The sequence below is a fragment of the Streptomyces vastus genome, from assembly GCF_039532825.1.
Taxonomy (GTDB): Bacteria; Actinomycetota; Actinomycetes; order Streptomycetales; family Streptomycetaceae; genus Streptomyces; species Streptomyces vastus.
This window is the reverse complement of sequence record NZ_BAAASJ010000125.1, coordinates 382216-438728: the sequence shown is the minus strand read 5'-3', so window position 1 is coordinate 438728 and position 56513 is coordinate 382216. Positions and strand designations below refer to the sequence as shown.

At 70.0% G+C, this 56513-nt stretch carries 53 protein-coding genes (2 of these 53 only partly in view); 29 read left to right on the top strand and 24 right to left on the bottom strand.

Annotated elements, in window-relative coordinates; all coding sequences use genetic code 11:
• The 3 genes from ABD357_RS44335 to ABD357_RS44325 all read left to right on the top strand — a co-directional run.
• On the top strand, nt 1-617 hold the 3' portion of the coding sequence (locus tag ABD357_RS44335) for a fumarylacetoacetate hydrolase family protein (RefSeq protein ID WP_344397577.1). It extends 229 nt beyond the left edge of the window; only the last 617 of its 846 coding nucleotides appear in the window; its start codon lies beyond the left edge, outside the window; the stop codon is at nt 615-617.
• 26 nt (nt 618-643) lie between these two features.
• A complete protein-coding gene (locus ABD357_RS44330; RefSeq protein ID WP_344397575.1) occupies nt 644-1279 on the top strand; it encodes a TetR/AcrR family transcriptional regulator in 636 nt (211 codons plus the stop codon).
• Between the two features lie 184 nt (nt 1280-1463).
• Nucleotides 1464-2921, top strand: coding sequence for an APC family permease (locus ABD357_RS44325; protein WP_344397573.1), 1458 nt, complete (start codon nt 1464-1466; stop codon nt 2919-2921).
• Between the two features lie 85 nt (nt 2922-3006).
• On the opposite strand, the gene ABD357_RS44320 is transcribed toward ABD357_RS44325, so the two are convergent.
• Complete coding sequence (locus ABD357_RS44320) at nt 3007-3183, bottom strand: hypothetical protein (protein WP_344397571.1); 177 nt, start codon at nt 3181-3183, stop codon at nt 3007-3009.
• A 59-nt stretch (nt 3184-3242) separates the two neighbouring features.
• On the opposite strand from ABD357_RS44320, the gene ABD357_RS44315 reads away from it, so the two are divergent.
• Nucleotides 3243-4733: an aldehyde dehydrogenase gene (locus ABD357_RS44315; RefSeq protein ID WP_344397569.1), complete on the top strand. Its 1491-nt coding sequence runs from the start codon at nt 3243-3245 to the stop codon at nt 4731-4733.
• Nucleotides 4730-5434, top strand: a complete 705-nt coding sequence (locus tag ABD357_RS44310; RefSeq protein WP_344397567.1) for a gamma-glutamyl-gamma-aminobutyrate hydrolase family protein — start codon at nt 4730-4732, stop codon at nt 5432-5434. Before ABD357_RS44315 ends, ABD357_RS44310 begins: the two co-directional genes overlap by 4 nt.
• A gap of 19 nt (nt 5435-5453) precedes the next feature.
• Here ABD357_RS44310 and ABD357_RS44305 read toward each other — a convergent pair whose 3' ends face one another.
• The 5 genes from ABD357_RS44305 to ABD357_RS44285 all read right to left on the bottom strand — a co-directional run bounded on the left by ABD357_RS44305 (nt 5454) and on the right by ABD357_RS44285 (nt 11519).
• On the bottom strand, nt 5454-6026 hold the full coding sequence (locus ABD357_RS44305) for a MarR family winged helix-turn-helix transcriptional regulator (RefSeq protein WP_344397565.1): 573 nt from the start codon (nt 6024-6026) through the stop codon (nt 5454-5456).
• A 111-nt stretch (nt 6027-6137) separates the two neighbouring features.
• Complete coding sequence (locus tag ABD357_RS44300) at nt 6138-7835, bottom strand: amidohydrolase (protein WP_344397563.1); 1698 nt, start codon at nt 7833-7835, stop codon at nt 6138-6140.
• A 62-nt stretch (nt 7836-7897) separates the two neighbouring features.
• On the bottom strand, nt 7898-8896 hold the full coding sequence (locus ABD357_RS44295) for an ABC transporter permease (protein WP_344397561.1): 999 nt from the start codon (nt 8894-8896) through the stop codon (nt 7898-7900).
• Nucleotides 8893-10428 (bottom strand): sugar ABC transporter ATP-binding protein, encoded by a 1536-nt coding sequence (locus ABD357_RS44290; protein ID WP_344397559.1) that lies wholly within the window; start codon nt 10426-10428, stop codon nt 8893-8895. Before ABD357_RS44290 ends, ABD357_RS44295 begins: the two co-directional genes overlap by 4 nt.
• 50 nt (nt 10429-10478) lie before the next feature.
• A complete protein-coding gene (locus ABD357_RS44285) occupies nt 10479-11519 on the bottom strand; it encodes a sugar ABC transporter substrate-binding protein (protein ID WP_344397557.1) in 1041 nt (346 codons plus the stop codon).
• Nucleotides 11520-11824: 305 nt separating this feature from the next.
• On the opposite strand from ABD357_RS44285, the gene ABD357_RS44280 reads away from it, so the two are divergent.
• The 3 genes from ABD357_RS44280 to panD all read left to right on the top strand — a co-directional run bounded on the left by ABD357_RS44280 (nt 11825) and on the right by panD (nt 14359).
• On the top strand, nt 11825-12847 hold the full coding sequence (locus ABD357_RS44280; protein WP_344397555.1) for a helix-turn-helix transcriptional regulator: 1023 nt from the start codon (nt 11825-11827) through the stop codon (nt 12845-12847).
• Nucleotides 12844-13785: a TIGR03619 family F420-dependent LLM class oxidoreductase gene (locus ABD357_RS44275; RefSeq protein WP_344397553.1), complete on the top strand. Its 942-nt coding sequence runs from the start codon at nt 12844-12846 to the stop codon at nt 13783-13785. Before ABD357_RS44280 ends, ABD357_RS44275 begins: the two co-directional genes overlap by 4 nt.
• 145 nt (nt 13786-13930) lie before the next feature.
• Nucleotides 13931-14359, top strand: a complete 429-nt coding sequence (gene panD / locus ABD357_RS44270; RefSeq protein WP_344397551.1) for an aspartate 1-decarboxylase — start codon at nt 13931-13933, stop codon at nt 14357-14359.
• Nucleotides 14360-14833: 474 nt separating this feature from the next.
• On the opposite strand, the gene gndA is transcribed toward panD, so the two are convergent.
• Entirely contained in the window at nt 14834-16273 is a 1440-nt protein-coding gene (gndA, locus tag ABD357_RS44265) for an NADP-dependent phosphogluconate dehydrogenase (protein WP_344397549.1), read from the bottom strand.
• Between the two features lie 235 nt (nt 16274-16508).
• Here gndA and ABD357_RS44260 point away from each other — a divergent pair, with 235 nt between their 5' ends.
• Nucleotides 16509-17660, top strand: coding sequence for a transglycosylase family protein (locus tag ABD357_RS44260; RefSeq protein WP_344397547.1), 1152 nt, complete (start codon nt 16509-16511; stop codon nt 17658-17660).
• A gap of 25 nt (nt 17661-17685) precedes the next feature.
• Here the strand turns inward: ABD357_RS44260 and ABD357_RS44255 are convergent, their stop codons facing one another.
• Nucleotides 17686-18891, bottom strand: a complete 1206-nt coding sequence (locus ABD357_RS44255) for a DMT family transporter (protein WP_344397545.1) — start codon at nt 18889-18891, stop codon at nt 17686-17688.
• Between the two features lie 416 nt (nt 18892-19307).
• On the opposite strand from ABD357_RS44255, the gene glgA reads away from it, so the two are divergent.
• The 4 genes from glgA (at nt 19308) to ABD357_RS44235 (ending at nt 25062) form a co-directional block, all read left to right on the top strand.
• The gene (glgA, locus tag ABD357_RS44250) at nt 19308-20468 is read left to right on the top strand and encodes a glycogen synthase (RefSeq protein ID WP_344397543.1); all 1161 of its coding nucleotides are present in this window, start codon (nt 19308-19310) and stop codon (nt 20466-20468) included.
• A 59-nt stretch (nt 20469-20527) separates the two neighbouring features.
• A complete protein-coding gene (glgC, locus tag ABD357_RS44245) occupies nt 20528-21748 on the top strand; it encodes a glucose-1-phosphate adenylyltransferase (protein WP_344397541.1) in 1221 nt (406 codons plus the stop codon).
• A gap of 366 nt (nt 21749-22114) precedes the next feature.
• Nucleotides 22115-23452, top strand: coding sequence for a wax ester/triacylglycerol synthase family O-acyltransferase (locus ABD357_RS44240; protein ID WP_344397539.1), 1338 nt, complete (start codon nt 22115-22117; stop codon nt 23450-23452).
• A 113-nt stretch (nt 23453-23565) separates the two neighbouring features.
• Entirely contained in the window at nt 23566-25062 is a 1497-nt protein-coding gene (locus ABD357_RS44235; protein ID WP_344397537.1) for an SDR family NAD(P)-dependent oxidoreductase, read from the top strand.
• Between the two features lie 196 nt (nt 25063-25258).
• Here the strand turns inward: ABD357_RS44235 and ABD357_RS44230 are convergent, their stop codons facing one another.
• From ABD357_RS44230 to ABD357_RS44215, 4 genes are all read right to left on the bottom strand, one after another.
• Nucleotides 25259-26080, bottom strand: a complete 822-nt coding sequence (locus ABD357_RS44230) for an SDR family oxidoreductase (protein ID WP_344397535.1) — start codon at nt 26078-26080, stop codon at nt 25259-25261.
• 45 nt (nt 26081-26125) lie between these two features.
• The gene (locus ABD357_RS44225) at nt 26126-26662 is read right to left on the bottom strand and encodes a hypothetical protein (RefSeq protein ID WP_344397533.1); all 537 of its coding nucleotides are present in this window, start codon (nt 26660-26662) and stop codon (nt 26126-26128) included.
• A 270-nt stretch (nt 26663-26932) separates the two neighbouring features.
• Nucleotides 26933-27562: an MBL fold metallo-hydrolase gene (locus ABD357_RS44220; protein WP_344397531.1), complete on the bottom strand. Its 630-nt coding sequence runs from the start codon at nt 27560-27562 to the stop codon at nt 26933-26935.
• Complete coding sequence (locus tag ABD357_RS44215) at nt 27562-28650, bottom strand: S-(hydroxymethyl)mycothiol dehydrogenase (protein ID WP_344397529.1); 1089 nt, start codon at nt 28648-28650, stop codon at nt 27562-27564. The genes ABD357_RS44220 and ABD357_RS44215 overlap by 1 nt, the downstream gene beginning before the upstream one ends.
• Before the next feature lie 404 nt (nt 28651-29054).
• Here ABD357_RS44215 and ABD357_RS44210 point away from each other — a divergent pair, with 404 nt between their 5' ends.
• Together ABD357_RS44210 and ABD357_RS44205 are read left to right on the top strand one after the other, a co-directional pair.
• Nucleotides 29055-29231 (top strand): hypothetical protein, encoded by a 177-nt coding sequence (locus ABD357_RS44210; protein ID WP_344397526.1) that lies wholly within the window; start codon nt 29055-29057, stop codon nt 29229-29231.
• 59 nt (nt 29232-29290) lie between these two features.
• Nucleotides 29291-29794: a GNAT family N-acetyltransferase gene (locus tag ABD357_RS44205; RefSeq protein ID WP_344397524.1), complete on the top strand. Its 504-nt coding sequence runs from the start codon at nt 29291-29293 to the stop codon at nt 29792-29794.
• 163 nt (nt 29795-29957) lie between these two features.
• On the opposite strand, the gene ABD357_RS44200 is transcribed toward ABD357_RS44205, so the two are convergent.
• Nucleotides 29958-30809, bottom strand: coding sequence for an alpha/beta fold hydrolase (locus tag ABD357_RS44200; RefSeq protein WP_344397522.1), 852 nt, complete (start codon nt 30807-30809; stop codon nt 29958-29960).
• Between the two features lie 64 nt (nt 30810-30873).
• Complete coding sequence (locus ABD357_RS44195) at nt 30874-32217, bottom strand: amidase (protein WP_344397519.1); 1344 nt, start codon at nt 32215-32217, stop codon at nt 30874-30876.
• A 395-nt stretch (nt 32218-32612) separates the two neighbouring features.
• On the opposite strand from ABD357_RS44195, the gene ABD357_RS44190 reads away from it, so the two are divergent.
• A complete protein-coding gene (locus ABD357_RS44190; RefSeq protein ID WP_344397517.1) occupies nt 32613-33383 on the top strand; it encodes a DUF4142 domain-containing protein in 771 nt (256 codons plus the stop codon).
• Between the two features lie 80 nt (nt 33384-33463).
• Here ABD357_RS44190 and ABD357_RS44185 read toward each other — a convergent pair whose 3' ends face one another.
• A complete protein-coding gene (locus ABD357_RS44185; protein ID WP_344397515.1) occupies nt 33464-33994 on the bottom strand; it encodes a MarR family winged helix-turn-helix transcriptional regulator in 531 nt (176 codons plus the stop codon).
• Nucleotides 33995-34123: 129 nt separating this feature from the next.
• The gene (locus ABD357_RS44180; RefSeq protein WP_344397513.1) at nt 34124-34846 is read right to left on the bottom strand and encodes a FadR/GntR family transcriptional regulator; all 723 of its coding nucleotides are present in this window, start codon (nt 34844-34846) and stop codon (nt 34124-34126) included.
• Nucleotides 34847-35009: 163 nt separating this feature from the next.
• Between ABD357_RS44180 and ABD357_RS44175 the strand changes: the two genes are divergently transcribed.
• The 8 genes from ABD357_RS44175 to ABD357_RS44140 all read left to right on the top strand — a co-directional run bounded on the left by ABD357_RS44175 (nt 35010) and on the right by ABD357_RS44140 (nt 43147).
• Nucleotides 35010-36086 carry a sugar ABC transporter substrate-binding protein gene (locus tag ABD357_RS44175; protein ID WP_344397511.1) on the top strand — a complete coding sequence of 359 codons (1077 nt, stop codon included), beginning with the start codon at nt 35010-35012 and terminating at the stop codon, nt 36084-36086.
• Entirely contained in the window at nt 36083-37618 is a 1536-nt protein-coding gene (locus ABD357_RS44170; RefSeq protein WP_344397509.1) for a sugar ABC transporter ATP-binding protein, read from the top strand. Before ABD357_RS44175 ends, ABD357_RS44170 begins: the two co-directional genes overlap by 4 nt.
• Nucleotides 37611-38648 (top strand): ABC transporter permease, encoded by a 1038-nt coding sequence (locus ABD357_RS44165; protein WP_344397507.1) that lies wholly within the window; start codon nt 37611-37613, stop codon nt 38646-38648. Before ABD357_RS44170 ends, ABD357_RS44165 begins: the two co-directional genes overlap by 8 nt.
• A gap of 198 nt (nt 38649-38846) precedes the next feature.
• A complete protein-coding gene (locus ABD357_RS44160) occupies nt 38847-40220 on the top strand; it encodes an L-fuconate dehydratase (protein WP_344397505.1) in 1374 nt (457 codons plus the stop codon).
• Complete coding sequence (locus ABD357_RS44155; protein WP_344397503.1) at nt 40217-40981, top strand: SDR family NAD(P)-dependent oxidoreductase; 765 nt, start codon at nt 40217-40219, stop codon at nt 40979-40981. Before ABD357_RS44160 ends, ABD357_RS44155 begins: the two co-directional genes overlap by 4 nt.
• Nucleotides 40981-41988 carry an aldo/keto reductase gene (locus ABD357_RS44150; RefSeq protein WP_344397501.1) on the top strand — a complete coding sequence of 336 codons (1008 nt, stop codon included), beginning with the start codon at nt 40981-40983 and terminating at the stop codon, nt 41986-41988. The genes ABD357_RS44155 and ABD357_RS44150 overlap by 1 nt, the downstream gene beginning before the upstream one ends.
• Complete coding sequence (locus tag ABD357_RS44145; protein WP_344397499.1) at nt 41985-42299, top strand: L-rhamnose mutarotase; 315 nt, start codon at nt 41985-41987, stop codon at nt 42297-42299. Before ABD357_RS44150 ends, ABD357_RS44145 begins: the two co-directional genes overlap by 4 nt.
• Complete coding sequence (locus tag ABD357_RS44140) at nt 42296-43147, top strand: amidohydrolase family protein (protein WP_344397497.1); 852 nt, start codon at nt 42296-42298, stop codon at nt 43145-43147. The genes ABD357_RS44145 and ABD357_RS44140 overlap by 4 nt, the downstream gene beginning before the upstream one ends.
• Here ABD357_RS44140 and ABD357_RS44135 read toward each other — a convergent pair.
• Nucleotides 43135-44553: a lipase maturation factor family protein gene (locus ABD357_RS44135; RefSeq protein ID WP_344397645.1), complete on the bottom strand. Its 1419-nt coding sequence runs from the start codon at nt 44551-44553 to the stop codon at nt 43135-43137. The two genes, ABD357_RS44140 and ABD357_RS44135, sit on opposite strands and share 13 nt — an antisense overlap.
• 147 nt (nt 44554-44700) lie before the next feature.
• Between ABD357_RS44135 and ABD357_RS44130 the strand changes: the two genes are divergently transcribed.
• On the top strand, nt 44701-46776 hold the full coding sequence (locus tag ABD357_RS44130) for a SpoIIE family protein phosphatase (RefSeq protein ID WP_344397495.1): 2076 nt from the start codon (nt 44701-44703) through the stop codon (nt 46774-46776).
• Between the two features lie 47 nt (nt 46777-46823).
• Nucleotides 46824-47687 (top strand): Fpg/Nei family DNA glycosylase, encoded by an 864-nt coding sequence (locus ABD357_RS44125; protein WP_344397493.1) that lies wholly within the window; start codon nt 46824-46826, stop codon nt 47685-47687.
• A 58-nt stretch (nt 47688-47745) separates the two neighbouring features.
• On the opposite strand, the gene ABD357_RS44120 is transcribed toward ABD357_RS44125, so the two are convergent.
• The 3 genes from ABD357_RS44120 to ABD357_RS44110 all read right to left on the bottom strand — a co-directional run bounded on the left by ABD357_RS44120 (nt 47746) and on the right by ABD357_RS44110 (nt 49775).
• The gene (locus tag ABD357_RS44120; RefSeq protein ID WP_344397491.1) at nt 47746-48390 is read right to left on the bottom strand and encodes an anti-sigma factor family protein; all 645 of its coding nucleotides are present in this window, start codon (nt 48388-48390) and stop codon (nt 47746-47748) included.
• 188 nt (nt 48391-48578) lie between these two features.
• Nucleotides 48579-49094 (bottom strand): hypothetical protein, encoded by a 516-nt coding sequence (locus ABD357_RS44115; RefSeq protein WP_344397489.1) that lies wholly within the window; start codon nt 49092-49094, stop codon nt 48579-48581.
• A gap of 135 nt (nt 49095-49229) precedes the next feature.
• Complete coding sequence (locus ABD357_RS44110; RefSeq protein ID WP_344397487.1) at nt 49230-49775, bottom strand: sigma-70 family RNA polymerase sigma factor; 546 nt, start codon at nt 49773-49775, stop codon at nt 49230-49232.
• 310 nt (nt 49776-50085) lie between these two features.
• On the opposite strand from ABD357_RS44110, the gene ABD357_RS44105 reads away from it, so the two are divergent.
• A complete protein-coding gene (locus ABD357_RS44105; RefSeq protein WP_344397485.1) occupies nt 50086-51240 on the top strand; it encodes a CapA family protein in 1155 nt (384 codons plus the stop codon).
• An 8-nt stretch (nt 51241-51248) separates the two neighbouring features.
• Here ABD357_RS44105 and ABD357_RS44100 read toward each other — a convergent pair whose 3' ends face one another.
• Together ABD357_RS44100 and ABD357_RS44095 are read right to left on the bottom strand one after the other, a co-directional pair.
• Complete coding sequence (locus ABD357_RS44100) at nt 51249-52703, bottom strand: amino acid permease (protein ID WP_344397483.1); 1455 nt, start codon at nt 52701-52703, stop codon at nt 51249-51251.
• Between the two features lie 88 nt (nt 52704-52791).
• Entirely contained in the window at nt 52792-53265 is a 474-nt protein-coding gene (locus tag ABD357_RS44095) for a universal stress protein (RefSeq protein ID WP_344397481.1), read from the bottom strand.
• Nucleotides 53266-53459: 194 nt separating this feature from the next.
• Between ABD357_RS44095 and ABD357_RS44090 the strand changes: the two genes are divergently transcribed.
• Nucleotides 53460-54323, top strand: a complete 864-nt coding sequence (locus ABD357_RS44090; RefSeq protein WP_344397479.1) for a polysaccharide deacetylase family protein — start codon at nt 53460-53462, stop codon at nt 54321-54323.
• A gap of 138 nt (nt 54324-54461) precedes the next feature.
• Here ABD357_RS44090 and ABD357_RS44085 read toward each other — a convergent pair whose 3' ends face one another.
• Nucleotides 54462-55124 (bottom strand): class F sortase, encoded by a 663-nt coding sequence (locus ABD357_RS44085; RefSeq protein WP_344397477.1) that lies wholly within the window; start codon nt 55122-55124, stop codon nt 54462-54464.
• A gap of 332 nt (nt 55125-55456) precedes the next feature.
• Between ABD357_RS44085 and ABD357_RS44080 the strand changes: the two genes are divergently transcribed.
• Nucleotides 55457-55984, top strand: coding sequence for a hypothetical protein (locus tag ABD357_RS44080; protein WP_344397475.1), 528 nt, complete (start codon nt 55457-55459; stop codon nt 55982-55984).
• A 99-nt stretch (nt 55985-56083) separates the two neighbouring features.
• On the opposite strand, the gene ABD357_RS44075 is transcribed toward ABD357_RS44080, so the two are convergent.
• Nucleotides 56084-56513, bottom strand: partial view of a hypothetical protein gene (locus ABD357_RS44075; RefSeq protein WP_344397473.1) — the 3' portion only. It continues 95 nt past the right edge of the window; the window shows 430 of its 525 coding nt (coding positions 96-525); its start codon lies beyond the right edge, outside the window — the gene reads right to left on this strand; the stop codon is at nt 56084-56086.

Here is a 56513-nt window from a genome sequence, read left to right as displayed (position 1 = left end):
CCGCCCTCAACTCCCACCAGGGCGCCGTCGTCCGCCCCGAGGGCTGCAAGTGGCTCAACTACGAGGGCGAGGTCGCCATCGTCATCGGGAAGACCGCGCGGAACATCTCCCCGGCCGAGGCGGGTGAGCACATCGCGGGCTACACCGTCGCCAACGACTACGGCCTGCACGACTTCCGCGACACCGACGCCGGCTCCATGCTCCGGGTGAAGGGCTCCGACACTCTCTGCCCACTCGGCCCGGGGCTCGTCACCGACTGGGACTTCCACGGCAAGCGGCTGCGCACGTACGTCAACGGCGAGGTCGTCCAGGACGGTTCGACCGACGAGATGAAGTGGGACATGCACTACCTCGTCGCCGACATCGCCCGCACCATCACCCTCCACCCCGGTGACGTGCTGCTGTCCGGCACCCCCGCCAACTCCCGCCCCGTACAGCCGGGTGACGTGGTCGAGGTGGAGGTCGAGGGGCTGGGCCGCCTCACCAACCACGTCGTCACCGGTCCGACGCCCGTCCGTACCGATGTCGGCGCGCAGCCCACCGAGTCCGAGGAGGTGCTGTCCACGGCGCTCGGCGGTGACTGGGAGTTCCGTGGCATCCGTCCGCCCAAGCGGTGAACGGACGGCCGGGTATGGTCAACGGCATGACCGAGTCCGCCGAGCAGCCCGAAGGTCGTGAGCCGCGCAGGCGCATGAACTACGGGGAGGGCCGGGAGGCCCTGCTCAACGCCGCCGTGCGGGTCGTGGCGCGGGGCGGGCTGCGCAAGCTCACCTACCGGGCCGTCGCGCAGGAGGCGGGGACCACGCACGGGCTGGTCGTCCACCACTTCGGCTCGCGCGACGCGCTGATCGAGGAGGCGCTCGCCCACGCGATCCGCACCTCGCTGAGCACCAGCGCGCTCGAACCCGGTACCGGCAAGGTCGCCGACTTCTCGGTCGGGCTCGCCGAGATGGTCACGGCGGATCCGGACATACAGGCGTTCCAGTACGAGCTGCTGCTGGAGTCACGGCGGCGGCCGGAGCTGCTGCCGCAGATCCGCGCGCTGTACGACGCCTACTTCGACGCCACCAAGCGCGAGCTGTCCCGGATCCTCCCCCACGACGCAGGCCACCCCTTGACCCGGTTGGTCTTCGCGGCCCTTGACGGGATCGTGCTGCACCAGCTCGTCTTCGGCGAGCCCGAGACCACCGACGCGGCCGTCGAGGAGCTGCGCCACCTGCTCCGGCTCCTCGAAGCCGAAGCCGAAGCCGAAGGCGACACCGGCTCGGTGGACCGCTAGGCAAGGTCCAGCGGTCCGTCCCGACTGGGCATTTGGGCCTCGTTTGCGCTGCTCAGAAACGCGCTGAGGACAACTCCGGCGGAAATCCCGGAGCTCCCCCTTGTCAAACGGATAGTTCCAGCCCACCATGGGGCAACTCGTTTGGCCTGAAACGACCCTCCTCATTATCTGGCAGGTGATCCGAGTGGACAGTCAGACAGCGGTCAGCAACCAGGCCGCGCCCGACGTCTCCACCACAGGCAGGCTCAAGCCCAACTCCCTCGGCGTCCTGGGCATCCTCTTCTTCGTTCTGTCCGCCCAGGCGCCCCTCACCGGCGTCGCGGGCGCCGTCCCCCTCTCCGTCGCTCTCGGCAACGGCCCCGGCACCCCTGCCACCTACGTGGCGGCCGGGGTGGTCACCCTGCTGTTCTCGGTCGGCTTCGTGGCCATGGGCCGGCACGTGGTGAACGCCGGCGCCTTCTACACGTACATCGGCAAGGGCCTCGGCCGGTACGTCGGCACCGGCAGCGCCGGCGTCGCTCTTCTTGCCTACTGTGTGATCCAGGCCGCCATATACGGCCTGTACGGAGCGACCGTGAGCGGCCTGCTGGCACACCACACGGGTGCAGACGTGCCCTGGTGGGTGTGCGCCCTGGTCACCATGGTGATCGTCCAGATCCTGGGAGCCGCGGGCATCGAGATGGGCGCCAAAGTGCTGGCGGTCTTCGTCCTGGCGGAGTTCAGCATCCTCAGCGCCTTCGCACTCGTCACCTTCGTCCAGGGCGGTGGGTCCGAGGGGCTCGCCTTCAGTGAGTCCTTCTCACCGGTTGCGGCGCTCGACGGTGCCCCGGGAGTGGCGCTGATGTTCTCCGTCGCCTCATTGATCGGTTTCGAGGCCACCGCGATCTACGGCGAGGAGGCGCGCGAGCCCCGCAGGACGGTACCCCGGGCCACCTATCTGGCCGTCGCCCTCGTCACCGGCTTCTTCGCCTTCGCCTCCTGGATGCTGATCTCCGCCCACGGCCCCTCGAACGCGACCGCGGCTGCCGGCAAAGCGCTGGAGAGCGGCGACTCGACGGCCTTCGTCTTCGCACCCATCGCCGACCAGTTCGGCCCCTGGGTCAACGACGTCCTGCCCATCCTGCTGGCCACCTCGCTCTTCGCGGGCATCCTCGCCTTCCATAACTCCGCCAGCCGCTACCTTTTCTCCCTCAGCCGCGACGGGCTGCTGCCCCGCAAGTTGACGTCGATCAACCGCCGCCACTCCCCGGGCGTGGCAGGCGCCGTCCAGACGGCCATCGCCGTCCTGCTCGTGATCCCCTTCGCGCTGGCCGACAAGGACCCGGTCCTGACCCTGTTCTCCTGGGGCAGCGGAGTGGCAGTCCTGGGGTTCATGGTCCTCTACCTCCTGACCTCCGTCTCCGTGATCGCCTTCTTCCGCCGGGAACGCCTGGACACCCGGCCCTGGAACACACTGATCGCCCCGGCTCTGGGCGCACTCGGCATCGTCGGCGCGATCTGGCTGATCGTCGAGAACTTCCCCACGCTCATCGGCGGCGAACGGAGCACCGCCATCTGGCTGCAGCTCGCCGTCCCGGCCGTCCTGGTCGCGGGAGTGGTTGCGGCCCGGTTGACGCGCGGCAGGGCGGCGGTCGTCGGCTGACGCACGGCGAGGAGGCTGCCACGGTGACGTACGCCGTCTGTGCGGCCCGGCCCAGGACGGGACCGGGCCGCACGGGCGCCGCCCTTCAGCCCGTCGCGCAGGCGACCCGGTCGTGGAAACCGTCGGCCACGTGGCAGGCGCTCGCCCGAGCAGCCGACTGCATGGCGAGGATCCGGGCGAGCAGTTCGCCGGGGTCCATGCAGTCCCGCAGGCGTTGCCGTGCACTGCCGTTCGCCGACCGGCGGGATCTTGTGACGGTCACTTCCGAAACCATATCGTTTGGGTTCAAATAATAATCATGCCGTGAGCTGGAGGCCACGTATGCCGGACATCACCCACGACGAGTGGCTGCGCCGCGCCAAGACCTTCGAGGTGTCCGGCGCCCACCACATCGACGGCGCCGACGAGGACGGCGGGGGAGGGGTCTTCGCGGCCGTTTCCCCCCGGGACGGTCAAGTGGTGACCGAGATCGCCGACGGGGGTGCCGCCGAGGTGGATGCGGCCGTGGCCGCCGCCCGCCGGGCTTTCGACACCGGTCCCTGGCCGCGCCTGGCGCCGGCCGAGCGGGGCCGGGTGCTTGTGCGGATCGCCGATCTGTTGGAGGAGCGGCGCGAGGCTCTCGCGCTCGCCGTCAGCCTGGAGATGGGCAAGCCGATCACGGACGCGTACGACATCGAACTGCGCGCCGCCATCAACACCTTCCGCTGGTACGGGCAGCTGGCGGACAAGCTCACCGACGAGTCCCCCCACAGCGCGCCGGACGCCCTCGCACTGATCACCCGGGAACCGTCCGGTGTCGTGGGCGCGGTCGTGCCCTGGAACTTCCCGCTCACCCTGGCGAGTTGGAAGATCGCCCCGGCGCTGGCCGCGGGGTGCACGGTCGTACTCAAGCCATCCGAGAACTCGCCGCTGTCCGCCCTCCTCCTGGGCCGGCTCGCCACCGAGGCCGGGCTGCCGCCGGGTGTGCTCAACGTCGTCAACGGCAACGGCCCGGTCGCCGGCCGGGCCCTCGGTCTGCACCCGGACGTGGACGTCCTCGCCTTCACCGGCTCCACCGCCGTCGGCCGCCACTTCCTGCGCTACGCGGCCGACTCCAACCTCAAGCGCGTCTGGCTGGAACTGGGCGGCAAGTCGCCCAACATCATCCTTCCCGACGCCCCCGACCTGGAGAAGGCCGCCGCGACCGCCGCCTGGGGCATCTTCTTCAACCAGGGCGAGATGTGCACCGCCCCCTCCCGGTTGCTGGTGCACTCCTCGATCGCCGAACGCGTCGTCGAGGCCGTCGTGGCGCGCGCCCGGCAACTGCGCGTCGGCGACCCCCTCGACCCGGCCACCGAGATGGGCGCCCTGGTCGGCGAGGCCCACCTGAGCCGCGTACGAGACCACATCGGCACCGGTCTGGACGAAGGCGCCCGGCTGCGCGCCGGCGGCCGGCGCATCCTCACCGGCACGGGAGGCACGTACCTCGAACCGACCGTCTTCGACCGGGTGGAGTCCGGCATGCGGCTGGCCCGCGAGGAGATCTTCGGGCCCGTCCTGTCCGTGCTCGCCTTCGACGACCTGGACGAGGCGGTACGGCTCGCCAACGCCACCGAGTACGGCCTCGCCGCCGGCCTGTGGACCTCCGATCTGTCCACCGCCCACCGGGTCTCGCGGGCGCTGAAGGCCGGCACGGTCTGGGTCAACTGCTACGAGGAGGGCGACCTGACCGTCCCCTTCGGCGGTATGAAGCAGTCGGGCAACGGCCGGGACAAGTCCGTCCACGCCATCGAGAAGTACACCGAACTCAAGACCACCTGGATCCAGCTGTGACCTCCAGTCCGGCCCGCCCCCTCATCGCGATCCCCGCCCGATTCGCCGCCACCACCTCCGCCCTGCGCCACGCCGCCGAGGTCAATGCCCGCGCCCTGATCGAGTCCGTATGGCGGGCAGGCGGTGAACCGGTGAGCCTGCACCCCGCCGACACCGATGTGACGGCCCGCCTCGCCCGCTTCGACGGGGTCCTGCTCCCCGGCGGCGGCGACCTCGCCCCGCACCGGTACGGCGCCACCGACACACACGACAGCGTCTACGACGTCGACGACCTCCAGGACACCTTCGACCTCCAAGTCGCCCGGCGGGCGCTGGAGTCGGGCCTGCCACTGCTGGCGGTCTGCCGAGGCATGCAGGTCGTCAACGTCGCCCTGGGCGGCACCCTGGAACAGGACATGGGCGGCCCGCAGCGCGAACACCGGCACCTCGTTCATCCGGTGGCGATCCGGCGCGGCACGCTGCTGGAACAGGCCACCGGAGCGGAGAAGGCCGAAGCCTCCTGCTACCACCACCAGCGAGTGGACCGACTCGGAGAGGGCCTGGAGGTCACCGCACGGGCAGCCGACGGCACCCCGGAAGGCCTCGAACTCCCCGGAGCACGCGGTTGGTTCACCGCCGTCCAGTGGCACCCCGAGGACACCGCGCACGAGGACGCCGCCCAGCACGGTCTCTTCGCGGGGCTTGTGCGAGCGGCCCGCTGACGCTCACAGCGAAGGGCTCTCAGCCCTTCGGGCGCCGCCCGCTGCGGCGAGGCGCGGGCTCTGCCCCGTTCAGCAGCGACTGGCGGCGCTCCTCGCCGTTCTCCTCGACCTGCAGCACAACGCGCCGCAGGTCCTCGGCCAGACTCCGGCACTCCTCATCCGTCAACTGCCCAGTGACGAACGCCTCCTCCTCGTTGAACTGCGGGAACAGCCGCCGCATCAGCCGCTCACCCTCATCGGTGAGGCTCAGCAGGACCAGCCTCCCGTCCGAGGGGTGCCCCGCCCTGCTGAGCAGCCCGCGCGATTCCAGCGTGCGCGACACCCCGGTGAGCGTCCCCTTGGAGATGCCGGCCTCCTCGGCCACATGCCGGGTCTCCGACTCGCCCCACACCCACACGACCCACAGCACCACGAAAGCCGTCCAGGTCAGATCGGAGCCGCGCAGCACGGAGTTCTCCAGGTGCTGGCGCACCGCCGAGGCGGCCCGGTAGATGTTGGCCACGGCCGCCATCTGGTCCCGGCGGATCGGGATGCCGCCGAGTTTCGCCGCGGCGAGCTTCTCGGCTTCGGTGATGGATCGCTGGCCGGGCACGGGCGCTCCCTCGTTGTGTATTGACCGTTCGGCCTCAAATTGTACGAAGAGAGTGTCCGAGGGCGATGTGCGCCCTCGGACACTCTTCTGGGTGTCACAACCGCGTGGCGCTCAGCGCTCGTGGACGACGCGTCCGTCGAACACCGTCAAGTCCACCTCCGCGTCCGTGATTTCGTGGGGGTCCAGTTCCAGCAGTGGACGATCCAGTACGCACAGATCCGCGACCTTGCCGACTTCGATGGACCCCTTCCACTCCTCAGCGAAGTCCTGACGGGCCGCAGTGACCGTGTACGCACGCAGGGCCTCGGCGAGGTCCACACACTGTTCCGGGCCGCTGCGCCGGCCGCTCGCCTTCGACTCCCGCAGCATCATCGCGGCCACTCCCTGCCGCCAGTCGGGCTCCGTGATCGGCGCGTCGGAGCTGGCGCAGACCGCGACGCCGGCCTCGACGGCGGACCTCACGGGCCACTGGTAGGCGGAGCGTTCGGCACCCACCACCTCGTCCATCAGGTCGGAGATGGTCCACTTGATGGCCGGGTTCATGTTGATGCCGTAACCGTGTGCGGCGAGCTTCGCGAGGCTGCCGGCGCCGATGAAGTCACCGTGGATGACGTAGTGCCGGGCGTCGGGCCGGGGTGCCGCCTCGTCGGCCGCGACGAACGCGTCCACGACCGTGTCGATGGCCCGGTCTCCGGTGACGTGCACGCCCAGCTGGAAGCCCGCCTCGTGGGCGATCCGGATCATCTCGCGCAGCTCGTCGACCTGGAGCGCGGGAGTGTCGCCGTGCACGCACAGCGCGCCGTGGCCGCCGTCGGCGTACGGCTCGTTCATCCAGGCCGTACGGTTCGGCGGTACTCCGTCGGCGAAGATCTTGACGCCGATGGCGCGCAGGAGCCGCGGGTCGGCCGACTCCGGGCGCCGCAGTTCGGCCAGGCCCTTGCGTACGTCGTCCGCAGAGCCGCCCATCGGCGCGGGCAGCAGCAGGACGCTGACCCGGGCCTCGAGGCCGCCGGTGGCCGCGAGGTCGGCGTATGCGGTCCAGTTGTCGGTGCTCAGCCCGCCGAAGAGGGTCGTGGCGCCGCCGGGGCCGAGGCCGGGCTCGGTGTAGCTGGTGATGCCGCGCGAGTGGAGTTCGGCGATCACGTTCCGGATGGCCTGGCGGCGCTGGGCGACGGTGGGGGAGGGGAGCGCGGCCTGGACGAGCCCCTGGGCGGCCTCGCGCAGGATGCCGGCGGGCTCGCCGTCCGGGTCGAGGTCGATGACGCCGCCCGACGGGGGCACACTCGACGCGTCGATGCCGCACTGGCGCAGGGCCGCGCTGTTGACCCACACCATGTGCGCGGAGAAGTCGGTCAGGCAGACCGGGTTGTCCGGCGCCACGATGTCGAGATCCCGGCGGTGCGGGAAGCGACGGGGGTCGGCGAGACACTCCGCCAGGTAGCCGGGGTCCCAGCCGAGGCCGATGATCCACTCGCCGGGCCGGGAGGCCTGCACCTCACTCCGCACGGCGGCGGCGATGTCGGCGATCGACGCCACCGCCGGATGGCCGACGGCGATGGCGAAGGGCGGCTTGGTCATGCCGTACGCGGCCCCGTGCAGGTGGGAGTCGTTGATTCCGGGCAGTACGGTCCGGCCGCCCAGTTCGACGACGCGCGTGCCGGGCCCGGCCAGGGCGCGGATCTCGGCGTCGGTGGCGACGGCAACGATGGTCCGGCCGCGCACGGCCACGCCTTCGGCCACGGTGAAGCCGTCGTCGACGGTCAGGACCTGGCCGCCGGTCAGGATGAGGGTGGGGGCGCTGTCGCTCACGCGGAACCTCTCTGGGACGTGAAGGTCGTAACGTCTCTGGGACGGGAGGGTCGTAGGACGGGTCACCGCGTCAGCCGCGGACCGAAGTAGGCGAGCGCCGCGCCCGCCACCAGGGCGACGCCCTGGGCCATCTGCTGCCAGAACGTCGGCACGTTCAGCAGCGTCAGCCCGTTCTGCAGACAGCCCAGGAACAGTACGCCGAGCAGCACTCCGAAGACGGACCCCGAGCCGCCGGTGAGTGCGACTCCGCCGAGCAGGACCGCGGTGAGCACGGTCAGCTCGAAGCCGGCCCCCGAGGTTCCGGCGACCGCACTGTCCAGTACGGACGCCTTGATCGCGCCGGCCAGCGCCGCCGCGACCGCGGTCACGACGAACAGTGCGAAGGGCGTACGGCGGACGCTGATGCCGGAGAGATAGGCGGCCTCCCGGTTGACGCCGATGGCGAAGACGTGCCGCCCGGCCGGCGTGAGCGCCAAGAACAGCGCACCCGCCACAAGCACCAGGAGCGCGATGAAGACCGGCGCGTCGATCCCGGCGACACGCGCCCCGCCGAGCCAGGCGAACCCCGAGCCGAAGCTGCTCAGCGGCAGCGGGAAGAGCTGCTGCGCGAGGCCGCGCACCGCGGCCAGCATGCCCAGCGTCACGATGAACGAGGAGAGCCCCAGATAGCAGCACAGGACGCCGTTCACTGCGCCCACCGCCGCACCCACGGCGAGTGCGCCGAGCACGGCGACGACCGGTGACTGGTGTTGCGGCCCGGCGAGCCAGCCGGCGACCAGCCCGCCCAGAGCGACAGTGGAGCCGACCGACAGATCGAGGTAACCGCTGATGACCAGCAGCGCCAGAGGCACGGCCACGAGGGTGAGGGTGGCCGCGTCGGTGGCGATCCCGCGCAGGTTGCCCCCGTCGAGGAAGCTTCCGGTCGTCAGCTGGAACAGCAGCACCATCAGGACGAGGACGACGATCAGCGGATGTCGCCGCACGGCGTCGAGTCCGCTGCCGGCCAGGGCGCGCGGGCCCGTGACGAGGCGGTCGGCGGGGGAGGTGGTCGCGGTGGTCATGCCGCTCCTCTCGAGGTCGCGGGGTCGGGGTCGTGGACGGCCGACAGGAGCGCGGCCTCGGTGAGTTCGGCGCCGCTGAGCTCGCCGACGATCCGGCCGCCGGAGACGATCAGGCAGCGGTGGGCGAGCGCGACGACCTCCTCCGGATCACTGGAGGCGAACAGCACGGCGGTGCCGCGCTGCCCGGCGAGCGAGGAGACGACCTGGTAGATCTCCTGCCGGGCGCCCACGTCGACGCCTTGGGTGGGCTCGTCGAGGAGCAGGACGTCGACGTCGTGCGCCTCGTTGATCCAGCGGCCGAGGACGAGCTTCTGCTGGTTCCCGCCGGAAAAGGCGGCCGCCGGCAGGCCCGGCCGCGCCGGACGCAGCCCCACGGCGTCGCACAGCGCGCCGAAGATCCGCCGCTCGGCGCGCAGTGCCCGTACGCCGCGCCGGGCGAGCGGACGGATCGCCGGCAGCAGCGCGTTGTCCTGCGCGCTCAGCACCGGGAACAGGCCCTGTCTGCGTCGGTCCGCCGGTACGAGGGCGATCCCCGCGGCCAGTGCGTCGGCAGGCCTGGTGGCTTCGACGGCACGGTCTTTGACGCGCACCGTCCCACCCGATGCGCGGCGCCTGCCGAAGAGCGTCTCCAGGACGCGCGTACGACCGGAACCGATGAGTCCGAACAGGCCGACGATCTCGCCCTCGGCCACGTCCACGTCGACGGGACCGAACCCGGGGCCCCGCAGGCCGTCCACCGTGAGGCGGGGCGGGCGAGGCGCGCCGGAGTCCGTCGGGGCGCCTGCTGTCGGGCCAGGCGAGAGAGGAGACGCCGGGCCGACGATCGCGTCGACCAACTCCTGCCGGCTCCGCCCCGACACCTCCGCCTGATGCGTCACACGCCCGTCCCGCAGCACCGTCACGGCGTCCGCAAGCCGCTCCACCTCGGCCAGCAGATGAGTGACGTACACGATGGCCAGCCCCTGGGTGCGCAGGTCCTCCACCCGCTCGGCCAGCGCGTCGCTCTCGGCCCCGGACAGGGCGGCGGTGGGCTCGTCCAGGACGAGGACCGAGGCGCTGCGGCTGAGCGCCTTGGCGATCTCCACCAACTGCCGTTGTCCCATGGGTAGTTCGCCCACCCGGTCGCGAGGGGAGCAGTTCGCCGCCACCCGCTGGAGCAGTCCGGCCGCGACGTCCTCCTGGGCCCGGCGGTCGATCCGGCCGTACTTGGTCCACTCCTGGCCGAGGAAGATGTTCTCGGCCACCGTCAGGGAGTCGACGACGCTGAGCGTCTGGAAGATGATCGCCACTCCGGCGGCGATCGACTCGCGCGGGCTCAGCCGTGTGTGGCTGCTGCCACCCACCTCGATCGTGCCCGCGTCCGGCGGGAAGGCCCCGCCTAGGCACTTGATCAGGGTGGACTTGCCGGCGCCGTTGTGGCCGAGGAGGGCGTGCACCTGGCCCGCCGGGACGGTGAGGTCCACGTCGTCCAACGCCCGGACCCCGCCGAAGGACTTGCTGAGTCCGCGGATGCGGAGATTCGGTTCCGTCATGCCTGCCATGCCTGTCCTGTCATGCCTGCCATGCCCGTCACACCGGCCGCCTAGGAGTTCTGCGCGAGCAGGTCGTCGATCCGCGCGGTGTCGGCGTGCTGGACGAGCGAGATCGGCAACTGGGCGCTGGGGTTCGCCTTTCCGGCGGCGACAGCCCGCGGCACGTCGACGATGGCGTCAGCGATGTCCTGCGGCGCCAGCGCGGCCGAGGCCCGGTAGAACGTGCCCTGCTTGATGGCGAGGAGGGAAGGAGCGGAGCCGTCCTGCCCGCCGACGAAGGTCTTCGCGTCGGCCTTTGCCCGCCCCGTTTGCTGGAGGGCCTTGAAGCCGCCGTACGCGGCGGCGTCCGTGACCCCGAGGACGATGTTGAGGTCGGGGTGCTTGGCGAGGATGGCCCGGGTCTTCGAGAGCCCGGTGTCCGGGTCGATGGCCTGCTCCTTCGCGACCACGTCGACACCGGGCGCGTTCTGGGTGAAGGCGTCGATCATGCCCTTGGTGCGCTCGCGGCCCAGCTGGATCGTGCCGTCGGTGAGGAACGCGATCTTGCCCTTGCCGCCGAGCCGCTCGTTGGCCCACTGCGCGGCGGCCTCCCCGAGCAGAGTGCCGCCCTTGAGGAAGCTGAACTGGATGTCCGCACTCTGGTGTTGCAGTGTTCCGCCGTACGTCACCCAGATCAGCCCGGCGTCCAGCGCCCGCTTGGCGGTGGCCTCGGTGGCCTCGAAGACCATCGGGAACGACACGATGGCCGGGACCTTCTGCGAGACCCAGGCGCTCAGATTGGTGGCCTGAGTGTCGGCGCTGCTCGCGTCGCTCGTGGTGAGCAGGGTGATGCCGTGCTGCTTCGCGGCTTTGGTGGAGAGTTTCACCAGCGTCGAGTACAGGGGGAGCTGGGTGAACGGATAGTCCAGGCCGATCTTGGTGAGGGTCTTCGCCCCCGGCGACGAGCCGGCGGCCGCGGCGGTCGAGCCGGCGCCGTCGTCCGGTGCCGAACATCCCGTGGCGGTCAGTGCGGTGGCCGCCGTGATGCCGCCGGACCATGCGAGGAACTGCCGGCGTGAGGCCGTGGACACGGCCTGCGGGAATCTGGTCATGGCGAGGCTCTCCCAGGTGAACGGGCCCGTCACGGCGGGCGTCCGGCTGTGCCGAACAGGAAAGCCCCGGAGCACGTGCCTGACCATCCGTACAAATACCGACTCTTCGAGCGCCTGGGCGCCGACCAGGGGGCCCGGTTGCGGAATGGTAAACGGCTTGTCCGGCGCCCTGGAGCGACTTATCGTTAGGGCCCAAACAATCGGTCCAGGCAATCGGAATCGGGTCTGGGCATCGGTCTGGGCAATCGGTTCAAGCAATCGGTCCGAACAATCTCCGTAGCGACAAGAGCCGTCGGGAGGCTCGCATGCTCGGCCACCAGCAGATCGCCGCCGCGACGCGCATCGGCATGCTCACGCGCGAGCGCGACACCACCACGGCCTGCGCCCAGGCACTGCAGGAACTCGGCCGCGCCCTCCCCTTCGACGCAGCGTCCCTGCTCGGCATCGACCCCGTCTCCGGGGCGCACCTGCAGATCGCCGGTGTCGGTTACTCCGCAGCGGCCTCGCAGGCCCTGGCCGCCGAGTTCGTCTCGACCCCGTGGTACGCCAACGTCGTACGACAGGAGCTGCCGCGCTCCATTTCCGAGGACGCCGACGATCCCGGAACGCGCTTCAGGCACGGCTGGTTCTACGCCGAGCGGATCCGCCCCGCCGGCTTTCGTGACGGGCTGACCGGGGCGCTGCGTCACCAAGGGCGCCTCGTCGGCCTGATCCACCTCTCCGCAGAAGGCGCGGACGTCTACGACACCGAGGCGCGACAACTACTCGCCTCGATCCTGCCCGCACTGGGCGCCCTCGCCGACCCCACCGCACACGCCGGTGGCTTCCACGAACTCCCGGCGGGGGCGGCGGCGAACCTCGTCACCCCCGACGGCGTCATCGGCCTGCCGGGCCGGGCGCCCGCCAGGGCACTGGACGACGAGGACTTCCGGCGGCTCACGGAGGCGTTCACCCTCTCGCGAGGGCAGCGGCTGCGGGCGCTGTGGCCGGTCGGGTCCGGATGGTGCCGGGTGGTGCTGCAACGGTGCACGGCGGGTCCGGCGGCACGCGAGGCGGTCCTGGTGTACGAGGAGCGCGCCGAGCTGCCGTACGGCCTGAGCCCGCGCGAACTCGAAGTCCTCACGCGAGCCGCCCGGGGCCAGACCAACCAGGCCATCGCGCAGGCCCTGTTCCTGTCACCACGCACGGTGCACAGCCACATCGAGCACCTGCTGCGCAAGACCGGCTGCAGCTCCCGCGCCGAGGCAACGGCGCTCGCCGTGCGTGACGGTGTGGTGCGGCCCGCGCCCGAGGACGTCGAGTACTTCGTGGAGAGGGAACCCGGATGACCACCACACCCCGCATGCTGCTCGTCCTCAGCGAGAACTGGACCCTGACCGGTGGTCGCGCCGACCTGCCCAAGGCGGTCCGGTGGGCCCGCGAGGCCGAGGACGCGGGCTTTGACTCGGTGATGGTCAGCGAACACGTCGTGCTCGGCCCCGACGCGGGTGCCGACGGCATCATGGGCAACCCGCGCGACTACGCCCTCCCGGGCAACCAGGACCCGTACACCCCCTGGCCCAACTCGCTGCTCCTGCTCGCCGCCATCGCCTCCGTGACCGAACATCTGCGTCTGGCCGCCGCGGCCGTCCTCGCTCCGCTGCGCCATCCGCTGCTCATGGCGCGGGAGTTGGGCACCCTCGACCTGATCAGTGAGGGGCGGCTGCTGGTGCAGCCCACGGTCAGCTGGAGCCGGGACGAGTACGACGCCCTGGGAGTCCCCTTCGGCAGGCGGGGGCGGCTGCTCGACGAGCACCTGGACGTCTGGGCCAAGGCGTGGGGCCCGTCCCCGATCTCGCACGACAGCGAGCACTACCCGTTCCGGGACGTCTACTTCGAGCCCAAGGCGTACAGACCCGAGGGCCCGCGACTGTGGTTCGGCGGACAGCGCCTGCACGGCCCCGTCCTGCGCAGGCTCGTCCGGTACGGCCACGGCTTCCACCCACTGGGCAGGCCCACGCCGCAGGACATGCAGCTGCTCAAGGAAGCCATGGCGGCGGCCGGCCGGGACGTCACCGACCTGGAGATGATCGGCGGCACGCAGGCCGTCTTCCCCGACGACCGCTCCACGGCGGATCTCGGTGCGGCCCTGGCGTCGATCCCGGAACAACTGGAACGGGGCTTCACGACCTTCTGCATCAAGCCGAACCAGTTCATCGACGACCCGGACGGGGTCGGGGCGTTCTGCCATGACGTGATGCGGCGGGTGGCAGCGCTGACGGCGTAGCGCGGGCCGTCAGCGGCTTACTCGGCCCGGTGCGCTGTGGTGAGGATCTCGGTGTGGCCCACGAAGCCGTTCCGTACCCTGGTCCGAGAAGAAATAGCCCTTGACCTGCATTTGCAGGCAGGGAGCCGAATTCTGGGAGCGCTCAATGTTGCGTACCATGTTCAAGTCCAAGATCCACCGTGCCACGGTGACCCAAGCCGACCTGCACTACGTCGGGTCCGTGACCATCGACGCCGACCTGCTCGACGCCGCCGACCTGCTGCCCGGCGAGCTGGTCCACATCGTCGACATCACCAACGGCGCCCGCCTGGAGACGTACGTCATCGAGGGCGAGCGCGGCTCCGGCGTGATCGGCATCAACGGTGCGGCAGCCCACCTGGTGCACCCCGGCGACCTGGTGATCATCATCAGCTACGCCCAGGTCTCTGACGCCGAGGCCCGCGCCCTGCGCCCCCGGGTCGTGCACGTCGACGCCGGCAACCGGATCGTGGTCCTCGGTGCGGACCCCTCCGAGCCGGTGCCGGGCTCGGACCAGGAGCGCAGCCCGCAGGCCGTGCCCGCGGTCACCGTCTGACCGTCCATCCGGGCCCCGTGCGTCCCGCGACGGGGTGAGTGCGCGTCCGGCGCACGGGTACGCGTGGGACAAGTCCAGGGCCGACGTTCCACATGGCTGGAGGACACGATGACCCACCCGAACCCTGACCCCAACCGCCCGGGCCCTCCTCCGGGCCCGGGCCCCGACCGCCCGGAACCCCTGCCGGACCCGGTCCCCAACCCCAAGCCCCACCCGGTACCAGACCCCAGCCCGTCCCCGGTCCCGGAGCCTCCCGGCCCCGAACCACTGCCGAAGCCGGGGCCGCTGCAGCCGTAGAGGGCGAACAACACGTGGCCCGGTGCGGAACTCCCGCACCGGGCCACCATGTCAGCTCCGGTTCAGCAGGGGCGTGCCCCATAGGGGCGCGGGGCTGTATCGATTTGCGGCTCTGCCGCGTGGGCGCGACAAGCCACAACGAACCCGCAGTCGCCCCACTCCATTACCCCCGAGCTCTTAGCCGGCCACCTCAGTCCGATCCCCACCCCACAGGGTGTGGAACGACCCTTCCCGGTCCACACGCCGATACGTGTGCGCCCCAAAGAAGTCCCGCTGCCCCTGCGTAAGCGCCGCAGGCAACCGCTCCGCACGCAGAGCGTCGTAATACGTGAGAGCCGCGGCGAAGCCCGGCGTGGGAACGCCCTGCTGGACGGCCGTGGCGAGGACCGCCCGCCAGTCGTCCTGAGCCGCCCCGATCTCCTGGGCGAAGGTCGCGTCGGAGAGCAGGCTCGGCAGGTCCGGCCGGGTGTCGTACGCGGCCCGAATCCGATCCAGGAACGCCGCGCGAATAATGCACCCACCGCGCCAGAGCGAGGACACGGCACCCAGATCGACGTTCCAGTCGTACTCCGCGCTGCCCGCCGCGATCTTGTGGAAGCCCTGCGTGTACGACACGATCTTCGAGGCGTACAACGCCTGTTCCACCTGGTCGGCGAAGGCCGCCGCCTCCGACTCGCCGAGCGGCGTGGCCTTCGGCCCGGCGAGCCCGCGCGAGGCCTCCCGCAGCTCCGTGTGGCCCGAAAGCGACCGGGCGAAGACCGCCTCCGCGATGCCCGACACCGGCACACCCAGATCCAGTGCGATCTGCACGGTCCAGCGCCCCGTGCCCTTCTGCTCGGCCTGGTCCTGGACCACGTCCACGAAGGGCTTGCCCGTGGCCGCGTCCACGTGGGACAGCACCTCGGCAGTGATCTCGATCAGATAGGAGTCAAGGCGTCCGGTGTTCCAGGTGCGGAAGATGTCCGCGATCTGCGCGGGGGAGTAGCCCGCCACATCGCGCAGCAACTGGTACGCCTCACCGATCAGCTGCATGTCCGCGTACTCGATGCCGTTGTGCACCATCTTCACGAAGTGACCGGCACCGTCCGGACCGACATGGGAGACACAGGGCGAACCGTCGGCCGCCTTGGCCGAGATCTTCTCCAGCATCGGGCCCAGCGAGTCGTACGACTCCTTCGGGCCGCCCGGCATGATGCTCGGTCCGTTCAGAGCGCCTTCCTCGCCGCCGGAGACGCCCATGCCGACGAAGTGGATGCCCTGCTCGCGCAAGTCGCGCTCCCGGCGCCGGGTGTCCGCGAAGTGAGCGTTGCCCCCGTCGATGATCATGTCGCCGGGCTCCAGAAGCGGGGCGAACTCCTGGATCACCGCGTCGGTCGGGTCGCCGGCCTTCACCATGATCACCAGTCGGCGCGGGCGCTCCAGGGCGGCCACGAACTCCTTGGCGGTCTCGGCCGCGATGAAGTTCCCCTCGTTGCCGAACTCCTCGACCAGCGCGTGCGTGCGCGACGACGTCCGGTTGTGCAGGGCGACCGTGTACCCGTTGCGCGCGAAGTTACGGGCGAGATTGCGCCCCATGACCGCGAGACCCGTCACGCCGATCTGCGCTGAAGTGCTCATACGGTTGGCTCCTAAAAGGTCCTGAAAACGGTGGTGCTCGTCAGTATCGCCCCACTGACCATCCTGACTTGCCGACGATGTGTACGCATGGCGTGCCTTTCTGCCTCAGCCGATCCGCAACAACAGTGCATTACCGGTCACTTGGCGGGACAGAGCGGCTGATTGCCGCCTTGTCATGGCCTGTTCGCGGCGTTTACTTTTGCCCCCGCTGACGCATGTCGAGGGGGCTTACTCCATGGCCGTACGGGGCCGGCACCGCCGGTATCAGCCGAACAGGATCAACCGCGCCTCGCTGACGGTCACGGCGGGCGGCGCCGGAATGGCGATGCCCCTCATAGCCACCGGGGTTGCCGACGCGGCCGACGTGGACACCTGGAACAAGGTCGCCGCCTGCGAGTCCAGCAACAAGTGGGACATCAACACCGGCAACGGCTATTACGGCGGGCTGCAGTTCAGCCAGTCCACCTGGGAGGCCTTCGGCGGCACGGCCTACGCCGCACGTGCCGATCTCGCCACCAAGGACCAGCAGATCGCCATCGCCGAGAAGGTCCTCGATGGCCAGGGCCCCGGCGCCTGGCCGGTGTGCTCCGTGCGCGCGGGCCTCACCCGTGGCGGCGACACCCCCGACATCAACCCTTCGGGCACCGACCGCAAACCCCAGCGCACCGTCCGCGACGTACAGCCGCAGACCACGCCCCAGTCCCAGGCGGGCACCGCCGAGATGTACACCGTCGTTCGCGGCGACACGCTGTCCGGCATCGCAGGGTCGCGTGAAGTCCAGGGCGGCTGGCGGCAGTTGTACGACACCAACCGCAAGGCCATCGGAGCCGACCCGAACCTGATCGTCCCCGGCCAGCGGCTGAGCCTGCGCACCAAGGCCCCGGACAAGCCCGCCTCCCCTGCGCCGGTGTCCAACCCGACCGCTCCCGAGAAGCCCGAGAAGAAGGAAGAGCAGGCCGAGAGCAAGCCCGGTGAGTCGGCGCGTACCATCACCGCCCCGGTGGAGGCCGGCGCCGGAACGCCGTACCGCGCGACGGGTTCCTCCTGGTCGAAGGGCTATCACACGGGTGTCGACTTCCCGGTGCCCACCGGCACCTCGGTCAAGTCGGTCGCCGTGGGCGAGGTGGTGACCTCGGGGTGGGGCGGATCCTTCGGCTACCAGGTGGTCATCAAGCACGCCGACGGCCGCTACACCCAGTACGCCCATCTGTCGGCGATCTCTGTGAAGGACGGGCAGAAAGTGGTGAGCGGGCAGCGCATCGGCCGCTCCGGCTCCACGGGCAACAGCTCGGGCCCGCATCTGCACTTCGAGGTGCGGACGGGGCCCGAATTCGGCAGCGACATCGATCCGGTCGCTTATCTGCGCAAGGGTGGCGTCAGCCTCTGACAGCTTCCGACGCGTACGCCTGATATCAGGTTTTGAGGCGGGAGCCGGCCACCAGCGGCATCGGGAGCAGCGGGATGTAGAGGCCCTCGTAGTACGGGCCTTGGTGCCGGGCCGGTTCGTCCGTGCCGTCCCGCCTATCGTCGCTCGGCGGCGGCCCATTGGACCCGGTGCGTGCCAGGCCGGCCGCCTCCCGCACGGCCACCGGGGTCGGCACGACGACCGCGGCGGGCGCGAGCGGCACCTCTTCCCGCACCGCCCCGGCCGCTTCCCGTACCGGCGCCGCCGCCGCGGCGACCAGCCCTGCCACCTCGGCGGTCCGCTGCTTGGGCAGCAGGGCCACAGCGTGGGCCGGAGCCCCGGGCACCATGGCGGGCTCGGCCGGAACCGGCTCCGTACGCTCCGTGCTGCTGATCCGCTCCGACGTCAGGAGGATGAGGCCGCCCGCCGCGATGACACCGCAGCCCAGCGCGAGGGCGGTGCCCGTCGAGCCGTAACGGAAGGTCTCGCCGAACATCGTGATGCCGACCGCGGCCGCCACCACAGGGTTCACCACCGTCAGTGTGGCCAGCGGCGCCGCTAGTCCCGCGCCCCGGTAGGAGGCCTGCGAGAGCAGCATGCCGGCCGTGGCCAGGACGCCGATCACCGCCAGGGCGGGCAGCTGGCCGAGCGTGAAGCCGCCCGTCCAGTCCACCGCGACCGTCTTCGTGAACACCGACGACATACCGAACGCGACACCGGAGGCGATCGCCAGCAGCACACTGCGCACCGCCGGGTGCCGGTGTGCCGCGCGGGCCGCCATCATCAGGCCCACCACCGCGCCGCCGGTGGCCAGCGCCACCGCCAGCTGCTGGGAGTTGTCCAGGGACTGCGAATCGGCCGTGCCGACCAGCGACAGCAGTCCGGCCAGGCCGACCGTCGCCATGATGGCGCCCCGCCAGGCTGTCGCACCGGCCTTGCGGCGAACGAAGAGAGCCGCCATGGGAAGCGCGAACACTATGGTCAGCGCGCCCAGCGGCTGCACCAGACTCAGAGGGCCGAAGGCGAGGGCCACAACGTGCAGCAGACCACCGAGGCCGATGAGACCCACCGCGGCCCACCAGGCGGGCCGGCGCATGGGAGCGTACGACTGATCCGGCGTCGCCGCGGCGACCCGTTCCTGCACGATCGCGCCACCGGCGTAGGCGACGGCGGACACGAGCGAAAGCAGCACAGACAGTGCGAGGGCGCTCACGGGTCCCTCCTCTGCGTCTGGCTGGCGCGCTCCGGCCGACGGGGAGTCCGGCGCGGCGAACGGTCGGTTTTCATGGTGAATACGATGCCCTTCGAAGGCGCTCGCGTCGTCGTCCTTGAGCAGGCATTGGGTCCTACTGCCGATGGAGTACGACCTGCGCCCCGTCCTCCCCAGGTTGGGTGACACCGGCTACAACTCCCATGCTCGAACCGGTATGCCCGCTTGGTCCACTCGAATTTCGTGGATCTCGGCCGGATCTCGATCGTGGCCACGTACCGTGTCCGTGTGGTCGCACGCTGGTTCGCCTCGCCCACCCATCGCGAGGTTCCCGACCCGGCTGTCACTTGCGGTCTTCCCCAGGGGGCCCGTTCTGGGTGACCATGGGGGAACCAGCCGCTGAGACAGGGGGTAACCGGGTGCGAGTGGGCCTGTTGACCCGGGAGTACCCGCCGGACGTGTACGGCGGTGCGGGCGTCCATGTCGAGTTCCTCGCCCAGGAGCTGCGACCCCTCACCGACCTGGACGTGCACTGCTGGGGCGAGGGCGCCGCGGGCGGAGTCGTCCGCCATCGGCCCTGGCCCACGCTCGACGGCGCCAACGACGCGCTGCGCACCTTTTCCGTGGACCTCTCGATGACCGCCGCCCTCGAAGGCCGCGAGCTCGTCCACTCGCACACCTGGTACGCCAATCTCGCCGGCCACCTCGCGAAAATGCTGTACGGCATTCCACACGTGATGACCGCCCACTCCCTGGAGCCACTGCGCCCCTGGAAGGCCGAGCAGCTCGGCGGCGGTTACGCCCTGTCGAGCTGGGCCGAACGCACCGCGATCGAGGCCGCCGACGCCGTGATCGCCGTTTCCGGAGCCATGCGCGAGGACATCCTCGGCTGCTACCCGGCCCTGGATCCGGCGAAGGTGCGCATCGTGCACAACGGCATCGACACCGCCCTGTACCAGCCGGACCACGGCACGGACGTCCTCGAACGCGTGGGCCTCGATACCAGCCGCCCGTATGTCTTGTTCGTCGGCCGCATCACACGCCAGAAGGGCGTGCCCCAACTGCTGCGCGCGGTACGGGACATCGACCCGGCCGCACAGGTCGTCCTGTGCGCGGGCGCCCCCGACACGCCTGAGATCGACCGGGAGTTCCGCGATCTCTTCGAGGAACTCAGCCGCGTGCGCCAGGGCGTGTTCTGGATCCCGCAGATGCTGCCGCGCCCCGAAGTGATCCAACTCCTCACGCACGCCGCAGTGTTCGTGTGCCCCTCGGTCTACGAGCCGCTGGGCATCGTCAACCTGGAGGCGATGGCCTGCGGTACGGCCGTGGTCGCCTCACGCGTCGGCGGGATCCCCGAGGTCGTCGAGGACGGCGAGACGGGTCTGCTCGTATCCGTCGACGAGAGCGCCGAGGAACACGCGGCGCAGCTCGCGCGCGCACTAGACGCACTGCTCGCCGACTCCGAGACCGCCCGGCGGATGGGCGAGGCGGGCAGGGAGCGGGCGGTGCGCGAGTTCGGCTGGGACGCGGTGGCCCGGCGCACGGTCCAGCTGTACGAGGAACTCCTCAAAGAGGGGTAAGCCTCAAGCAGTGAAGTAAAAGAAAGTGGCACAAACGGGCGGTAGAGGGGCGGCACGGCATGCGACGCGGTGGACCTTCGGTGCTGGGAATCGTACTGGCGGGCGGTGAGGGCAAGCGCTTGATGCCCCTGACCGCCGACCGTGCGAAACCCGCGGTCACGTTTGGCGGAACGTATCGCCTCGTGGACTTCGTTCTTTCCAACCTTGTCAACGCGGACATCCTGCGCATCTGCGTACTCACGCAGTACAAGTCGCATTCGCTGGACCGGCACATCACCACGACCTGGCGGATGTCCAGCCTGCTGGGCAACTACGTCACGCCGGTCCCGGCGCAGCAGCGGCTCGGCCCGCGCTGGTACCTCGGCAGCGCCGACGCGATCCTGCAGTCGCTGAACCTCGTGTACGACGAACAGCCCGAGTATGTCGCGGTGTTCGGCGCCGACCACGTGTACCGCATGGATCCGCGGCAGATGCTCGCCCAGCACATCGAGAGCGGGGCGGGCGTGACCGTCGCCGGGATACGGGTGCCGCGGGGCGAGTCGTCGGCCTTCGGCGTCATCGCCCCGGGATCCGACGGCCAGACCGTCGACAGCTTCCTGGAGAAGCCCGCCGACCCGCCGGGTCTCCCGGATGATCCCGAGTCCGTCTTCGCCTCGATGGGCAACTACATCTTCACCACCAAGGCCCTCATCGAGGCCCTCCAGCGGGACTCCGAGGAGGAGAACTCCGTACACGACATGGGCGGCTCGATCCTGCCGCAGCTCACCGAACGCGGCGAGGCCCAGCTGTACGACTTCAGCGCCAACCATGTGCCCGGCGAGACCGTGCGCGACCAGGGGTACTGGCGTGACGTCGGCACCCTTGACGCGTACTTCGACGCCCACATGGACCTGATCGCCGAGCGGCCCGCCTTCAACCTCTACAACCGCCAGTGGCCCATCTACACCCACTCCGGTCAGCTGTCCCCGGCCCGCTTCAACGCCGGCGGCATCGCCAGCGAGTCGATCATCAGCGCAGGCTGCCTCATCCGCGGCCAGGTCAGCCGCTCGGTGCTTTCGCCGGGCGTGGTCGTCGACCCGGGCGCCGTCGTCCAGGGCTCGGTGCTGCACGACAACGTCCACATCGGGCGGGGTGCGGTGGTACGGGGCGCGGTGCTCGACAAGAACGTACAGGTGCCGCCGGGAGCGACGATCGGCGTCAATCCGGAACGGGACCAGGAGCTCTACACGGTCTCCAAGGGCGGAGTGATCGCGCTTGGGAAGGGACAGCAGGTGTCGTAAGAGGTGATCATCGAGACGGCCTCGGTGCGGAGTGCGCACCGGGGCCGTTTGTCATGTCTGCCATGTCCCTGGAGTACGTGCTGCCCGGCCGCGTGACGGCCATCCGGCTGATTCCTGCGACCGGCGCGCTGTGCGGGATCCGTCCGCTTCACCTTCGCGGCTGCGGGCGGGCCGCCCGGCTGAATCCGGCCCGCAGGCCGCTTCGACCACCCTGAAGTGACCTCGTGAACCCCACATGTCCCATCACTCACATGGGGGATGGGACTTAATCTGCTGTTAACTGTGCGTAGCTTGATCGTACTTGACCGTAATCGCTTGTCGGGGGTTGACTGCTTGCTCACCCGTCGTCGACGCGAGAGCAAGCCATTGACCTCCGACCTGCTTGCACCACTCGACCTGGCGTTCTGGAACATCGAGTCCGCCGAGCACCCCATGCATCTCGGCGCCCTCGGTGTCTTCGAGACCCATTCGCCCGCAGCGGGCGCCCACGCCGCCGACCTGCTCGCGGCCCGCGCCGCGGGCGTGCCGGGGCTGCGGATGCGGATCCGTGACGTATGGCGGCCGCTGGCCTTCGGGCAGCCACTGGCCTTCGGCGGCGCGGCCCGCGAGCCCGCCCACGACTTCGACCCGCTCGACCATGTCCGGTTGCACGCGCCGACCGCGGACTTCCACGAATCGGCGGGCGAGCTCATGCAGCGCCCGCTGGAGCGCGGCAGGCCGCCGTGGGAGGCGCATGTGCTGCCCGGCGTGGACGGCACGTCGTTCGCCGTGCTCTTCAAGTTCCACCACGCCCTCGCCGACGGACTGCGGGCGCTGACGCTCGCGGCGGCGGTCATGGACCCCATGGACCTGCCCGAGCCCCGCCCACGCCCCGAAGAGCCCGCACGTGGCCTCCTCCCGGACGTCCGCAAACTGCCGGGTCTCGTCCGCGGCACCCTCTCCGACGTGGGCCGGGCCCTGGACATCGGCGCCTCCGTCGCCCGTGCCACCTTGGGCGTACGCTCCTCGTCCGCCCTGGTGTCGGAGCCCACCGGCACCCGCCGTATCGCGGGCGTGAACCTGGACCTCGACGAAGTGCACAAGATCCGCAAGAGCGCGGGCGGCACCGTCAACGACGTACTGATCGCGATCGTCGCGGGTGCCCTGCGCCGCTGGCTGGACGAGCGCGGCGACGGCAGCGAGGGCGTCGCGCCCCGGGCCCTGATCCCCGTCTCCAAGCGCCGCCCGCGCACCGCGCACCCCCAGGGCAACCGGCTCTCCGGCTATCTGATCAAGCTGCCCGTCGACGACGCGGACCCGCTCGGGCGGCTCGACACGGTGCGTACGGCCATGAACCGCAACAAGGACGCGGGCCCCAACCGGGGCGCCGGCGCCGTCGCCCTGCTCGCCGACCATGTGCTGCCGCTGGGGCACCGGCTCGGCGGACCCGTCGTCGGCCAGGCCGCCCGGCTGCTCTTCGACATCCTGGTCACCAGCGTGCCGCTGCCCAGCCTCGGCCTGAAACTCGGCGGCTGCCCGCTCACCGAGGTCTATCCGCTCGCCCCGCTCGCCCGCGGCCAGTCGCTCGCGGTCGCGGTCTCCACCTACCGCGGGCGCGTCCACTACGGGCTCGTCGCCGACGCGGAGGCCGTGCCGGACCTGGACCGGCTGGCCAAGGCGGTGATCGCGGAGGTGGAGGAGCTGAACGTCGCCTGCGCGCCCTGACGGGAGCCGTGATCACGCCGGGTTTGGTGCCTTCGCCCCGCGCTCCGTAAAATTCCGCCTTCGAAAGCGAGCGCGGTTCGAGCGCGGCGCGGAACCCCGAGGAAGCAACGGCGATGACGGTGACACAGGACAGCCAGGCGACCCCCGCCGTGGACACGGCAGAGGGGGCACAGGCCTCGTACGGTCCCGGCATCGACCCGGAGCGGCTGGCTGTCTGCCTCAGCGTGCTCGAGGAGCTCGACAAGCTGGAGGTCGACCACCCCGACGCCGTTGCCGTGCGCCGCGCCACCGCGGGCGTCTACCGCACGGTGAAGCAGCGCCGCCGCCAGGAACGCCGGGCCGCCAAGACCGCCCACGACAAGGCGGTCACGGAGGCGACGGCGACGGGCTCCGCCCAGCGCATCGACGACGAGACCGAGGGCATCCTGCCCTCGTCGGCCGTCGATGCCGGGCAGATCGCGGGGGTACTCCAGCGCCCGCGCTCCTGCTACACCTGCAAGACCCGGTACGTCGAGGTCGACTACTTCTACCACCAGCTCTGCCAGAAGTGCGCCGCCGAGAACCGGGCCCGCCGCGACGCCCGCGCGGATCTCACCGGCAAGCGCGCGCTGCTCACCGGCGGCCGCGCCAAGATCGGCATGTACATCGCGCTCAGGCTGCTACGTGACGGTGCGCACACCACGATCACCACACGCTTCCCGAACGACGCGATCCGCCGCTTCAAGGCCATGCCCGACAGCGACGAGTGGATCGGCCGCCTGAAGATCGTCGGCATCGACCTGCGCGACCCCGCCCAGGTGGTCGCGCTCGCCGACTCGGTTGCCGCCGCCGGTCCGCTCGACATCCTGATCAACAACGCGGCCCAGACGGTACGCCGCTCCCCGCAGGCCTACACCGAGCTGCTCGCCGCCGAGTCCGCCCCGCTCCCCACGGGCGAGCTGCCGCCCGCCGAGGTGATCGGCACCTTCGGCTCCGGTGCCGTGGCCGCGCTGCCGGTGGCCGGGGGCGGCGAGCTGACCGCCCAGGATGTCACGGACCTCGCGCTGGTCTCCGGCTCGGCGTCCCTGGAGCGCATCGCGGCCGGTACGGCGATCGACGCCGGCGGTCTGGTGCCCGACCTGCACGACACCAACAGCTGGATCCAGTCCGTCGAGGAGGTCACTCCCGTCGAGCTGCTCGAGGTCCAGCTCTGCAACTCCACCGCGCCGTTCATCCTCATCAGCCGGCTGCGCGCCACGATGGCGGCCTCGGGGGCGAACCGCACGTACATCGTGAACGTGTCCGCCATGGAGGGCGTCTTCAGCCGCGGCTACAAGGGCGCTGGGCACCCGCACACCAACATGGCCAAGGCCGCGCTCAACATGCTCACGCGCACCAGCGCCCAGGAGATGTTCGAGAAGGACCGCATCCTGATGACCGCCGTCGACACCGGCTGGATCACCGACGAGCGCCCCCACCCGGACAAGATGCGCCTCGCCGACGCGGGGTTCCACGCGCCCCTCGACCTGGTCGACGGTGCTGCGAGGGTGTACGACCCGATCGTGCGGGGCGAGCAGGGCGAGGACCTGTACGGGGTGTTCTTGAAGGACTACGCGCCCGGCAAGTGGTAGGGCCCGCCCGGGGGTAATCCAGTGGCCCGTGCGGGGGCCGCTGTCCTACCGTGAGGGTGCCCGGTGTGCCGGCAACGCGTTTTTCGTGGTTCGACTCCGTGCAGGCCCTCCGCGGGCCTGCTGCCCTGTTGGGGGGCAGTCGCGTAGCCGCCTTGATCTCGGGCACCCTGTGCACATCGTGTCGTGCTCAGCCGTGTCAGGACGCGCTGCTGTCGGCATCCGGCGGCGCCTGTGACCGCAGGCGCTCGTGGACGGCGTAGGCCGTCGCCGTGTGTGCCGCCCGTACTCTCGTTCCGCCGTCCACCAGCAGGTCCGCCCCCGTGATCCACTCCGCCGCATCCGAGGCCAGCCATATGACTGCTCGCGCGATGTCCTCGGGCTCGCCGATCCGGCCCAGGGGCAGCCCGGCGGCCACCTCGTCCTCACCCCGCTCCCACACGAACCGCGCCATCTCGGTCCGGACGAGACCGGGGGAGACCGAGTTGACGCGCACCTTTGGGGCCAGCTCGCCCGCGAGCTGCTGGGTGAGGTGCAGCAGGGCGGCTTTGCTGGTGCTGTACGCGCCCACGTTGGGGCCCACGTGAGCGGCGCCCTCCGTGCAGACGTTGATCACAGCCCCGCCGTGCTGAGCCATCCAGGCCCGCCAGGCGCACTGCACCAGCCGTAGCGGCGCCTCGACGTTGACCGTGAACGCCTCGCGCCAGCGGTCCGGGTCGGCATCCATGAGAGGGCCGTACGGTTCGTTCGTCGCCGCGTTGTTCACCACCAGGTCGATCCGCCCGAACTCGCGCAGAGTCAGCTCCGTCAGCTCGTGCAGATGCGCCGGTTCGGCGACCGAGCCCGCGAGCCCGACGACCCCGAGCTCGTCGGCGACCCGGCTCACCCCGCCCGGATCACGCGCGGTCACGCACACCCGTGCGCCCGCCTGGACGAGGGCCTCCGCGACCGCTCGCCCGATACCGCGCGAAGCCCCGGTGACGATCGCGGCCATGCCCGTGAGCCCGTACGGCGAAGTCATCCGCGTACGTTCTCATGACGGGCCGTCAGCTACCAGAGGTGTGCGTCAGCGGCGGACGGTGGCGCGCGCCGCGACCAGCTCCAGAACGGTGCGCCAGTCCTCCAGCACGCCGGCGTTCAGCCCGGCGACCTTGCCCGCCTCGTCCGCCTGCCGCAGGGACAGCACATCGTCGTCGAACGGGCCGTCGTCCCATGGGGCGGCATGCAGGCGTACGAGACGGGCGACCCGCTCGCCGAGCAGGGACCGCACGGCGTCCGCCGCGTGGTCCGCGTGACGGGCCTCGTCACCTGGGTGCAGCAGCTGCCCTATGCCGTGGACCAGGCCGGCGACCTGGAGTTCCTTGTCACTGGGATGACCGCGCCGTAGCAGCGCGGCGGTCTGCAGTGCGTGATCGTGCAGATCGAGCAAGCCGCCGGCGGGGGGCCCTCCGTTCATGGGGGTCTCCCCGCTCATGGGGGTCCCCGCGCTCGAGCGAAGCCGAGAGTGGGGGAGAGTCCTCGAGTGGGGGAGGTCCGGGGTACCCCTGGCTCCCCGGCAGGCGTGCAGCAGATCCATCAGCTCATCGACACTGCGCAGCTCCATGTGCCAGTCCTCCCTGCCCGCGAGAAAGGCCGTTGTCCCGCGCCAGCAGATCATGACCAGCTTTCAACCGAACCAACAGGATCTGAATAGCGAACCGAGTGCACCCCACGGCCGTTCCAAGCGAGCGCGGCCTCAGGGCAGCCTTGGTGAAGTCCGGTGCGGTCCGCGCCCCGTAAGGGGCGCGGGGCTGGATCAATTTGCGGCTCCGCCGCGTGGGCGCGACCAGTCACAACGGAACCGCAGATCAGAACCGCAGTTCCAGCGGAGCGCTTAGTGGCCCCGGTCCATCCACTCCTTCAGGTGCGGGGCCTCGGCGCCGATCGTCGTGGAGTCGCCGTGGCCGGTACGGGCCTCCGTCTCGGGCGGCAGGGTCAGCAGCCGGTCGCGGATGGAGTCGATGATCGTCGGGAAGTGGGAGAAGGAGCGTCCCGTCGCGCCCGGCCCGCCCTGGAAAAGCGTGTCGCCCGTGAAGACGGTGCCCAGCTGCGGGGCGTGCAGGCAGACGGCGCCCGGGGCGTGACCCGGGGTGTGCAGCACGGTCAGGTCCGTGCCGGCCACCGACAGCCGCTGCCCATCGGTCAGTTCACCGTCCGGCAGGCGGTTCGGGTGGGTCTGCTTCCACAGCGGGAGGTCGTCGGGGTGGAGGAGGATCGGGGCGCCGGTGCGGGCGGCCAGGGCGGGGGCCGCGTCGATGTGGTCGTTGTGCGCGTGCGTGCAGACGACGGCCACGAGCCGGCGGTCGCCGATCGCCTCGGCGATGGCGTCGGCGTCATGGGCGGCGTCGATCACTATGGCCGCGGAGTCGTCGCCCACGATCCATACGTTGTTGTCGACGTCCCACGTACCGCCGTCCAGGCTGAACGTGCCGGAGGTGACCAGGTGCTCGATACGGGCGGCCATCACAGCACCACCACCGAACGCAGCACGTCGCCCTGGTGCATCCGGTCGAAGGCCTGCTCCACCGCTCCCAGCTCGATCGTCTCCGTGACGAACGCCGCCAGGTCGAGGCGCCCCTGCTGGTGCAGGTCGACCAGCATCGGGAAGTCACGCGAGGGCAGACAGTCCCCGTACCAGGAGGACTTGAGCGCGCCGCCCCGGCCGAAGACGTCCAGCAACGGCAACTCCAGCTTCATGTCCGGTGTCGGGACGCCGACCAGGACCACCGTACCCGCAAGATCGCGGGCGTAGAACGCCTGCTTGTACGTCTCCGGGCGGCCCACCGCCTCGATGACCACGTCCGCCCCGAAGCCGCCGGTCAGTTCGCGGATGGCCTCGACCGGGTCGGTCTCCTTCGAGTTCACCGTGTGGGTGGCGCCCATCGTCCGGGCCGTGGCCAGCTTTTTGTCGTCGATGTCGACGGCGATGATTCGCGCCGCGCCGGCCAGCTGGGCCCCGGCGATCGCCGCGTCGCCCACGCCGCCGCAGCCGATGACCGCCACCGAGTCGCCACGTGTCACCGAACCGGTGTTGATGGCTGCGCCGATCCCGGCCATCACCCCACAGCCGAGCAGACCCGCGACCGCGGGGGACACCGACGGGTCCACCTTGGTGCACTGACCGGCCGCGACCAGGGTCTTCTCCGCGAATGCACCGATCCCCAGGGCGGGCGAGAGCTCCGTGCCGTCTTCCAGGGTCATCTTCTGCTTGGCGTTGTGCGTGTCGAAGCAGTACCAGGGCCGCCCGCGCAGACAGGCCCGGCAACGGCCGCACACCGCACGCCAGTTGAGGATCACGAAGTCGCCGGGCGCCACCTCGGTCACGCCCTCGCCGACCGACTCCACGATCCCGGCGGCCTCGTGGCCGAGAAGGAACGGATACTCGTCGCTGATACCGCCCTGCTTGTAGTGCAGGTCTGTGTGGCAGACCCCGCAGGCCTGCACCTGGACCACGGCTTCGCCCGGACCCGGATCCGGAACCAGGATCGTGCGGACCTCAACCGGCTCGTTCTTACCGGGGGCGATGACACCCCGTACCTGCTGGGCGGCCATGTCGGGCTCCTTCGCGTGAAAGTGGCGCGTTTGATCATGTTGGCACAGAGCCGGACGGCTGGCTCCGTGCCTGTGGACAACCAGTGGCGGACCAAGGGAGGCTGGTGTGCTTGAAGTCCGGTTTGTCGCAGAACGACTCGAAACAGTTACCTTTTGTTTTCAGCCCCATCGAGCGGACCCCCGCTCATCTGTGTACCCTGTACCGGAACGGACAGCATAATTGGGTCCCACCCACACCCACGGTCCGTCCCGGGACAAGCCGGTCACCACGGCCTGCTCTCACTTGAGTTACCGGCGCCACCGCGTCCGTACTGCCTGTAATCCAGACCCGAGCGGGCGTCAGGTGACCGGTAGTAGACCGGCCTGCATGCCCTGAGGGTGATCCGACACATAAGGAGTGCGCGGTGACACCGGAGACGAAGAACAGCGATCAGCGCCCCAAGGAACGCACGGAGCGCGGAGCCAGCGGGCCCGAGGACATGCTCGGCAGCCTCGAAGTGTGGTCCAGGTCCGCCCCGATCCGCCTGGCGGGTTACGAGGACGACCTCGCGGAACCGCACATCCTGCCCAGCGTGGACTGAAGCGTTCCCCGAGGGATCAGCGCGATCGCTGACGGCATGGGCGTGCCAGACTCACGCCCATGCTGATCAGAGAAGCCGCGGCCGACGACTGGCCGCGGATTTGGCCTTTCTGGCACCGCATCGTCGCCGCCGCCGAGACCTACGCCTGGGATCCGGCCATCTCTGAAGAGGACGCCCGCGCCCTGTGGATGGCACCGGGCAAACGCGTGTACGTTGCCGAGGACGCCACCGGAGCGGTCGTCGGCTCGGCCTATGTCACGCCCAACTACGGCGGCCCCGCGGCCCGTATCGCCAACGCCGGCTTCATGGTCGACCCGGACCACGCGGGCCGCGGCATCGGCCGCCGCCTCGCCGAACACATCCTGGCCACGGCGCAGGACGAGGGATACCGGGGCATGGTTTTCAACGCCGTCGTGGAGACGAACCCCGCTGTGCACCTGTGGACGTCGCTCGGCTTCACGATCCTGGGCACGGTTCCGGAGGCGTTCGAGCATCCGCGGCATGGGCTGGTGGGGCTGCACATCATGTACCGGCCGCTCGACGCTCCGCTGGGTGCGGTTTGAAGGTGCGGGTGCGTTGTGGCTGGTCGCTCCCCCACTCTCGGCTTCGCTCTAGCGGGGGGACCCCCATCGCGGCGGAGCCGCTGGTGTCACAGCCCCGCGCCCCCAAGAGGCCTGCGGCCTCCTTGGGGGCGCGGTACCGCAACCGACTCGCAAGTCCGCTTAGTCAGCCGCGGTTCCGGGCGAGGAATGCCCCGACCGTCCCTGCGAAGCTCTCCGGATCGTCGAGCCACGGGAAGTGGCCGGCGCCCGGCTGGACGGCCACTTCCGCATGGCGGAACAGCCGAGCGATGGCGGTGGCCACGCGGGGGAGAGGGCCGCTGTCCAGCTCACCGGCCATGAGCAGGACCGGGGCGCGCAACGCGGCGATGGCTGCGCGCGTGATCGCGGGGTCGAAGGCGCCGGGCGAGGCGTAGAGCTCCCCGGCCTTCTCGTTGCTCTGTGCCACGTCCAGCGTGGCATGTGCCTGGGCCGCTGCGTCCCAACGGCCGTAGAAGTACGGCGCGATGGCGTCCCAGTCGGCGTCGTTCGCGGTGCCGGCCAAGGACGCCTCGAAGGAGACGCGGGTGGCAGCGAACCATGGCTCGGCCGAGCGTAGGGCGGCAGCCTCCCGACGGTGCTCTTCAGTGAATTCGACGCCGAGTGCGCGGGCCCGGGCGGTGATCAGCGAGAGGCTCCGTACGCGCTCGGGGTGCCCGGCAGCGTAGAGCAGGGCGAGGTCTCCGGCCGCCGAGTGCGCGAGCACGTCGATGTGCTCCGGGCCGAGGTGGCGGCGCAGGGCCTCAACATCGGATACCTGGCGGTCGCAGCGGTACGTGCCCGGGTCGACCGGGATCGCGGAGTCACCCGTGCCCCGAAGGTCGAGCAGGACCAGTTGCCGATGCCTCGAAAGGCCGCCGAGATCGCCCAGGTAGACGGAGGCCCGCATGGGGCCGCCGGGCAGACAGAGCAGCGGTTCGCCCTCGCCCACGATGTGATAGGCGAGTTCGGTTCCGTCGTCGGCGGCGAAGGCAGGCATGGCGGCATCCTGATCCGCGGGAGACGACCCCAGCAAGGGGTTTACGACCCCCTGCTACACCCTTCTATGCCAGCGGCGCCGTGCGTCGCCACGGCTGCAGCTCCTCCAACTGCCCGGCCAGTTCAAGGAGTTCGGCCTCCGAACCGGGCCGCCCCACCAGCTGTACGGCGCACGGGGCACCCGACGGCAGGGTTCCGAACGGCACCGCCATCGCCGGCCAGCCCGTCAGGTTCCACGGCGGAGTCAGCGGCGAGTAGTTCGTGTTGGCCAGCAGATTGCGCAGCCAGCCGCGCTCGTGCCAGTCCGCGGCGGCGGGCCCCCGCCGGGCGAGTGCCGGAGTGAGCAGGATGTCATGTTCCGCGAAGAACGGCTCCATACGTCTGCGCAACTGATCTCTGCGCGCACCACCGCGCACCGAGCCCACGAAGCGGCGCCCCACAGCCGCGTGCACACGTGTCCGTCGCGTGAGCTGTCGCGGGTCGAGGCCCTCCGCGTCCACCGCCGTTCCCGCCGTCCAGTGCGCGAGCGAGGTCGTGCCCAGCCACAGGGGGTACGGCGGGTCGGCCCGCCGTACCCGATGACCCGCCTCGGCCAGCAGTTGAGCCGCCTGACGGGCCGCGGTCGCGTAGGGGCGGCTGATCGTGACGCCGACCAGTGGGCTGCGTACGGAGACGGCGACCGCGTGCGTGACGGGCTCGGCCGCGCGTACGACATCGGTGGCGGCCAGTACCGAGAACATCAGCCGGGCGTCCTCGACCGTCGTCGCCAGCGGACCGTTCTCCGACATGCCGAACCAGTCGCCGTTGCCGATGTCCGCCGGGACCGTGCCGAAGCCCGGCTTGAGACCTACCAGCCCGCAGTTGGCGGCCGGTATCCGCAGCGAGCCCATCCCGTCGTTGCCCAGAGCGATGGGCACCATCCCGGCGGCGACCGCGGCCGCGCTGCCGCCGGACGAGCCGCCCGCCGTGCGCGTGGTGTCCCACGGGTTGCGGGCGGTGCCGTGCACGCCCTCCGTGGTGCCGAAGACGCAGAGTTCCGGCACGTTCGTCAGGCCCACGACGACCGCGCCCGCCGCACGCAGCCGGGCCACCGTGACATGGTCCTGGTCGGCCGGGGTCTCGGAAGTCGCGGCGGAACCGAGGCGGGTCGACTCGCCCCGTACGGCCAGGTTGTCCTTGACCGCCACCGGCACGCCCGCCAGGGGGAGTCCGGCCAGATCGGCGCAGGCCGCCACCTCGTCGGCCTCGGCGAGGGCCGCCGCCGCGCGCAGCCGGCGGAAGGCGCCCACGCGGGCGTCGAGCAGTTCGATCCGCGCGAGGTGCTCGACCACGACCTCACGGGGCGTGACCCGCTTCTCACGTACGGCTGCGGCGATCTCGACGGCGGTCCGGCCTGCCCAGCTGGTCACAGAGGCTCCTTCTGTACGGATGACGCGTGAACTTACTCACTGGTATGAGGAGCACTGTGCCCTGGTAGGGACGCCACGTCGAGGGGCTGTCGGGCCCGGGCGGCCAATGACTGCCGACCAGTTGACCTGCGTCTACTCGGCACCGTCGGCCGGTGGAGAGGCCGCCACGGAGGTGCGCGACGGCGGCACTCGGCAGCGTGTGCCGCCGGGGTCGCGGATTGCGCGGTGGCGCGGGCCCACACGTATCGTGCGGTTTCGCGCTGTATCGCTGACAGGTTTTAAACGTGTGTGACACGAATCACACGGCGGGCGGTAAAATTTACCCGGTGCAATGATCGCTCCACCGGATTCGTCCGTACCTTCTGGCGTCAGCGCCAGTCACGCCAGGAGGATCTATGCGCATATCACGGAACATAGCGGGAACTGTTTTCGTGGTCGGCGGCATGACGATGACGATCGCCGCACTCGCCTACCCGGCGATGCTGGGCATCGAGAACACGTCCGCGAACCAGGAGCGTGTCATCGCCAACACCCGTTACGGGCCGCTGACGGAGGCAGACCGCGACTTCGTGGTGAAGGTGCGCGCGGCAGGCTTGTGGGAGTACCCCCTTGGTGAGTTGGCCATGGAGCGTGGCACGACGCCGGCGATGAAGGAGGCCGGCGAGCACCTGGTCGTCGGGCACGGCGGCCTCGACGTGATGTGCCGTCAGATCGCCCCGGAGCTCGGCATCACGCTGCCCAACCAGGCGTCCCCGCAGCAGCAGCAGTTCGTGGCGACCGTGGACGGGAGCTCGGGCAAGCAGTTCGACTCCACCGCGGTCAGCATCATGCGCGTGACGCATGGTCAGATCTTCCCGACCATCGCCAAGATCCGCGCGTCCACGCAGAACAGCCTGATTCGTCAGCTCGCCGACCTGGCCAATGCCACGGTCCTCGACCACATGACGATTCTGGAGAAGACGGAGCTGGTGAACTTCGAGCAGAACAACTTCCAGCAGACCGCTCCGCCGAAGCTTCCCAAGGACAACACCACTCCGCCCCCGCCTGCGCCGGGAGCGCCGGTCCTGGCCCTCAAACCGCGTCCGGACCTGAACATCAAGACGCCCGGCCCGCCGACGCCCGGGACGTCGGCCAACTCGACGTCCAACCCGACGTTGGGTGAGTGACAGCTGGTGGCCGCCCTCGGCCCGTACGAGGGCGGCCACACACCTGCGGCACAAAGGGTCCCGCACCGGCGGCACAGAGTTCAGGCTCCGCGTCCCAGCTCGACGTCCGCCCAGCTCAGTGGCTGGGACTCGGGATAGTCCGCCGGGGCGGGAGGTTCCCCGCCGGCCTCGTTGAAGGCGGTGAGCGCCTCGATGAGATCCACCCGCTGCTGGGGATCGAGCCGTTTGACGATCTCGGCGAGGTCGGCGCGACGCCGGGCCATGACCTCCCGTACCGTGCGCCGGCCCTCGCCGGTCAGCCCCAGCAGGGTCACCCGGCGATCGGCGGGACTGGTCTGCCGGTCGGCGAGACCTGCCGCGATGAGCCGGTCCACCATGCGCATGGCCGTGGAAGGCGCCACATGAAGCAGGTCGGCCAGGGCGATCAGTTTGGTGGCGCCGTGCGTCGACAGCACGACCAGCATCCGGAACTGCGGGAGCGTCACCCGCTCCTCGACCGCGGACAGTGAGCGGGCGGACACCGAGACGAGCAACCTCGACGCGGTCAGCACCGCGCGGGTCACCTCGTCGACGTCGTCCACACCCCTCACGGGTGCCTCACGCTCCGGCATGGGTCCTTTCTATCGCGTCGATCCACTTGAGTCCTCAAGGAGACGAAACGATTTTCGTCTCCCTTGACCCTCACAGCCGCCCCGGCGATACCCCGTACGGGCATCACAGGCCCGGCGTGTCACGCCCCGCTACTGACTGAGCTGGGTCCGCAGCCACTCTTCCACCTCGCCCACATGCGCGGCGGCAGCCGCCCGGGCCGCCTCCGGATCATGGGCGACGAGCGCGCGATGGATCGCCGCATGCTCGCGGCGGGTGCGCGCGAAGGCGCCTTCCTCCTGATAGCCCCGCCAGACCCGGGCGCGGAACGTACGCGAGGACAGGCCCTCCAGGATCGCCGCCATCGTGTCGTTGCCCGCCGCCGCAACGATCGCGCGGTGGAACGCCAGGTCGTGGGCGAGGATCTCCTCCGGGTCGTCCGTCGCGTGCATGGCGGCCAAGTGCTTCTCGACCTCGGCGAGTTCACCGGGAGTGATCCGAGCGGCAGCCAGTGCCGTCGCCGTCGACTCCAGGATCCGCCGCACCTCCAGCAGCTCCACCAGCTGGGGTCCACGGGAGAGATCGGCGACCACACCGAAGGTCTCCAGCAGGTCACCGGCTTCCAGCTGCGTGACGTAGATACCCGACCCGTGCCGGGCTTCCAGCACCCCCAGGACGGTCAGCGCGCGGATCGCCTCGCGCATCGAGCTGCGCGAGATGCCCAGCTGGACCGCCAGCTCACGCTCGGTCGGCAGCCGCGCACCCGGCTCAAGCCGCCCCTCGGCGATCATCGCCTTGATCTGCTCGATGGCGCGCTGCGTCACGGTGCCCTTCTGCGGTGCGGGCTCCGTCTGCCTGGGCAGGATCTCGTCCACGCCACTCCTCCTGTCACCGGGTGTGCCGCAGTCTAATCAGCTCAGTGGTCCGACCACTACGCTCAAAATGGCGGAAGTTTGCTGTCTGAGGGTGTTGTCAGGGGGAAGTGGTCTGATAAATATGCGGGCACCTGCTCGATCTCGCTCGATGAGGAGCCGACGGATGAGTCGTCAGACAGCCGGTACGAGACTGCGGAAGAGGCGGATCCCCCTGCGAACGGCGGCTGCGGCAGCCTGCGCCACCCTCGTGCTCGCGGCATGCGGCAGCACCGAGGACAGCGTCGCCTCCGGTGGCGAGGGCGGCGGCGAAGGCAAGGTCGGGGTGATCCTGCCCCTGCTGACCTCGCCGTTCTGGCAGTCGTACAACGACTACGTGCCGAAGATGGCGAAGTCCGAGGACGTGGACGCCCTCAAGACCGTCAACTCCAACAGCGACCCCTCGCAGCAGATCACCGACATCAACAATCAGCTCAACCAGGGCGTGAAGGGCCTCGTCGTGGCCCCCCTGGACAGTGCCGCGATCTCCGCCGGGCTCGACCAGGCCGAACGCAAGGGCGTGCCCGTGGTCGCCGTCGACGTGGCGCCCGAGAAGGGCAAGGTCGCGATGGTCGTCCGCGCCAACAACGTCGCGTACGGCGAGAAGGCCTGCGAGTACCTCGGCAAGCAGATCCCCTCCGGCAAGGTCGTACAGATCATGGGCGACCTCGCCTCGGTCAACGGCCGCGACCGCTCCGAGGCGTTCCGCTCCTGCGTCAAGAAGAACTACCCGAAACTGAAGGTCCTGGAGATCCCCGCCAAGTGGGAGTCCGACACCGCGGCCTCCAAGCTGGACACCCTGCTGAACGCCAACCCCGACATCAAGGGCATCTACATGCAGGCGGGCGGCGTCTACCTGGCGCCGACGCTGCAGACCCTCAAGTCGAAGGGGATGCTGAAGGCGGCGGGCCAGTCGGGCCACATCGCGATCGTCTCGAACGACGGCATCCCGCAGGAATACGAAGCCATCCGCAAGGGCGAGATCGACGCGACCGTCTCGCAGCCCGCCGACCTGTACGCCAAGTACGGCATGTACTACATCAAGGCGGCGATGCAGGGGAAGACGTTCAAGCCGGGTCCGACCGACCACGGCTCCACGATCGTCAAACTGCCGAGCGGCATCCTCGAGGACCAGCTGCCCGCACCCCTGGTCACCAAGGAGAACGTCGACGATCCGAAGCTGTGGGGGAACACGGTCGGATGAGCACACCACTCGTGGAGGCGCGGGGGATCACCAAGCGGTACGGTCCCACCGTCGCCCTCCAAGACGGTCAGCTCACCGTCCTCCCCGGCGAGTCCCATGCCCTCGTGGGCCGCAACGGCGCGGGCAAGTCCACGCTCGTCACGATCCTCACCGGACTCCAGGCCGCCGACGAGGGCACCGTCCGCTTCGACGGCGAGCCCGCGCCCGCGCTCGCCGACCGGGACGCCTGGCGGCGCAAGGTGGCCTGCGTCTACCAGAGGCCCACGGTGGTCCCGGAGTTGACGGTCGCCGAGAACCTCTTCATCAACCGGCAGCCCCTCGGGCGCGGCGGCTTCATCAGCTGGCGCCGGCTGAAGGACCAGGCGGCCGAGGTCCTGCAGACCTGGGACGTGCACGTCGACCCGGAGGCGCGTACCGCCGATCTCAAGGTCGAGGACCGGCAAATGGTCGAGATCGCCCGGGCGTTGAGCTTCGGCGCCCGGTTCATCGTCCTCGACGAGCCCACCGCACAGCTCGACAACCGGGAGATCGAGCGCCTCTTCACGCGTATGCGCGCGCTCCAGGAGTCCGGCGTCACGTTCCTGTTCATCTCGCATCACCTCCAGGAGGTGTACGAGGTGTGCCAGACCGTCACGGTGCTGCGCGACGCGCGCTGGATCACCACGGCACCGGTCGCCGAACTCCCGCGCGGCGCGCTGGTGGAGGCGATGGCGGGGGAGGCGGTCGCCGAACAGCAGGCGGCTGCCGCGGACGCGGTGCTGGAACACGCGGACGCCGTGCTGGAGGACAACGGTGCCGACGCGCCGGTCGTGCTGGAGGCGAAGGGCCTGACCTCCGACACGTACGAGAACGTCGACCTGACGGTCCGCCGCGGCGAGGTCGTCGGCCTCGCCGGTTCCAGCGCCAGCGGGAAGATCACGCTCGCCGAGTCCTTCGCCGGACTGCACACCCCCACCTCGGGAACCGCGCTTCTGGACGGCACGCCGCTGCCGTTCGGCGATGTCCAGGGAGCGCTGAAGGCCGGCGTCGGCTGCGTCCCGCGCGACCGGCACGGCCAGGGGCTCGTCTTCGGGATGACCATCGGCGACAACGCCACCATGAGCATCCTGGACCGGCTCGGGAAGTACGGGTTCGTGGGCACCGCCCGCAAGCGTGGCCTCGCCACCGAACTGATCGACCGGCTGGACATCCACACCGAGGGCCCCGACCAGCCCGTCTCCGACCTCTCCGGAGGCAACGCGCAGAAGGTCGTCATGGCCCGCGCCCTCGCCTCCGACCCACGGCTTCTCGTCCTCATCAACCCCACCGCGGGAGTCGACGTGAAGTCCAAGGAGTCCCTGCTCGCCCGCATGGACTCGGCGCGCGACGACGGAACCGCCGTCCTCGTCGTCTCCGACGAACTCGACGATCTGCGCCGCTGCGACCGCGTCCTCGTCCTCTTCCACGGCCGCGTCGTGGCCGAGCACCCCGCGGGCTGGCGCGACCACGAGCTCATAGCATCCATAGAAGGAGTGGATCAGGACCATGGCTGACACGAAGGCCCCGTCGGCCTCGCCCGCCACCTCCAAACAGCCGGTGAAGAACAGCGCCAACGCCAAGTCCGTATTCCTGCGAAGGGCTCGCGAACTCGCCCTCGTACCGGCTCTGTTGCTGCTGCTCGTCCTCGGGGCGTTCGTCAACGACTCGTTCCTCACCGAGCGCAACCTGATCTCGATCCTCGGGGCCTCCGCGGCGCTCGCGATGGTCGTGCTCGCCGAGTCACTGGTTCTGATCACCGGCAAGTTCGACCTGTCGCTGGAGTCGGTCGTCGGCATCGCGCCCGCCGTCGGCGCGCTGCTGGTGCTGCCCGCCGCGGCCTCCGGCTGGGGTACCGACCTCCCGGCGGGGCTCGCCCTGCTCGCGATCCTCGGCGTGGGCGCGGTCATCGGCGGCTTCAACGGCATCCTCGTGGTGAAGCTCAAGCTCAACGCGTTCATCGTGACGCTCGCGATGCTGATCGTCCTGCGGGGTCTGCTGGTTGGCGCGACCAAGGGCAAGACGCTGTTCGGCATGCCCGACGCCTTCTACACGCTGGCCACCACCACCTTCCTGACGGTGCCCATCTCGGTGTGGCTGGCGGCGGCGGCGTTCGGTGCCGCGGGCCTCATGCTCAGGTACCACCGCTGGGGGCGCGCCCTGTACGCGATCGGCGGCAACGCGGACGCGGCGCGCGCGGCCGGTATCCGGGTCGAGCGCGTGATGCTCGGCGTGTTCATCATCGCCGGGGCACTCGCCGCGGTCGGCGGGCTGATGCAGACCGGCTACGTCGGCGCGATCAACGCCAACCAGGGCCAGAACATGATCTTCACGGTGTTCGCCGCCGCGGTCATCGGCGGGATCAGCCTCGACGGCGGCAAGGGCACGATGTTCGGCGCCCTTACGGGCGTCCTCCTTCTTGGCGTCGTCCAGAACCTGCTCACCCTTGCTCAGGTTCCGTCCTTCTGGATCCAGGCCATTTACGGAGGAATCATTCTGGTTGCCCTCATGATCGCCCGTGTGACCACCGGCCGTGCGCAGGACTAAGCACGGTTTGCAGCTGCGGGTTCGTCGTGGCTGGTCGCTCCTCCACTCTCGGCTGCGCTCGAGCGGGGGGACCCCCATCGCGGCGGAGCCGCATATGTCACAGCCCCGCGCCCCTAGAGGCCTGCGGCCTCCTTAGGGGCGCTATACCGCACCGGACCTCGGCAGTCCGCTCCCCGTCCCTGACCGAAAGGCACTTCTGTGTCCTCATCTGCCGCACCTCGTATCACCGCGGTCGACACCTTCGACATCCGTTTCCCGACCTCGCGCGAGCTCGACGGCTCGGACGCGATGAATCCGGATCCCGATTACTCGGCCGCGTACGTCGTGCTGCGCACCGACGCCGAGGATGGGCCGGAGGGGCACGGATTCACCTTCACCATCGGGCGGGGCAACGATGTTCAGGTCGCCGCGATCGACGCGCTGCGCGCGCATGTCCTCGGGCGGCCGGTGGACGAACTGTGCGCGGACCCGGCGTCATTGGCCCGGGACCTGACCGGGGACAGCCAGCTGCGCTGGCTGGGACCTGAGAAGGGCGTGATGCACATGGCGATCGGCGCCGTCCTGAACGCAGTCTGGGACCTCGCCGCCAAGCGCGCCCACAAGCCGCTGTGGCAGCTGCTCGCCGACGCCACCCCCGAGTTCCTCGTCTCCCAGGTCGACTTCCGCTACATCGCGGACGTCCTCACCCCCGAGGACGCCCTCCACCTGCTCAGACGCGGCAGAGAGGGGACTGCGGAACGCACCGAACTGCTGAAGGAGCGTGGATTCCCCGGCTACACCACCTCGCCCGGCTGGCTGGGCTACTCCGACGAGAAGCTCACCCGCCTTGCCCGCCAGGCCGTGGCCGACGGCTTCACCCAGATCAAGCTGAAGGTCGGCGCGGACCTCGCCGACGACGTACGCCGCTGCCGCGTGGCCCGCTCCGTCGTCGGCCCGGGCATCCGTATGGCCATCGACGCCAACCAGCGCTGGAACGTCGACGAGGCCATCGAGTGGACCAAGGCGCTCGCCGACTTCGACCCGTACTGGATCGAGGAGCCCACCAGCCCCGACGACGTCCTCGGCCACGCGAGGATCCGTAAGGCCGTCGCACCGGTCAAGGTCGCCACCGGCGAGCACGTCCAGAACCGGATCGTCTTCAAGCAGCTGCTCCAGGCCGGGGGCATCGACGTCCTGCAGATCGACGCGGCCCGCGTCGGCGGCGTCAACGAGAACCTCGCGATCCTGCTCCTCGCGGCCAAGTTCGGCGTGCCCGTCTGCCCGCACGCCGGCGGCGTCGGCCTGTGCGAACTCGTCCAGCACCTCTCGATGTTCGACTACGTGGCCCTCTCCGGTACCACTGATGACCGGGTCATCGAGTACGTCGACCATCTGCACGACCACTTCCTCGACCCGGTGGTGATCAGGGAAGGTCACTACATGGCACCCACCGCGCCGGGCTTCTCGGCCACCATGCGCCCCGAGACTCTCGCCGAATTCACGTTCCCCGGCGGCACGTTCTGGGCCGCCGACCTCGCCCAGCAGACATCCACCGATCAGCGGCTCACCGGCCAGAAGGGGGCAGCGGCATGACCGACACCCATGACTTTGCGGGGCTCAAAGCGCTGGTGACGGGCGGCGCGTCCGGCATCGGCCGGGCCACCGCGGAACTCCTGGCCGCCCGCGGCGCCCAGGTCGCCGTCCTCGACCTGGACCCGTCGAGCGTCGACAAGCCCCTGCTCGGATACCAGGCGGACGTCAGCGAAGACACCTCCGTACGCCAGGCCGTCGCCGCCGCCGTCGCGCACCTCGGCGGACTCGACGTGCTGGTCAACAACGCGGGCATCGGCGCCCAGGGCACCGTCGAGGACAATGACGACGCCGAGTGGCACAGGGTCATGGACGTCAACGTCCTCGGCATGGTGCGTACGGCCCGCGCGGCCCTGCCCCACCTGCGCGAGTCCGCGCACGCGGCCATCGTGAACACCTGCTCCATCGCGGCCACCGCGGGCCTCCCGCAACGCGCCCTGTACTCCGCGTCCAAGGGCGCCGTCCTGTCGCTGACCCTCGCCATGGCCGCCGACCACGTCCGTGAGGGCATCCGCGTCAACTGCGTGAACCCCGGCACCGCGGACACCCCATGGGTCGGCCGCCTCCTGGACGCCGCGGCGGATCCCGCCGCCGAACGGGCCGCCCTGGAGGCCCGCCAGCCCACCGGCCGGCTCGTGTCGGCGCCCGAAGTCGCGGGCGCCATCGCCTACTTGGCGAGCCCGCTGTCCGGCGCGACCACCGGCACGGCACTCGCCGTGGACGGCGGCATGCAGGGGCTGCGGCTGCGCCCCGCGGGGCAGTGATGCGGACGCCGATACGGTCCCGGCGGCTGGGGCGATCCGGCGCCCAGGTGACCGAGCTGGCCTTCGGCGCCGCGGGCATCGCGGGCCTGTTCACGCCGGTGAGCGAGGAGCAGGCGCACGCCGCACTCGACACCGCCTGGGATGCCGGGATCCGCTACTTCGACACGGCACCGCACTACGGGCTCGGGCTGTCGGAGCGGCGCGTCGGCGCGATGCTGCGCGGGCGGTCCGGGTACACGGTCTCCACCAAGGTGGGCCGACGCCTGGAGCCGGTCGACGAGGTGACCGGCGACGACCTCCCGGGCGGCTTCGCCGTACCCGCCACCCACCGCCGCGTCTGGGACTTCAGCGCCGACGGTGTACGCCGCGGCCTGGAGGAGAGCCTGGAGCGGCTGGGCCTCGACCGCGTCGACGTCGTCTACCTCCACGACCCGGACGACCACGCCACCGACGCCTTCGGCCAGGCCTACCCCGCCCTGGAACAGCTGCGTTCCGAGGGCGTCGTCGGCGCGATCGGCGCCGGTATGAACCAGGCCGAGATGCTCACCCGCTTCGTCCGCGACACGGACGTCGACGTGGTGCTGTGTGCGGGCCGCTACACGCTGCTCGACCAGCGGGCCCTCGTTGAACTGTTGCCCTCGGCTCAGGAACGCGGCAAGTCCGTGGTGATCGGCGGTGCCTTCAACTCCGGCCTGCTGGCCGATCCGAAGCCCGGCGCCACGTACAACTACGTGGCAGCCCCACAAGAGATGCTGGACCGAGCCCTGAGGATCAAAGCCGCCGCCGAACGACACGGCACAACCCTGCGCGCGGCCGCCCTGGCCTTCCCACTCGCGCACCCCGCTGTGGCGAGCGTCCTCGTCGGCGCCCGCTCGCCCCAGGAAGTCCGCGACTGCGCCGAGCAGTTCACTACCCCGGTGCCCGCGGCTTTCTGGCAGGAGCTGCGGGACTCGAAGCTGCTGCCCGAGGAGGCCCCCGTGCGCGTATCGGAAGAGGAGCCGTCGTGAGAATCGCCCTGCACACCAAGGTCCGCGCCGACCGCATCGCCGAGTACGAGGCAGCCCACCGAGAGGTCCCCGAGGAGCTCACGGACGCGATCCGCGCCGCCGGCGCCACATCCTGGACGATCTGGCGCAGCGGCACCGACCTGTTCCATGTCCTGGAGTGCGAGGACTACGGGCGGCTCCTCGCCGAGCTGGAGAAGCTGCCCGTCAACATCGCCTGGCAGGCACGGATGGCCCAGCTCCTTGACGTGGTCCACGACTACTCGTCCGGGGGCGCGGAGGCAGGGCTGCCGGTCGTCTGGGAGCTGCCATGACGGGACGTACGCTCGTCGACGCCCACCACCACGTATGGGACCTCTCCGTACGCGACCAGGACTGGATCACCGGCCCCGAACTCCAGCCGCTCCGGCGGAACTTCACCCTCAAGGACCTCGAACCTGAGACCCGGGCCGCCGGAGTCGGCCGCACCGTCCTCGTGCAGACGATCACCGTGCCCGAGGAGACCCCGGAGTTCCTGGCCCTCGCGGAGGAGACCGAGCTGATCGGGGCAGTGGTCGGCTGGACCGATCTGACCCGGCCGGACGTCGCCGACGAGCTGGCGCGGCTGGCGGAACTCCGGGGTGGCGCGTACCTGCGGGGCATCCGCCACCAGGTCCAGGGCGAGCCCGATCCCGAGTGGCTGCTGCGCCCGGACGTACGCCGAGGACTCACCGCCGTCGCCGCAGCGGGCCTCGTCCACGACCTGGTCGTCCTGCCGCACCAGCTGCCCGCCTGTGTGAAGGCGGCCGAAAGCCACCCCGAACTCACCTTCGTGCTCGACCACTTGGGCAAACCGCCCATCGCCTCGGGCGAACTCGAACCCTGGGCCACCCGCGTCCGCGCACTCGCCGCGCTGCCCAACACCGTCTGCAAGCTGTCCGGCATGGTGACGGAGGCGGACCCGAAGAGCTGGACGGTGAGCGATCTGGCACCCTACGCGGACACGGTGCTGGAGGCCTTCGGCCCGTCCCGGCTGATGTTCGGCTCGGACTGGCCGGTGTGCACTCTGGCCGCCACGTACCTCCAAGTACTGGATGCTGCCGAGGAGTTGACGACCGGGCTGAGCGACAGCGAGCGCACCGAGGTCTTCTCGGGCACCGCGAGCCGCGTCTACGCCCTCTGAACGGCGACCTCAAGCCGTGTGGGCGGCAGGAACTCCCGTACGTACGTCCGCTGCCAGCAGGCGCCCGTCTCGCGCAGCTCGCGCCAGGTCGTGTACCGGTAGCGGTACAGGCTCGCGCGTACGTACCTGGGCGGCTGGTCCGCCGGGAACGGGGAGCGGCGCAGCAGCCGCAGGGTGTCCCGGTCGTTCTCCAGCAGCCGCTCCACCAGAGCGCCGAACCAGGATCCGGCGTACGCGGGGGAGAGCCCCACGAACCACATCAGCCAGTCGAGCCGCAGATGGTACGGGGCGAACTGGCGCGGCCAGTGCCGGGGATCACCCGGCTTGCCCTTGAACTCGTACTCCCGCCAGTCCGAGTCCGCGCGCGGCAGCTCGTCCAGCGTGCCCTCGAGGACGACCTCGTACCTCAGCCGGCTGACGCTGCCGAACGCCCCGTAGGTGTTGACCAGGTGGAGCGGGTCGAAGGAGCGGTTCATGACCTGGCGGCGCGAGACCAGGTTGCGGGCCGGACGGTAGCTGAGGGCGACCAGCCCCGCGGCGACGGCCAGGACCACGATCTCGTACCAGAGCGGAGCGTCCGACGGGCCCCGCGTCACTCCGTAGTCCACGGCCGGCAGCGCGACCACGATCGTGATCCAGTTCAGCCAGGCGAAATTGCCCGACAGAACCAGCCACAGCTGGGTGACGATCATCAGGGACGCGGCGGCCGTGGCGATGGGCTGCGGGGCGAAGAGGAGGACGGGGACGACGAGCTGGGTGAAGTGGTTGGCCGCCACCTCAGACCGGTGCAAGGGCTTCGGGAGATGGTGGAAGAACCAGCTCAGCGGCCCCGGCATCGGCTGGGTCTCGTGGTGGTAGTCGAGGCAGGTCAGCTTCCGCCAGCAGGCGTCGCCGCGCATCTTGATCAGACCGGCCCCGAACTCGACGCGGAAGAGGAGCCAGCGCAGCAGAAAGAGCACCACGATCGGCGGGGCGACCTCGTCGTTGCCCAGGAAGACGGCGAGGAAGCCGACCTCCAGGAGCAGGGACTCCCAGCCGAAGGAGTACCAGGTCTGCCCGACGTTCACGATCGACAGATACATCACCCAGGGGACGAGCCACAGCAGCATGCCGCCCCAGAGCGGCAGTTGACCGTCCAGGCCCGCGATGAGCGCGACCGACACCGCGCAGCCGGTCCAGGCCCAGGCCGCGAACAAACGGTCGGAGTAGTGGAGGTGGAACACGCTCGGTGCCCTCCGGAACGGCACCCGGGCGACGAAACGGGGCACCGGCAGCATGCCGCGCTCGCCCATCAGCGCGCGGAACTGCAGCGCCGCGCTCAGGAAGGCGAAGAGATACACGACGGCCAGCGCCCGCTGGAAGACCAGCCGGCTCATCCAGTACTCGGGGGCGGTGAACCACTCCACCTCGGCTTCCCCCTTCTCTCCCATGGTGACGCTGCGTGAGCCTTCACCTCTGGGGTGCCCAGGACCGGCGCGGACAACTCGATCCGCTCACATTTCGGCCGTGACGAGAAGTCGAAGATTTGGCCAAACCCTGGCAAGGTAAGCCCCATGGTTGATCGGGGAGCGAGCGCCCTGTCACTCCCGGACGACTGGCCCGCCCACCCGGACCCGATCCTGGCGCTCAACCGTATGGGCAGCTTCGACTGGGACCTGGACACCGGCATCATGCAGATGGACCCCCAGGCCCACGAGATCTTCGACGTGTCTCCCGACGAGTACGACGGTCGCCTCGAGACCCTGGCCCCGCGAGTGCCCCCGACAGAGGCCCACCGCCTGGACACCCACGTCTCCCAGGCCATCAAGGACGGCAGCGAGAACTACGGGGCGTACTTCCGCATACGCCGCCGCGACGGCACCCTCCGCTGGACCCACACCCAGGGCTACATCCGGCGCGACGAGACGGGCCGGCCGCGTCGCGTCATCGGCATCATCCGTGACGCCACCCAGGAGCTGATCGAGAGCGAGGCCCAGCGCGAGCAGGCGGCTCTCGACGAGTTCCGCCGCCGGCAGACGAACGTCGTGCAGATCGCCACCGCCGCGCTCGCGCACGCCCGCACCGTCCAGGACGTCATCGACGTCCTCACCGACACCCACGGACTGACCCACCTCGGTGCGACGAGCCTGGTCATGGGCCTTGTGGAGGCCGGACGGATACGCCTCGTCGCCGAGGGGCCCACGGGCAGCTTCGTACCCGGCACCCGGGTCACACGCATCGACGAGCAGTACCCGATGAGCGAAGTCGTCCGCACCCTCACCCCGCGCTTCATCGAGTCACCGGAGGACTTCGCCGGGTCGTACCCCCTGCTGTGGCCGCACATAACCGACCTGCACATCACCTCGGCCGCCTATCTGCCGCTGATCGCGCAGGCCCGCCCCATCGGCGCGCTCGGTCTGCTCTACCACGACAAGCGGGGCTTCACGGCGGAGGACCGCAACGTCCTCGTCGCCCTGGGCAGCAGCATTGCGCAGAGCCTCCAGCGGGCCATGCTCTACGAGCAGGAGAAGGACCTCGCCCAGGGGCTCCAGCAGGCCATGCTGCCGCGCTCCATCCCCAGCGTGCCCGGCGCCGACATCGCCGTCCGCTATCGCTCGGCCTCCCTGGGCCGGGACATCGGCGGCGACTGGTACGACATCATCCCGCTGCCCGGCGGCCGGGTCGGCGCCGTCATCGGCGACGTCCAGGGCCACGACACCCACGCGGCAGCCGTGATGGGCCAGCTGCGCATCGTGCTGCGCGCCTACGCCGCCGAGGGCCACACGCCCGCCACCGTCATGGCCCGCGCCTCGGTGTTCCTCGACGAACTCGACACCGAACGCTTCGCGACCTGCACCTACGCCGAGGCCGACCTGTCTACCGGAGTGGTCCAGATCGTACGGGCCGGCCATATCGACCCGCTGGTGCGCGACCCGGACGGCAGCTGCCACCGGCTGTCGGTCGAAGGGGGACTGCCGCTCGGTCTGTCCGCCGAGTTCGGGCGGCTGCACTACCAGGTCGACACCTTCGAACTCGACCCGGGCCAGACCCTGTTGCTGTACACCGACGGACTCGTCGAACAGCCGGGAGTGGACCTCGACGAGGGGATGAAGACGCTCCAGGCACTCGTTCACACGGGCCCCGACGACGTACGCGACCTCGCCGACCGGCTCATCGACGTGGCCGAGGAACGCGGCGGCGACGACGATGTCGCACTGCTCCTGCTGCGCCGCCTCGGCCATGTCGCGCAGCAGTCCGGCGGACGGCTCCAACAGCACATCGGGCCGGGCGATCCGGAGGCGCTCATCGGGGCCCGGCACATGATCCGCGCCGCCGTGGCGGCCTGGGACGCCGAGGACCGCGCCGACGAGGTCGAGCTGGTCGCCGACGAGATGATCACCAACGCCCTGATACACACCGAGGGTTCCGCGATCGTCACCCTGAGGGCCCTCACCGGTTCCGACCGCCGCCTGCGCGTCGAGGTCGAAGACGCCTCCAGCGCCCTGCCGCGCCGCCGCGAGGCGGGGGAGTCCGGGGTCTCGGGGCGCGGACTGCTGCTGGTGGACCGCCTCGCGGATGTGTGGGGCGTGGAGGCGCGCGGCGGCGGCAAGTGCGTGTGGTGCGAGTTCATCGTTCCGGAACGAAGCTGACCACTGCCGCGCATGGCGTCGTCGGCACCGGGTGGCACTCTGGACGTATGCCGGAACTTCCCGAGGTCGAGGCGCTCAAGGACTTCCTGACCGGGCACCTCGTCGGCCATGAGATCGTGCGGGTGCTGCCCGTCGCGATCAGCGTCCTGAAGACGTACGATCCGCCGCTCGCCGCCCTGGAGGGCCGTGAGGTCACGGCCGTGCACCGGCACGGCAAGTTCCTGGACCTGTCGACGGACGGCGGCCCGCACTTCGTGACGCATCTGGCCCGCGCGGGCTGGCTCCAGTGGAAGGACCGTCTGCCCGACGGCCCGCCCAGGCCGGGCAAGGGCCCGCTCGCGATGCGGGTCGCCCTGGAGACCGGCGAGGGCTTCGACCTCACCGAGGCCGGCACGCAGAAGCGGCTGGCCGTGTATGTCGTACGGGATGCCGGCGAGGTCCCGGGAGTCGCCCGGCTCGGCCCGGATCCGCTGGCCGCCGACTTCGACGAGAGACGCTTCGCCAAGCTGCTCGAGGGGGAGCGCCGCCAGCTCAAGGGCGCGCTGCGCGACCAGAGCCTGATCGCGGGCATCGGGAACGCCTACAGCGACGAGATCCTGCACGCCGCCCGGATGTCCCCCTTCAAACTCGCCGCCTCATTGACCGCCGAGGAGACCCATCGCCTGTACGAGGCGCTGCGCACCACCCTCACCGAGGCGGTTGAGCGCTCGCGCGGGGTGGCAGCCGGGCGGCTGAAGGCGGAGAAGAAGAGCGGTCTGCGGGTGCACGGCCGCACCGGGGAGCCCTGCCCGGTGTGCGGCGACACGATCCGCGAGGTCTCCTTCAGCGACTCGTCGCTCCAGTACTGCCCGACCTGCCAGACGGGCGGCAAACCCCTCGCGGACCGCAGGTTGTCGAAGTTCCTGAAGTAGGCGTTCCTGAAGCAGGCGTTCCTGAAGCAGCCCCGGGGATCAGAAGTGGCCCGGGAGATCAGGGAGCCTTGAGCTTCACGAGCGTCTCGTCGCCCGTGCGCACTTCGTATCCGGTGATCTCGTCGGACTGCATCGACGCGGAGGCCTGCATGGGGCTGGGTGTGCCGCCGCCCGCCTGCCAGTTCATCAGGGTCTCCTCCGAGCCGTCGCTGCCGATGGCGACGAGCTCGCAGGGCTGGGGCTCGGAGATGCCCTTGACCATGAAATCGACGTCGCTGCCCCAGGCCCGGTCATGCGTGGTGACCTCGGCCCACACACCCGTACCGGGGTCGGTCGCGGCGACCCGCTGTCCGTCCGCGCCGGATCCGCCGGCGAGCACCGCGACCGCGGGCCCGCCCACCGCGATCACCACAGCGGCGGCGACGGCGAACAGCCAGCGCGTACGACCTTTCCGGCGTCTCCTGACCACATCCTCGAGCAACCGGTCAAGAAGCGCCGGGCCGGGCCTGGTCATGGGATTCACGGTGCGCGGAGTCGCCTCGGCGTACGCCCGCAGGGACCGTGTCGTGGGGGCGAGTTCGCGTATCTGCATCGCGCACTGAGGGCACTCCATGAGGTGGTCCTCGAAGCGGAATGCATCCGCAGCGTCCAACACGCCGAGCGCATAGGCGCCGACGTCGCGATGGCGTTCCAGGGACCTCATACCTCATCCTCGTGGCGATGGTGAGAGCTAGGAGTAGCTGCTTGCCCACCGGTACGCACGAGAACGCCGAATCACTCAAGCCTCGCAGGAAACCAACCAGGAGATTCGGAGCCGGAGCGCCCGCGGATTGGTCGGGAACCAAAAAAAGTCGCGGATCAGAAAAGTTCGGAGAACGGAAAGATCACGGATCAGAAAAGGTGGATCGCGAGGTGCCCCAACGGCAGCCCCAGCCGCCAGGCCGGCGTCCACACCTTCGGGCCGTCGTCCTCGCCGGGCACCGGGCCTCCGCCCGGCACCGCGTCCAGGTCCGGCGCGAGAAGCTCGGTCTCCTCGAGCCAGCGCCAGGCCGCCGTCGCCAGCTCCAGGTCCGGCGCGGGGCCTCCCGATTCGACCGCCTCGGCCGCCTGCGCCGCAAGCCGCTCGCACACCCAGTCCTGCCACGGCTGGTCGTACGCCGTCAGCGAAAGCCAGGTCTCCAGCTGCGAGACGACGCGGATGCCGGAGAGCTCACCGCTCGTGTCCGACAGGAAGATGGTCAGCGCCAGCGCGTCGCGCCCGGCGCGGAACTCGAATGACGTCGGTGGCATCAGGTCCCCGGTACGCAACAGCTCGTCGGCGATGTACTCGGCGTACAACCACGCCATGGGAACGACGAGTTCACCGCCGCCGGTGCCGTCCGTGCTCTCGTGGCCTCTGTGCAGCATCCTTTCCTGCCTTCCTCCGGTGCGTGCGCGTCGCCCGACCCCGGGCCCCATTCCGGAACACGGATGAGGACAGCCGATTACTCAACAGAGGGTCTCGGCAAGGCGCTTTACGGAGGTTTGACTCGACCGTTGGTTTCACCGCAGGTCGGTCGCGTATCCCGGAAGTACCCGGCGCAGGGCGCGCAGCGCGTAGTACGCGCGGGACTTCACGGTACCGGGCGGGATCCCGAGCTCCGCGGCGGCTTCCGCCACACTCGCACCGCGGAAATACACCTGCACCAGAACTTCCCGGTGCTCGGGAGTGAGTGTCTTCACAGCCTCCCGCACATCGAGGGTGGCCGCTGACCTTTCCGCGTGATCGGCGCAGACCCGCGCGCTCTCCAGTACGGCGTCCCCGACCTCCGCGGGCCGAGCCTGACGGGCCCTGCGTGCGTCGATGGCGAGCCGTCGTCCCACGGTCAGCAACCAGGGCCGTACGGAGTCGAAGTCGTCGGCCCGCAGCGCCTCGGGGTGCTGCCAGGCGCGTACCAGTGTTTCCTGCACCAGATCCTCGGCGCGTTGCCGGTCTCCGTCCGAGAGCCTCAGCAACAGAGCGAAGAGTGGTGCGCCGTGCTCCCGCTGCAACTCGGCCAGCTCGTGCTCGGCGGTCGTCCTGCTCGTGATGGTCGTGGCGGCCGTCATGGCCGTATGTCAGCGCAGGTCGCTCCGCCGGGACAGGCCATGGACGCGGATCGTCGGCGGACGGTCGAAGCTGTCGACGAACGGTGCGATGAACGGTCGATCGGGGATGGCCGGTGGCTGACACCCCAGCCCTTCGGCTGGCCGGAACGGCTCCTCCGCAAGGTCTGGGGGCCGGAGGGGCCGAGTGGGTCTGAGGGGCGCCGCGTGGAGCCGTTTCAGTGACCTGGCCGGAATGGCTCCTTGACCCTTGTGTCGTCTCTGGGTGGATTCGTAGTTGTTAGTAATCAAATACGACCGCACAGGAGCCGGCTTGAAGACCACGCGCAGGCGACACACGACACTGGCCCTGGCGGTCCTGCTCCTCACGGCAGCCGTCGGCTGCCAGGAGCAGGAGCAGAGGCCGGAGCCGCCCGCGCGGACCGGGGATCGCGCGCCGCAGGCCCGAGGCGCCGGCTTCACGCTCGTCGCCTCCGGCGACGTCCTGCCGCACAGCTCGGTCATCCGCCAGGCGAACGCGGACGCGGGCGGCAGCGGCTACGACTTCCGTCCCATGCTCGCGGGCATGCAACCCGTTGTGACCCGGGCCGATCTGGCGATCTGCCACATGGAGACCGTGTACGGCGCGAACGGCGACTACTCCGGCTACCCCCTCTTCAAGTCGCCGCCCGAGGTGGCCGCGGGCCTCGCCGCCACCGGCTACGACGCCTGCTCGACCGCCTCGAACCACACCCTCGACGCCGGCGCCGCAGGCATCCGTCGCACGCTCGACGCACTCGACCGCGCGGGCGTAAGGCACGCCGGATCCGCCCGCACCGCCGCCGAGGCGAGTACGCCCACCCTCCTGCGGGCGGGCCCCGCGAAGGTCGCCCACCTCGCGTACACGTACGGCACGAACGGCATCCCGCTGCCCGAGGACAGGCCCTGGGCGGTGAACCTGATCGACCGCGACAGGATCCTCGCGGACGCCCGCGCCGCCCGTAAAGCGGGCGCCGACGTCGTGGTCCTCTCCCTGCACTGGGGCACCGAATGGCAGGATGCGCCCGACGCACAGCAGCTGCGGCTGAGCAGGCAGCTCACCGAAGCCCGCGCGGACGGCCGCCCCGCCATCGATCTGATCCTCGGCACCCACGCCCATGTCCCGCAGGCGTACGAGAGGGTCAACGGCACCTGGGCCGTCTACGGCATGGGCGACCAGATCGCCGGAGCGATGGTCAACCACAGTGGCGCCCACGACCCCCGCGGCAACGAGAGCACCATCGGCCGCTTCACCTTCGCCCCGCCCGCCGAACCCGGCGGACGGTGGAAGGTCGAGAAGGCCGAGTTCGTACCGCAGTGGTTCGACACCGGCTCCCATCGTGTCGTGAACCTGAACAAGGCGCCGGACCAGAGCGCCGTACGCGACCGGATCCGCCAGGTCGTCCTCAGCCGGGGCGCGGCCGAGGACGGGCTCGTCATGGGGAAGTAGTCCCCGCGTCATGGGGAGGTGGGTCCAGTCGTCTCCGATTTCGCCGCCGCTTCCGCCTTGGCCAGCTCCGAGCGCCGGTAGGAGTACGCGAAGTAGAAGACGAGGCCGAGCAGGAACCACACGGCGAACCGCACCCACGTCTGCCACTGCAGGAACGTGATCAGCCAGATCGAGAAGACGACGCCGACCGCGGGCACGAACGGCATCCACGGCGTACGGAAGGTGCGCGGCAGGTCCGGCCGCCTGTAGCGCAGCACGATCACCGCGACGCACACGACCACGAACGCCAGCAGGATCCCGATGTTGGTCAGTTCGGCCGCCTCGCCGATCGGCAGGAACCCGGCGATGACCGCTGAGGCGACGCCCGCGATCCAGGTCACCCGCGTCGGCACATGCCGCGTCGGATGCGTCTTCGCGAACCACTTCGGCAGCAGCCCGTCGCGGGACATCGAGAACCAGACACGGGTGACACCCAGCATGAACGTGAACATCACGGTGAGAATGCCGATGATCGCGCCGACCGCGATGACGTTCGCGAGCCCGCCCAGGCCCACCGACTGGAACGCCGTCGAGAAGCCGCTCTCCTTGTCGATGTCCGGGTAGTCCTGCATACCTGTCAGGACAAGACAGGCGAGCACGTACAGCACCATCGAGATGGCGAGTGAGTAGATGATCGCCTTCGGCATATGACGCTGGGCGTCCTTCGACTCCTCGGCGGCCGTCGACATGGCGTCGTACCCGAAGACCGCGAAGAAGACGGTCGCCGCGCCCGTGAACGCCCCGCCGACCCCGTACGGGAAGAACGGGTTGTAGTTCGCCGTGTCGATGTGGAAGACGCCGACGCCGATCACCAGGAGCACCACCGCGACCTTCAGGATGACGACGACCATCTCGAAGCGGGCCGCGTTCTTGATGCCCAGGTTCAGCAGGTACGCGATGAGCAGGCACAGCACCGCCGCAAACAGGTCGACCCTGTGCCCGTCGCCGGTGCTCGGCGCGCCCAGCATCCAGTTGGGCAGATCGGCACCCATCTCACCCACCAGGAAGCTGAAGTACCCGAAGATTCCGATCGCGACCACCGCGACGATCGCCGTGTACTCGAGGAGCAGGTCCCAGCCGATGAACCAGCCCGCGAACTCGCCGAGCACCGCATAGCCGTACGTGTAGGCCGAGCCCGCCCTCGGGATGAGGCCCGCGAACTCGGCGTACGACAGCGCCGCCGCGGCACTCGCGACGCCCGCGATGAGGAACGACACGAGGACCGCGGGCCCCGCCGTCCCGTTCGCCACCGTGCCGGCGAGCGTGAAGATGCCCGCGCCGATGATGCCGCCGACACCGATCGCGGTCAGCTGCCACAGGCCGAGCGAGCGATCGAGACGTGCGCCCTCGCCGGCTTCCGTCTCCTCGATACGTTCGATGGGTTTGCGACGGAGAATTCCTTCGCCCATTATGAGCCTGGCCATGTGCCTCACCTCTTCGCAGGCGGTAATCGGCTTTTGGCAGGATCATGATGACCTCAGTGGCAGCTGTGGCGAAAGAGCTACCCGCGGGTTACGGCACAACCGTCACAGGCCATCGCCCGGCCTTCACGAGGCGGACGGCCACCGAGCCGATGAAGCGATGCCCCGACTGCTCGGACGCTCCCACCACGACGGCGTCCGCCTTGAGTTGGTCCGCCGCGGCCACAAGACCGCTGTACGCGTCGCCGCGAAAGGTGTGGAACTCCCAGCGGACCTCGAAGATGTCCTTGACCTGCTCGGTCGCCTCGTGCATGTCCCGGACGAGTCCCCGGGCGATCTCGTCGGTCGTATCGACGACCGGAGCCCCGGCTGCGATGCCCGCCGCCAGCACCGGCTGGACATACACGACGGCGAGCAGCGCCCGCTGCCGCCGGGCCAGGCCGGCGGCGTAGGCCACGGCGCGCAATGAGGAGTCGGAGCCGTCCACGCCGGCCACGATGACCTTCGGCCCGTCCGTGCCGCGCTCGAACTCCTGTGAGTGCCCTGGTGAGTGCTGTTCCGTCACGGCGCCGAGGTTATCGGAGTACCCGGGTCCGGCCGCGCTCGGGGAGCAGGCCGGGTGCACGCGCTGACTGTGCGTGAGAGACGCTAACGTTTGCGCTCGTGTGCCGTTGCCGAGGTGGTTCCAACGGGTGTTTTCGTGCGGCCGAACAGGTGTCGGTGTGCGGTTCGGAGCGCCGGCCGGGCGACTGATTAATCATGAATAAGGATCAAATGCTCTCGCGGCGCAAGGCGTTGCTCGTCGGCAGCGCCGCCGTCCTGGGGGCTGCGGGAGCGGCCGGTACGGCACGCCTTCTCGGCGCCGGTCCGACCCCGCCGCCGGGCGGGCCCTCCGCGAGCCCCTCCGCGAGCCCCGCTGCGGGCTCCCCGCAGGCCGGCGCCCTGCGTCGCTCCGCATACCGGCTCCAGCCCATCGCCGGATACGGCCCCCTGCGCAGCGCACCGGGGCGCACCCTCGTACGGCATGAACCCTTCCTGCGTGTCGCCGGGCGCGGCCCCACCATGGTGCTGACCTTCGACGACGGCCCCGACCCCCGCTACACCCCCCATGTCCTGCGCACCCTCAAGGCCCACGACGTCCGCGCGATGTTCTTCGTGTGCGGCTCGATGGTCGTCGAGCACAAGGACATGCTCCGGAAGATGGCAGACGAGGGACACATCGTTGGCAATCACACCTGGTCCCACCCGCTGCTGACCCGGCTGCGCCGGTCCGCGATCCGCTCCGAGATGGAACGCACCAGCGAGATCATCGAGAAGACGTACGGGGAACGGCCCGGCTGGTTCCGCGCACCGTACGGGGCCTGGAACCGGGCCGTTTTCGAGTTCGGCGCCGAACTCGGCATGGAGCCGCTCGGCTGGACCGTCGACACCCTCGACTGGCAGGAACCCGGTGCCCGCACCATCGAGCGCCGGGTCATGAAGGGCGCGGCCCCGGGTGTCGTGGTCCTCGCGCACGACGCGGGCGGCGACCGTTCGCAGAGCATCCGGGCGCTGCGCGACTATCTGCCGCGGCTGCTGGACTCGGGCTATCACCTCACCGTGCCCCGGCGGCAGTTCACGTAGACCGGGCTCGCGTAGACCCGCTCACGTAGGCCGGCTCACGTAGACCGATGGGAATCCGCGGATTCGGACGAGAATCCGCGGATTCCACGGGAGGGCCGCCGGAATTCCGCGAGCTTTCGCCCGCCCGTCGGGGAGCGCTCAGCGAACCTCGACCAGGCGGGCGAACACGACGACGTTCCCGTCGTAGCCGTTCTGCTGGGAGAAACCGCCTCCGCAGGTGATGACGCGCAATTCGGGAGTTCCGGTGTCTCCGTATACACGGTCGCCGGGGAAGTTGTTCTTGTCGAACACCTCGACGCCGTAGACCTCGAACACGGCGAGTTTCCCGTCCTTGCGCGTGACCTCCATGCGATGTCCCTGTTTCAGGGCCCCGAGACCGTAGAAGACGGCGGGGCCCTGCTTGTTGTCCACATGACCGACCATGACGGCCGTGCCCTTTTCGCCGGGCGAGACCGCGCCGGTGAACCAGCCCGCGAGATTCGGGTCCTCGGGCGGGGGCGCGTCCACCCACCCGTCCACGTCGAGCCCTACCGGCATGACCGGGGCGTCGACCTGGATGGCAGGGATACTGATGCGGTCGACCACGGAGAACGGCAGGGGGGCCGGCCCGTTCGAGCGGGTGATTCCAGGGGGACGGCTCTTTGCGGCCGCCGCCGTCACGGGCTGCGGAGGACCCACGTCGAATTCTCCCGAGCCATTTCGAATGAGCGCGAGACCGGTCAGCAGAACAAGTGCCAGCACGCCCCAGGGAGCGCGCTTCCTCTGCCGCTCCTCCTCTTCGGCCAGCTCGGACACAGACATTCGCAAACCCCTCTCGACGCGGCCGTCGCCGCGTCACTCGCGCATACGAGAACGCTAAGTCCAAGGGTCCCGGCAGGCGACGGGAGACGCGCGAACGGGTGGCCGCTGCGAAGCCGGTGCGCCATCCGAGTCTGAGCGGTCCGGAAATTTCTGACGGTCCGTGACCTGCGGCAATATCCGATTGGGTTCCTTTTCCGCGGCGTTCCTCTCACCAGGACGGACCATTCTCGAAATGCGGCCCCATGCAAGCCATCTGAGGGTTCGTCTGGGAGGCGTTTTCTCGCCGATCCGACCCGGGGACGGTTCCCGGGGCGCCTTCCGCGGAGGATCACATGCGTACCATTCGTGCCCTGGCGGTCTCTGCTACAGCCCTCGCCACCTTCGGGCTCGCCGCCCCCACGGCCGCGGCCTCGGAGAGCTCCGGCCCCAGCAACATCGTCGCCACGCCCAGCGTCATCGCCCGGGGCGGGCAGCTGACGGTCACCGTCGACGGCTGCCCTCACGGCGGCCACATGACGTCGGGGGCGTTCCCGCAGACGCGTCTCGAGCCGATCGATCGCCACCACGACAGGGGGCACGACGGGATGTCCAGGGGGAGCGAGACGGCCAGGGGAGTCGCGACCATCAACCAGACGGCCGCCCCCGGCACCTACGACATCACCGTCAACTGCGTTGGCACGGGCACCCTCACCAAGCCCCAGGCCTTCACTGTCATCGGCGGCGTCCGCGGTGGTCTCGGCGGCAGCAGCTCCAGTGGTGCCACGCCGACCGACATGGCGATCGGCGGCGGCCTGCTGGGACTCGCGCTCGTCGGCGGCGCGGTGTTCTGGATGCGCCGCCGTTCCGAGAACAAGGCCTGAGCGAACAAGGCCTGACGCAGTACACACCTTCCAGCCCTTCGCCCCGGACCGCGCGGTCCGGGGCGAAGGGCTGGAAGGTGAGCGGCGGTTGTGCTCGGGTCAGTTGTCCTCTTCGGCGGTGCGGCGGTGTGACCAGTGGTACGCCGCGCCGACCGAGCCCATGACGAGTGCGAGGCCCAGGCCGATGTCGCCCGGGTCGAAACCGGCGATGGTGCCGCCGGCACCGGCCTTGACGCCCTTCTGGGCGTGCATGTGCGACTGACCCCGGCCCGACTGCTGTCCGGCCTCGATGGTCAGGTCCTTGTTGCCGTACTCCCCCTCGCACTGGAAGGTCACCTTCACGGTGCCGGGCTCGGCTTGCCAGCCGACGGTGGCCGTGGCCGAGTGCTGCCCCTTGGGGATCACCACAGGATCGAAGGCACTCGAGAACACCTTGGCCTCGGTCGCGCAGCCCCAGACGTTCAGTGTGACCTCGCCGCCCGCGGCGACGGTCGTGGGTGACACATCGAAACCGAACGAGGCGGTCCCG

Coding starts and splice junctions, on each gene's coding strand:
- ABD357_RS44330 (WP_344397575.1), top strand. CDS start 644: ATGACCGAGTCCGCCGAGCAGCCCGAAGGTCGTGAGCCGCGCAGGCGC.
- ABD357_RS44315 (WP_344397569.1), top strand. CDS start 3,243: ATGCCGGACATCACCCACGACGAGTGGCTGCGCCGCGCCAAGACCTTC.
- ABD357_RS44295 (WP_344397561.1), bottom strand. CDS start 8,896: ATGACCACCGCGACCACCTCCCCCGCCGACCGCCTCGTCACGGGCCCG.
- ABD357_RS44290 (WP_344397559.1), bottom strand. CDS start 10,428: ATGACGGAACCGAATCTCCGCATCCGCGGACTCAGCAAGTCCTTCGGC.
- ABD357_RS44285 (WP_344397557.1), bottom strand. CDS start 11,519: ATGACCAGATTCCCGCAGGCCGTGTCCACGGCCTCACGCCGGCAGTTC.
- ABD357_RS44280 (WP_344397555.1), top strand. CDS start 11,825: ATGCTCGGCCACCAGCAGATCGCCGCCGCGACGCGCATCGGCATGCTC.
- ABD357_RS44275 (WP_344397553.1), top strand. CDS start 12,844: ATGACCACCACACCCCGCATGCTGCTCGTCCTCAGCGAGAACTGGACC.
- panD (WP_344397551.1), top strand. CDS start 13,931: ATGTTGCGTACCATGTTCAAGTCCAAGATCCACCGTGCCACGGTGACC.
- gndA (WP_344397549.1), bottom strand. CDS start 16,273: ATGAGCACTTCAGCGCAGATCGGCGTGACGGGTCTCGCGGTCATGGGG.
- ABD357_RS44260 (WP_344397547.1), top strand. CDS start 16,509: ATGGCCGTACGGGGCCGGCACCGCCGGTATCAGCCGAACAGGATCAAC.
- glgC (WP_344397541.1), top strand. CDS start 20,528: ATGCGACGCGGTGGACCTTCGGTGCTGGGAATCGTACTGGCGGGCGGT.
- ABD357_RS44235 (WP_344397537.1), top strand. CDS start 23,566: ATGACGGTGACACAGGACAGCCAGGCGACCCCCGCCGTGGACACGGCA.
- ABD357_RS44230 (WP_344397535.1), bottom strand. CDS start 26,080: ATGACTTCGCCGTACGGGCTCACGGGCATGGCCGCGATCGTCACCGGG.
- ABD357_RS44225 (WP_344397533.1), bottom strand. CDS start 26,662: ATGGAGCTGCGCAGTGTCGATGAGCTGATGGATCTGCTGCACGCCTGC.
- ABD357_RS44220 (WP_344397531.1), bottom strand. CDS start 27,562: ATGGCCGCCCGTATCGAGCACCTGGTCACCTCCGGCACGTTCAGCCTG.
- ABD357_RS44215 (WP_344397529.1), bottom strand. CDS start 28,650: ATGGCCGCCCAGCAGGTACGGGGTGTCATCGCCCCCGGTAAGAACGAG.
- ABD357_RS44205 (WP_344397524.1), top strand. CDS start 29,291: ATGCTGATCAGAGAAGCCGCGGCCGACGACTGGCCGCGGATTTGGCCT.
- ABD357_RS44200 (WP_344397522.1), bottom strand. CDS start 30,809: ATGCCTGCCTTCGCCGCCGACGACGGAACCGAACTCGCCTATCACATC.
- ABD357_RS44190 (WP_344397517.1), top strand. CDS start 32,613: ATGCGCATATCACGGAACATAGCGGGAACTGTTTTCGTGGTCGGCGGC.
- ABD357_RS44185 (WP_344397515.1), bottom strand. CDS start 33,994: ATGCCGGAGCGTGAGGCACCCGTGAGGGGTGTGGACGACGTCGACGAG.
- ABD357_RS44175 (WP_344397511.1), top strand. CDS start 35,010: ATGAGTCGTCAGACAGCCGGTACGAGACTGCGGAAGAGGCGGATCCCC.
- ABD357_RS44170 (WP_344397509.1), top strand. CDS start 36,083: ATGAGCACACCACTCGTGGAGGCGCGGGGGATCACCAAGCGGTACGGT.
- ABD357_RS44165 (WP_344397507.1), top strand. CDS start 37,611: ATGGCTGACACGAAGGCCCCGTCGGCCTCGCCCGCCACCTCCAAACAG.
- ABD357_RS44155 (WP_344397503.1), top strand. CDS start 40,217: ATGACCGACACCCATGACTTTGCGGGGCTCAAAGCGCTGGTGACGGGC.
- ABD357_RS44150 (WP_344397501.1), top strand. CDS start 40,981: ATGCGGACGCCGATACGGTCCCGGCGGCTGGGGCGATCCGGCGCCCAG.
- ABD357_RS44140 (WP_344397497.1), top strand. CDS start 42,296: ATGACGGGACGTACGCTCGTCGACGCCCACCACCACGTATGGGACCTC.
- ABD357_RS44130 (WP_344397495.1), top strand. CDS start 44,701: ATGGTTGATCGGGGAGCGAGCGCCCTGTCACTCCCGGACGACTGGCCC.
- ABD357_RS44125 (WP_344397493.1), top strand. CDS start 46,824: ATGCCGGAACTTCCCGAGGTCGAGGCGCTCAAGGACTTCCTGACCGGG.
- ABD357_RS44120 (WP_344397491.1), bottom strand. CDS start 48,390: ATGAGGTCCCTGGAACGCCATCGCGACGTCGGCGCCTATGCGCTCGGC.
- ABD357_RS44115 (WP_344397489.1), bottom strand. CDS start 49,094: ATGCTGCACAGAGGCCACGAGAGCACGGACGGCACCGGCGGCGGTGAA.
- ABD357_RS44110 (WP_344397487.1), bottom strand. CDS start 49,775: ATGACGGCCGCCACGACCATCACGAGCAGGACGACCGCCGAGCACGAG.
- ABD357_RS44100 (WP_344397483.1), bottom strand. CDS start 52,703: ATGGCCAGGCTCATAATGGGCGAAGGAATTCTCCGTCGCAAACCCATC.
- ABD357_RS44090 (WP_344397479.1), top strand. CDS start 53,460: ATGAATAAGGATCAAATGCTCTCGCGGCGCAAGGCGTTGCTCGTCGGC.
- ABD357_RS44085 (WP_344397477.1), bottom strand. CDS start 55,124: ATGTCTGTGTCCGAGCTGGCCGAAGAGGAGGAGCGGCAGAGGAAGCGC.
- ABD357_RS44080 (WP_344397475.1), top strand. CDS start 55,457: ATGCGTACCATTCGTGCCCTGGCGGTCTCTGCTACAGCCCTCGCCACC.